Annotated in this window: 65 protein-coding genes and 1 pseudogene (1 of these 66 running past the window's edge); 49 read left to right on the top strand and 17 right to left on the bottom strand. The window is 60.4% G+C overall.

All coding sequences use genetic code 11. The features are described 5' to 3' along the window. The 31 genes and pseudogenes from IDM28_RS20330 to bfr all read left to right on the top strand — a co-directional run. Positions 1-106: pseudogene (locus IDM28_RS20330) on the top strand (elongation factor Tu); the annotation flags it as partial. Between the two features lie 142 nt (positions 107-248). After that, positions 249-560, top strand: a complete 312-nt coding sequence (rpsJ, locus tag IDM28_RS20325) for a 30S ribosomal protein S10 (protein WP_003186070.1) — start codon at positions 249-251, stop codon at positions 558-560. An 81-nt stretch (positions 561-641) separates the two neighbouring features. Next, positions 642-1,277, top strand: a complete 636-nt coding sequence (gene rplC / locus IDM28_RS20320; RefSeq protein WP_101322345.1) for a 50S ribosomal protein L3 — start codon at positions 642-644, stop codon at positions 1,275-1,277. A 12-nt stretch (positions 1,278-1,289) separates the two neighbouring features. Continuing rightward, positions 1,290-1,892: a 50S ribosomal protein L4 gene (gene rplD / locus IDM28_RS20315; protein WP_101322344.1), complete on the top strand. Its 603-nt coding sequence runs from the start codon at positions 1,290-1,292 to the stop codon at positions 1,890-1,892. Beyond that, positions 1,889-2,188, top strand: a complete 300-nt coding sequence (rplW, locus tag IDM28_RS20310) for a 50S ribosomal protein L23 (RefSeq protein ID WP_010220306.1) — start codon at positions 1,889-1,891, stop codon at positions 2,186-2,188. Before rplD ends, rplW begins: the two co-directional genes overlap by 4 nt. A 14-nt stretch (positions 2,189-2,202) precedes the next feature. Next, on the top strand, positions 2,203-3,027 hold the full coding sequence (gene rplB / locus IDM28_RS20305) for a 50S ribosomal protein L2 (RefSeq protein ID WP_101322343.1): 825 nt from the start codon (positions 2,203-2,205) through the stop codon (positions 3,025-3,027). Between the two features lie 16 nt (positions 3,028-3,043). After that, positions 3,044-3,319, top strand: coding sequence for a 30S ribosomal protein S19 (rpsS, locus tag IDM28_RS20300; RefSeq protein ID WP_002555486.1), 276 nt, complete (start codon positions 3,044-3,046; stop codon positions 3,317-3,319). Between the two features lie 11 nt (positions 3,320-3,330). Further along, a complete protein-coding gene (gene rplV / locus IDM28_RS20295; RefSeq protein ID WP_003103908.1) occupies positions 3,331-3,663 on the top strand; it encodes a 50S ribosomal protein L22 in 333 nt (110 codons plus the stop codon). 13 nt (positions 3,664-3,676) lie between these two features. Further along, a complete protein-coding gene (gene rpsC, locus IDM28_RS20290; protein WP_003255481.1) occupies positions 3,677-4,363 on the top strand; it encodes a 30S ribosomal protein S3 in 687 nt (228 codons plus the stop codon). Between the two features lie 12 nt (positions 4,364-4,375). Next, a complete protein-coding gene (gene rplP, locus IDM28_RS20285; protein ID WP_009397508.1) occupies positions 4,376-4,789 on the top strand; it encodes a 50S ribosomal protein L16 in 414 nt (137 codons plus the stop codon). Beyond that, complete coding sequence (gene rpmC / locus IDM28_RS20280) at positions 4,789-4,980, top strand: 50S ribosomal protein L29 (protein WP_002555481.1); 192 nt, start codon at positions 4,789-4,791, stop codon at positions 4,978-4,980. The genes rplP and rpmC overlap by 1 nt, the downstream gene beginning before the upstream one ends. Positions 4,981-4,982: 2 nt before the next feature. Continuing rightward, positions 4,983-5,249 (top strand): 30S ribosomal protein S17, encoded by a 267-nt coding sequence (rpsQ, locus tag IDM28_RS20275; RefSeq protein ID WP_101322342.1) that lies wholly within the window; start codon positions 4,983-4,985, stop codon positions 5,247-5,249. A gap of 23 nt (positions 5,250-5,272) precedes the next feature. After that, positions 5,273-5,641 carry a 50S ribosomal protein L14 gene (gene rplN / locus IDM28_RS20270; RefSeq protein WP_011063774.1) on the top strand — a complete coding sequence of 123 codons (369 nt, stop codon included), beginning with the start codon at positions 5,273-5,275 and terminating at the stop codon, positions 5,639-5,641. 11 nt (positions 5,642-5,652) lie between these two features. Continuing rightward, a complete protein-coding gene (gene rplX / locus IDM28_RS20265; protein ID WP_003255476.1) occupies positions 5,653-5,967 on the top strand; it encodes a 50S ribosomal protein L24 in 315 nt (104 codons plus the stop codon). 20 nt (positions 5,968-5,987) lie between these two features. After that, positions 5,988-6,527 carry a 50S ribosomal protein L5 gene (gene rplE / locus IDM28_RS20260; protein WP_101322341.1) on the top strand — a complete coding sequence of 180 codons (540 nt, stop codon included), beginning with the start codon at positions 5,988-5,990 and terminating at the stop codon, positions 6,525-6,527. Positions 6,528-6,540: 13 nt separating this feature from the next. After that, complete coding sequence (rpsN, locus tag IDM28_RS20255; RefSeq protein ID WP_101322340.1) at positions 6,541-6,846, top strand: 30S ribosomal protein S14; 306 nt, start codon at positions 6,541-6,543, stop codon at positions 6,844-6,846. Positions 6,847-7,049: 203 nt separating this feature from the next. Then, positions 7,050-7,442 carry a 30S ribosomal protein S8 gene (rpsH, locus tag IDM28_RS20250; protein ID WP_101322339.1) on the top strand — a complete coding sequence of 131 codons (393 nt, stop codon included), beginning with the start codon at positions 7,050-7,052 and terminating at the stop codon, positions 7,440-7,442. 12 nt (positions 7,443-7,454) lie between these two features. Further along, entirely contained in the window at positions 7,455-7,988 is a 534-nt protein-coding gene (gene rplF / locus IDM28_RS20245) for a 50S ribosomal protein L6 (protein WP_003255469.1), read from the top strand. Positions 7,989-7,998: 10 nt separating this feature from the next. Next, entirely contained in the window at positions 7,999-8,349 is a 351-nt protein-coding gene (gene rplR / locus IDM28_RS20240) for a 50S ribosomal protein L18 (protein WP_029614571.1), read from the top strand. A 3-nt stretch (positions 8,350-8,352) separates the two neighbouring features. Continuing rightward, complete coding sequence (gene rpsE / locus IDM28_RS20235; protein ID WP_003255465.1) at positions 8,353-8,853, top strand: 30S ribosomal protein S5; 501 nt, start codon at positions 8,353-8,355, stop codon at positions 8,851-8,853. Further along, positions 8,853-9,032, top strand: a complete 180-nt coding sequence (gene rpmD, locus IDM28_RS20230) for a 50S ribosomal protein L30 (RefSeq protein WP_101322338.1) — start codon at positions 8,853-8,855, stop codon at positions 9,030-9,032. The genes rpsE and rpmD overlap by 1 nt, the downstream gene beginning before the upstream one ends. 3 nt (positions 9,033-9,035) lie before the next feature. Continuing rightward, positions 9,036-9,470, top strand: a complete 435-nt coding sequence (gene rplO / locus IDM28_RS20225; protein WP_010220318.1) for a 50S ribosomal protein L15 — start codon at positions 9,036-9,038, stop codon at positions 9,468-9,470. Continuing rightward, entirely contained in the window at positions 9,471-10,802 is a 1,332-nt protein-coding gene (gene secY / locus IDM28_RS20220; protein WP_101322337.1) for a preprotein translocase subunit SecY, read from the top strand. It abuts the gene before it with no gap. 28 nt (positions 10,803-10,830) lie between these two features. Beyond that, positions 10,831-10,947, top strand: a complete 117-nt coding sequence (gene rpmJ, locus IDM28_RS20215; protein ID WP_011531897.1) for a 50S ribosomal protein L36 — start codon at positions 10,831-10,833, stop codon at positions 10,945-10,947. 131 nt (positions 10,948-11,078) lie between these two features. Continuing rightward, entirely contained in the window at positions 11,079-11,435 is a 357-nt protein-coding gene (gene rpsM, locus IDM28_RS20210; protein ID WP_101322336.1) for a 30S ribosomal protein S13, read from the top strand. 30 nt (positions 11,436-11,465) lie between these two features. After that, positions 11,466-11,855, top strand: coding sequence for a 30S ribosomal protein S11 (gene rpsK, locus IDM28_RS20205; RefSeq protein ID WP_012270237.1), 390 nt, complete (start codon positions 11,466-11,468; stop codon positions 11,853-11,855). A 15-nt stretch (positions 11,856-11,870) separates the two neighbouring features. Next, a complete protein-coding gene (gene rpsD, locus IDM28_RS20200; RefSeq protein ID WP_101322335.1) occupies positions 11,871-12,491 on the top strand; it encodes a 30S ribosomal protein S4 in 621 nt (206 codons plus the stop codon). Between the two features lie 22 nt (positions 12,492-12,513). After that, the gene (locus IDM28_RS20195; protein ID WP_003255452.1) at positions 12,514-13,515 is read left to right on the top strand and encodes a DNA-directed RNA polymerase subunit alpha; all 1,002 of its coding nucleotides are present in this window, start codon (positions 12,514-12,516) and stop codon (positions 13,513-13,515) included. A 42-nt stretch (positions 13,516-13,557) separates the two neighbouring features. Then, a complete protein-coding gene (gene rplQ / locus IDM28_RS20190; protein WP_003255451.1) occupies positions 13,558-13,944 on the top strand; it encodes a 50S ribosomal protein L17 in 387 nt (128 codons plus the stop codon). 170 nt (positions 13,945-14,114) lie between these two features. After that, positions 14,115-15,554 carry a catalase gene (locus IDM28_RS20185; protein WP_188036763.1) on the top strand — a complete coding sequence of 480 codons (1,440 nt, stop codon included), beginning with the start codon at positions 14,115-14,117 and terminating at the stop codon, positions 15,552-15,554. Between the two features lie 161 nt (positions 15,555-15,715). Then, complete coding sequence (bfr, locus tag IDM28_RS20180) at positions 15,716-16,180, top strand: bacterioferritin (RefSeq protein WP_101322333.1); 465 nt, start codon at positions 15,716-15,718, stop codon at positions 16,178-16,180. Between the two features lie 75 nt (positions 16,181-16,255). On the opposite strand, the gene uvrA is transcribed toward bfr, so the two are convergent. Continuing rightward, entirely contained in the window at positions 16,256-19,090 is a 2,835-nt protein-coding gene (gene uvrA, locus IDM28_RS20175; RefSeq protein WP_178080799.1) for an excinuclease ABC subunit UvrA, read from the bottom strand. 129 nt (positions 19,091-19,219) lie between these two features. Here uvrA and IDM28_RS20170 point away from each other — a divergent pair, with 129 nt between their 5' ends. The 3 genes from IDM28_RS20170 to IDM28_RS20160 all read left to right on the top strand — a co-directional run bounded on the left by IDM28_RS20170 (position 19,220) and on the right by IDM28_RS20160 (position 21,849). After that, positions 19,220-20,614, top strand: coding sequence for an MFS transporter (locus IDM28_RS20170; protein WP_188036762.1), 1,395 nt, complete (start codon positions 19,220-19,222; stop codon positions 20,612-20,614). A 9-nt stretch (positions 20,615-20,623) separates the two neighbouring features. Then, positions 20,624-21,190: a single-stranded DNA-binding protein gene (locus IDM28_RS20165; RefSeq protein ID WP_101322330.1), complete on the top strand. Its 567-nt coding sequence runs from the start codon at positions 20,624-20,626 to the stop codon at positions 21,188-21,190. A 209-nt stretch (positions 21,191-21,399) separates the two neighbouring features. Then, on the top strand, positions 21,400-21,849 hold the full coding sequence (locus IDM28_RS20160) for a hypothetical protein (protein WP_188036761.1): 450 nt from the start codon (positions 21,400-21,402) through the stop codon (positions 21,847-21,849). Between the two features lie 124 nt (positions 21,850-21,973). Here the strand turns inward: IDM28_RS20160 and IDM28_RS20155 are convergent, their stop codons facing one another. Genes IDM28_RS20155 through IDM28_RS20140 form a run of 4 tightly spaced genes read right to left on the bottom strand, consistent with a single transcriptional unit; the run spans position 21,974 to position 25,314 of the window. Then, complete coding sequence (locus tag IDM28_RS20155; RefSeq protein ID WP_188036760.1) at positions 21,974-22,258, bottom strand: YciI family protein; 285 nt, start codon at positions 22,256-22,258, stop codon at positions 21,974-21,976. A 30-nt stretch (positions 22,259-22,288) separates the two neighbouring features. Next, positions 22,289-23,599: an MFS transporter gene (locus tag IDM28_RS20150; RefSeq protein ID WP_262500174.1), complete on the bottom strand. Its 1,311-nt coding sequence runs from the start codon at positions 23,597-23,599 to the stop codon at positions 22,289-22,291. A gap of 45 nt (positions 23,600-23,644) precedes the next feature. Next, positions 23,645-24,424, bottom strand: a complete 780-nt coding sequence (locus IDM28_RS20145) for an SDR family NAD(P)-dependent oxidoreductase (RefSeq protein WP_150571012.1) — start codon at positions 24,422-24,424, stop codon at positions 23,645-23,647. Then, positions 24,421-25,314: a sugar phosphate isomerase/epimerase family protein gene (locus IDM28_RS20140; protein ID WP_188036759.1), complete on the bottom strand. Its 894-nt coding sequence runs from the start codon at positions 25,312-25,314 to the stop codon at positions 24,421-24,423. Before IDM28_RS20140 ends, IDM28_RS20145 begins: the two co-directional genes overlap by 4 nt. Before the next feature lie 120 nt (positions 25,315-25,434). On the opposite strand from IDM28_RS20140, the gene IDM28_RS20135 reads away from it, so the two are divergent. After that, entirely contained in the window at positions 25,435-26,355 is a 921-nt protein-coding gene (locus tag IDM28_RS20135) for a LysR substrate-binding domain-containing protein (protein ID WP_188036758.1), read from the top strand. Positions 26,356-26,412: 57 nt separating this feature from the next. Here IDM28_RS20135 and IDM28_RS20130 read toward each other — a convergent pair whose 3' ends face one another. Then, complete coding sequence (locus IDM28_RS20130) at positions 26,413-27,402, bottom strand: asparaginase (protein ID WP_150571011.1); 990 nt, start codon at positions 27,400-27,402, stop codon at positions 26,413-26,415. 71 nt (positions 27,403-27,473) lie between these two features. Then, positions 27,474-28,916 carry an alanine/glycine:cation symporter family protein gene (locus IDM28_RS20125; protein WP_101322323.1) on the bottom strand — a complete coding sequence of 481 codons (1,443 nt, stop codon included), beginning with the start codon at positions 28,914-28,916 and terminating at the stop codon, positions 27,474-27,476. A gap of 177 nt (positions 28,917-29,093) precedes the next feature. Here IDM28_RS20125 and IDM28_RS20120 point away from each other — a divergent pair, with 177 nt between their 5' ends. Next, positions 29,094-29,906 carry a helix-turn-helix domain-containing protein gene (locus tag IDM28_RS20120; protein WP_101322322.1) on the top strand — a complete coding sequence of 271 codons (813 nt, stop codon included), beginning with the start codon at positions 29,094-29,096 and terminating at the stop codon, positions 29,904-29,906. 6 nt (positions 29,907-29,912) lie between these two features. Here the strand turns inward: IDM28_RS20120 and IDM28_RS20115 are convergent, their stop codons facing one another. Beyond that, complete coding sequence (locus tag IDM28_RS20115; protein ID WP_101322321.1) at positions 29,913-30,752, bottom strand: alpha/beta hydrolase; 840 nt, start codon at positions 30,750-30,752, stop codon at positions 29,913-29,915. Between the two features lie 174 nt (positions 30,753-30,926). On the opposite strand from IDM28_RS20115, the gene IDM28_RS20110 reads away from it, so the two are divergent. From IDM28_RS20110 to IDM28_RS20095, 4 genes are all read left to right on the top strand, one after another. Further along, the gene (locus tag IDM28_RS20110) at positions 30,927-31,811 is read left to right on the top strand and encodes a sugar nucleotide-binding protein (RefSeq protein WP_150571009.1); all 885 of its coding nucleotides are present in this window, start codon (positions 30,927-30,929) and stop codon (positions 31,809-31,811) included. Further along, positions 31,804-32,736, top strand: coding sequence for an NAD-dependent epimerase/dehydratase family protein (locus IDM28_RS20105; protein ID WP_188036757.1), 933 nt, complete (start codon positions 31,804-31,806; stop codon positions 32,734-32,736). Before IDM28_RS20110 ends, IDM28_RS20105 begins: the two co-directional genes overlap by 8 nt. A gap of 364 nt (positions 32,737-33,100) precedes the next feature. Continuing rightward, entirely contained in the window at positions 33,101-33,340 is a 240-nt protein-coding gene (locus IDM28_RS20100; RefSeq protein ID WP_150571007.1) for a hypothetical protein, read from the top strand. Continuing rightward, positions 33,337-33,597: a DUF3077 domain-containing protein gene (locus IDM28_RS20095; protein ID WP_150571006.1), complete on the top strand. Its 261-nt coding sequence runs from the start codon at positions 33,337-33,339 to the stop codon at positions 33,595-33,597. Before IDM28_RS20100 ends, IDM28_RS20095 begins: the two co-directional genes overlap by 4 nt. 134 nt (positions 33,598-33,731) lie before the next feature. Here the strand turns inward: IDM28_RS20095 and IDM28_RS20090 are convergent, their stop codons facing one another. Continuing rightward, complete coding sequence (locus IDM28_RS20090) at positions 33,732-34,193, bottom strand: winged helix-turn-helix transcriptional regulator (protein WP_188036756.1); 462 nt, start codon at positions 34,191-34,193, stop codon at positions 33,732-33,734. Between the two features lie 100 nt (positions 34,194-34,293). Between IDM28_RS20090 and IDM28_RS20085 the strand changes: the two genes are divergently transcribed. Then, positions 34,294-35,487: an MFS transporter gene (locus IDM28_RS20085; protein WP_188036755.1), complete on the top strand. Its 1,194-nt coding sequence runs from the start codon at positions 34,294-34,296 to the stop codon at positions 35,485-35,487. Positions 35,488-35,536: 49 nt separating this feature from the next. Here IDM28_RS20085 and IDM28_RS20080 read toward each other — a convergent pair whose 3' ends face one another. From IDM28_RS20080 to IDM28_RS20060, 5 genes are all read right to left on the bottom strand, one after another. Then, positions 35,537-36,220 (bottom strand): OmpW family outer membrane protein, encoded by a 684-nt coding sequence (locus IDM28_RS20080; RefSeq protein WP_101322316.1) that lies wholly within the window; start codon positions 36,218-36,220, stop codon positions 35,537-35,539. A gap of 106 nt (positions 36,221-36,326) precedes the next feature. Continuing rightward, on the bottom strand, positions 36,327-36,869 hold the full coding sequence (locus IDM28_RS20075; RefSeq protein WP_188036754.1) for a DUF3299 domain-containing protein: 543 nt from the start codon (positions 36,867-36,869) through the stop codon (positions 36,327-36,329). A 9-nt stretch (positions 36,870-36,878) separates the two neighbouring features. Next, a complete protein-coding gene (locus IDM28_RS20070) occupies positions 36,879-38,144 on the bottom strand; it encodes an ABC transporter permease (RefSeq protein ID WP_188036753.1) in 1,266 nt (421 codons plus the stop codon). Next, positions 38,144-38,854, bottom strand: a complete 711-nt coding sequence (locus tag IDM28_RS20065; protein WP_101322314.1) for an ATP-binding cassette domain-containing protein — start codon at positions 38,852-38,854, stop codon at positions 38,144-38,146. The genes IDM28_RS20070 and IDM28_RS20065 overlap by 1 nt, the downstream gene beginning before the upstream one ends. Continuing rightward, a complete protein-coding gene (locus IDM28_RS20060) occupies positions 38,855-39,418 on the bottom strand; it encodes a DUF2796 domain-containing protein (RefSeq protein ID WP_188036752.1) in 564 nt (187 codons plus the stop codon). 132 nt (positions 39,419-39,550) lie between these two features. On the opposite strand from IDM28_RS20060, the gene IDM28_RS20055 reads away from it, so the two are divergent. Continuing rightward, a complete protein-coding gene (locus IDM28_RS20055) occupies positions 39,551-39,889 on the top strand; it encodes a hypothetical protein (protein ID WP_188036751.1) in 339 nt (112 codons plus the stop codon). Positions 39,890-40,060: 171 nt separating this feature from the next. On the opposite strand, the gene trxA is transcribed toward IDM28_RS20055, so the two are convergent. The 3 genes from trxA to IDM28_RS20040 are packed head-to-tail and all read right to left on the bottom strand — an operon-like array spanning position 40,061 to position 42,092. Further along, on the bottom strand, positions 40,061-40,948 hold the full coding sequence (trxA, locus tag IDM28_RS20050; RefSeq protein ID WP_101322312.1) for a thioredoxin: 888 nt from the start codon (positions 40,946-40,948) through the stop codon (positions 40,061-40,063). Positions 40,949-40,979: 31 nt separating this feature from the next. Beyond that, positions 40,980-41,639 (bottom strand): class I SAM-dependent methyltransferase, encoded by a 660-nt coding sequence (locus IDM28_RS20045; protein ID WP_188036750.1) that lies wholly within the window; start codon positions 41,637-41,639, stop codon positions 40,980-40,982. Beyond that, on the bottom strand, positions 41,640-42,092 hold the full coding sequence (locus tag IDM28_RS20040; protein ID WP_103435141.1) for a YbaY family lipoprotein: 453 nt from the start codon (positions 42,090-42,092) through the stop codon (positions 41,640-41,642). Between the two features lie 105 nt (positions 42,093-42,197). On the opposite strand from IDM28_RS20040, the gene nrdR reads away from it, so the two are divergent. The 7 genes from nrdR to thiL all read left to right on the top strand — a co-directional run. After that, entirely contained in the window at positions 42,198-42,662 is a 465-nt protein-coding gene (gene nrdR, locus IDM28_RS20035; RefSeq protein ID WP_101323120.1) for a transcriptional regulator NrdR, read from the top strand. 2 nt (positions 42,663-42,664) lie between these two features. Continuing rightward, positions 42,665-43,795: a bifunctional diaminohydroxyphosphoribosylaminopyrimidine deaminase/5-amino-6-(5-phosphoribosylamino)uracil reductase RibD gene (gene ribD / locus IDM28_RS20030; RefSeq protein ID WP_188036749.1), complete on the top strand. Its 1,131-nt coding sequence runs from the start codon at positions 42,665-42,667 to the stop codon at positions 43,793-43,795. A gap of 43 nt (positions 43,796-43,838) precedes the next feature. Further along, positions 43,839-44,504, top strand: coding sequence for a riboflavin synthase (locus IDM28_RS20025; protein ID WP_101322308.1), 666 nt, complete (start codon positions 43,839-43,841; stop codon positions 44,502-44,504). An 18-nt stretch (positions 44,505-44,522) separates the two neighbouring features. Beyond that, a complete protein-coding gene (gene ribBA / locus IDM28_RS20020; protein WP_101322307.1) occupies positions 44,523-45,614 on the top strand; it encodes a bifunctional 3,4-dihydroxy-2-butanone-4-phosphate synthase/GTP cyclohydrolase II in 1,092 nt (363 codons plus the stop codon). A 90-nt stretch (positions 45,615-45,704) separates the two neighbouring features. Further along, complete coding sequence (ribE, locus tag IDM28_RS20015; RefSeq protein WP_003255395.1) at positions 45,705-46,181, top strand: 6,7-dimethyl-8-ribityllumazine synthase; 477 nt, start codon at positions 45,705-45,707, stop codon at positions 46,179-46,181. Beyond that, entirely contained in the window at positions 46,178-46,678 is a 501-nt protein-coding gene (gene nusB, locus IDM28_RS20010) for a transcription antitermination factor NusB (protein WP_101322306.1), read from the top strand. The genes ribE and nusB overlap by 4 nt, the downstream gene beginning before the upstream one ends. 18 nt (positions 46,679-46,696) lie before the next feature. Beyond that, positions 46,697-47,604, top strand: partial view of a thiamine-phosphate kinase gene (gene thiL, locus IDM28_RS20005; RefSeq protein ID WP_188036748.1) — the 5' portion only. Its footprint extends 58 nt past the window's final position; only the first 908 of its 966 coding nucleotides appear in the window; it begins with the start codon at positions 46,697-46,699; the stop codon falls past the right edge of the window.

The following is a 47,604-nucleotide window of genomic DNA, read 5'->3' as shown; positions in this document are numbered from 1 at the left end:
AGTCACTCTGATCAAGACCATCGCAATGGAAGACGGTCTGCGCTTCGCTATCCGTGAAGGCGGTCGTACCGTCGGCGCCGGCGTCGTAGCCAAAATCATCGAGTAATCACTCGATCGGTTAAAAAAGGCCTCCGCTCAGCGGGGGCCTTTTTTATTGGGTTGACACAAAATCGGACCGTCTATAGAATCACGCCTCCTTTTAGCGGGCGTAGTGCGTCCGTTGGGAACAGCCTGGAGTCTGAAATCCAATGCAAAATCAGCAAATCCGTATCAGGTTGAAGGCTTTCGACCATCGCCTGATCGACCAATCCACCCAGGAAATCGTGGAAACCGCGAAACGTACTGGTGCACAAGTGCGTGGTCCAATTCCACTGCCTACTCGCAAAGAGCGTTTCACCGTTCTGGTCTCCCCGCACGTCAACAAAGACGCGCGTGACCAGTACGAGATCCGCACTCATAAGCGCGTTCTGGACATTGTCCAGCCAACGGATAAAACCGTTGATGCGCTGATGAAGCTGGACCTTGCGGCAGGTGTGGAAGTACAGATCAGCCTCGGCTAAGACTTCGGTCTTAACCGTGTAACGCTCTGAAATGGGCGGCCATAGCGGGTGAAAGCCCCGTACACTCATGAGGTTTACAACATGACTATTGGTGTAGTCGGTCGTAAATGCGGTATGACCCGTATTTTCACCGAAGAAGGTGTCTCCATTCCGGTCACGGTCGTTGAGATCGAGCCGAATCGCGTCACCCAGTTCAAAACCGAAGAAACTGATGGCTACCGTGCAGTGCAAATCACTGTAGGCGAGCGTCGTGCTTCGCGTGTGACTGCTGCTCAAGCAGGTCACTTCGCTAAGGCGAACGTTGCCGCTGGTCGCGGTGTTTGGGAGTTCCGTCTTGAAGAAGGCGATTTCCAGGCTGGCGATCTGATCAAAGCTGAACTCTTTACTGCAGGCCAGCTGGTAGACGTCACCGGTCAGTCGAAAGGTAAAGGCTTCGCCGGTACCATCAAGCGCTGGAATTTCCGTGGCCAAGATAACACCCACGGTAACTCCGTATCGCACCGTGTTCCGGGTTCCATCGGCCAGTGCCAGACTCCTGGTCGTGTGTTCAAGGGCAAGAAAATGTCCGGTCACATGGGCGCCGAGCGCGTTACTGTGCAGTCCCTGGAAGTAGTTCGCGTAGACGCTGAACGCAACCTGCTGCTGATCAAGGGTGCCGTTCCTGGCGCTACTGGCGGCGACGTGGTTGTACGTCCAGCTGTCAAGGCTCGCGGTTAAGGGGAAACTGACATGCAACTTAACGTAAATGACGCTCAGGCGATCGAAGTTTCCGAACTGACCTTCGGTGGCGAATTCAACGAGACGCTGGTTCACCAAGCAGTCGTGGCCTACATGGCCGGCGGCCGTCAGGGCACCAAGCAGCAGAAGACCCGTTCCGACGTATCCGGTGGCGGTAAGCGCCCATGGCGTCAGAAGGGCACTGGCCGTGCTCGTGCTGGTACCATCCGTAGCCCGATCTGGCGCGGCGGTGGCACCACCTTCGCAGCTCGTCCTCAGGACCACTCGCAGAAGCTCAACAAGAAGATGTATCGCGCAGCAATGCGTTCCATCCTCGCTGAGCTGGTGCGCACCGACCGTCTGGTCGTTGTCCAGGACTTCGCTGTTGAAGCGCCAAAGACCAAAGATCTGCTGAACAAGCTGAATGGCATGGGCCTGACTGACGTCCTGATCGTATCGGACGCTGTTGATCAGAACCTGTACCTGGCTGCTCGTAACCTGCCGCACGTCGACGTTCGTGACGTACAAGGTTCCGATCCGGTCAGTCTGATCGCCTATGACAAAGTGTTGATCACTGTGTCGGCCGTGAAGAAATTCGAGGAGCTGCTGGGATGAACCAGGAACGCGTATTTAAAGTCCTCCTTGGCCCGCACGTTTCCGAGAAGGCTACCGTTCTGGCTGAGAAGAAAGGCCAGTTCGTATTCAAGGTTGCTACCGATGCAACCAAGCTGGAAATCAAGAAAGCTGTCGAAGGCCTGTTCGGCGTAAAAGTCGAAAACGTGTCGACTGTTAACGTATTGGGTAAAACCAAGCGTACCGCACGTGGTCTGGGCAAGCGTAATGACTGGAAGAAGGCGATCGTTTCCCTTCAGCCAGGCCAAGATCTCGATTTCAGCAGCAGTGCTGAGTAAGGAAGGGGTGCATCATGGCAATCGTTAAATGCAAACCGACTTCCCCTGGCCGCCGTTTCGTGGTCAAGGTGGTCAACAAGGAGCTGCACAAAGGCGCTCCTCACGCACCGCTGCTCGAGAAGAAATCGAAGTCTGGTGGTCGTAACAACAATGGCCGTATCACTACACGTCACGTGGGTGGTGGTCATAAGCAGCATTACCGTCTGGTCGACTTCCGTCGCAACGACAAAGATGGCATTCCAGCCACTGTCGAGCGTATCGAATACGATCCAAACCGTACTGCTCACATCGCCCTGCTGTGCTACGCAGACGGTGAGCGTCGCTACATCATCGCCCCTAAAGGCGTGAGCGCTGGCGATCAGCTGATCGCAGGTTCGCTGGCCCCAATCAAGGCCGGTAACTCCCTGCAGCTGCGCAACATCCCAGTAGGTAGCACCATTCACGGCATCGAACTGAAGCCGGGTAAAGGTGCACAGATCGCTCGTTCCGCTGGTGCTTCGGCTCAGCTGATCGCCCGCGAAGGTGTCTACGTGACCCTGCGTCTGCGCTCTGGTGAAATGCGTAAAGTCCTGGCTGAGTGCCGTGCGACCCTGGGCGAAGTCTCGAACTCCGAGCACAGCCTGCGTTCGCTGGGTAAAGCTGGTGCCAAACGCTGGCGTGGCGTTCGCCCAACCGTTCGTGGTGTTGCCATGAACCCGGTTGACCACCCACATGGTGGTGGTGAAGGTCGTACCTCCGGTGGTCGTCATCCGGTATCGCCATGGGGCTTCCCAACCAAGGGTGCGAAGACTCGTGGTAATAAGCGTACCGACAAAATGATCGTCCGTCGTCGCAAGTAAATAGAGGGATACGACAGTGCCACGTTCTCTGAAAAAAGGTCCTTTTATCGATCTTCACCTACTGAAGAAGATCGAAGTGGCGGCGGAAAAGAATGATCGCAAACCGGTGAAAACCTGGTCGCGTCGTTCGATGATCCTGCCACAAATGGTCGGTCTGACCATCGCGGTACATAACGGTCGTCAACATGTCCCAGTTCTCGTGAACGAAGACATGGTCGGCCACAAACTGGGCGAGTTCGCCGGTACCCGCACTTATCGCGGGCACGTGGCTGACAAGAAAGCCAAGCGTTAAGGGGTTAGGAAATGGAAGTAGCCGCTAAGTTGTCGGGCGCTCGAATCTCCGCCCAGAAAGCCCGCTTGGTCGCCGACCAGATCCGCGGGAAGAAGGTGGGCGAAGCGCTCAACCTGTTGGCCTTCAGCAGCAAAAAAGCCGCTGAAATCATGAAGAAAGTCCTCGAGTCGGCCGTTGCCAACGCCGAACACAACGAAGGCGCAGACGTTGATGACCTGAAGGTCTCCACCGTTTTCGTCAACGAAGGGCGTTCGCTGAAGCGCATCATGCCGCGTGCCAAAGGCCGCGCTGATCGCATCGTCAAGCGGTCTTGCCATATCACTGTCAAGGTTGCGGACAAGTAACGGAGTCGATCAGATGGGTCAGAAAGTACATCCCACTGGCATTCGCCTGGGAATCGTCAAGGAGCACACGTCCGTCTGGTATGCAGATGGCGCGACTTACGCAGATTACCTGTTGAAGGATCTGAAAACTCGTGAGTACCTCCAAGACAAACTAAAAAGCGCGTCCGTAAGCCGTATCGATATCCATCGTCCGGCCCAAACTGCACGCATCACCATCCACACCGCTCGTCCAGGTATCGTTATCGGGAAGAAAGGTGAAGATGTTGAGAAGCTGCGTCAGGACCTGACCAAGCAGATGGGTGTGCCTGTGCACATCAACATCGAAGAGATCCGCAAGCCGGAACTCGACGCCATGCTGGTTGCGCAAAGCGTAGCTCAGCAGCTGGAGCGCCGCGTAATGTTCCGTCGTGCTATGAAGCGCGCCGTGCAGAACGCCATGCGTATTGGTGCCAAGGGCATCAAGATCCAGGTGAGCGGTCGTCTCGGCGGTGCCGAGATTGCTCGTACCGAGTGGTATCGCGAAGGTCGTGTGCCGTTGCACACCCTGCGTGCTGATATCGACTACAACACCTACGAAGCTCACACCACTTATGGTGTGATCGGTGTGAAGGTTTGGATCTTCAAAGGCGAAGTAATTGGTGGTCGCCAAGAAGAGCTGAAACCACAAGCACCAGCGCCTCGTAAAAAAGCTGCTAAGTAAGGGGTACGCCAAATGTTGCAACCTAAGCGTACAAAATTCCGCAAGCAGATGACCGGCCACAACCGTGGTCTGGCACTGCGCGGTAGCAAAGTCAGCTTCGGCGAGTTCGCCTTGAAAGCTGTCGCCCGCGGTCGCCTCACCGCTCGCCAGATCGAGTCTGCACGTCGTGCTCTGACTCGTCACGTTAAGCGTGGCGGCAAGATCTGGATCCGTGTGTTCCCGGACAAGCCGGTTACCAAGAAGCCTCTTGAAGTGCGGATGGGTAAAGGTAAGGGTTCCGTGGAATACTGGGTTGCCCAGATCCAGCCAGGCAAAGTCCTGTATGAGATCGAGGGTGTTTCTGAAGAGCTGGCGCGCGAAGCATTCGCCTTGGCTGCTGCAAAGCTGCCACTCGCCACCTCCTTTGTTAAGCGGACGGTGATGTGATGAAAGCGAATGAACTTCGTGAAAAATCGGCACAGCAGCTGAACGAGCAACTGCTCGGCCTGCTGCGCGACCAGTTCAATCTGCGTATGCAGAAAGCAACTGGCCAGTTGGGGCAGTCGCACCTGCTCTCGCAAGTTAAGCGTGACATCGCTCGCGTGAAAACTGTGCTCAACCAGCAGGCAGGTAAGTGATCATGGCTGAAGCTGAAAAAACCGTCCGTACGCTGACTGGCCGTGTCGTCAGCGACAAAATGGACAAGACCATCACCGTTCTGATCGAGCGTCGCGTAAAGCACCCGATCTACGGTAAATACGTTAAGCGTTCGACTAAGCTGCACGCGCACGACGAAACCAATCAGTGCAAAATCGGCGACAAAGTTTCCATTAGCGAAACTCGTCCGCTGGCCAAGACCAAGTCTTGGGCACTGGTTGAAGTCCTCGAACGCGCTGTTGAAGTCTAAGGGCTAGGGGTCGGAGAAATTTTATGATTCAGACTCAATCCATGCTCGATGTGGCCGATAACAGCGGCGCTCGTCGCGTCATGTGCATCAAGGTGCTCGGCGGTTCCCACCGTCGTTACGCCGGCATCGGTGACATCATCAAAGTAACCGTCAAGGAAGCAATTCCGCGCGGTAAGGTCAAAAAAGGCCAGGTGATGACCGCCGTAGTCGTACGTACCCGTCATGGTGTACGTCGCGCTGACGGTTCCATCATTCGTTTCGACGGTAACGCTGCTGTTCTGCTGAACAACAAGCAAGAGCCGATCGGCACTCGCATCTTCGGGCCAGTGACCCGTGAACTTCGCAACGAGAAGTTCATGAAGATCGTCTCGCTCGCCCCTGAAGTGCTCTAAGGAGATCCGACATGCAAAAGATTCGTCGTGACGACGAGATCATCGTGATCGCCGGCAAAGACAAAGGTAAGCGCGGTAAGGTGCTGAAGGTTCTCGCTGACGACCGTCTGGTCATCGGTGGTGTAAACCTGGTCAAGCGCCATACCAAGCCTAACCCGATGGCGGGCGTACAGGGCGGTATCGTCGAAAAAGAAGCGCCTCTGCACGCTTCCAACGTTGCCATTTTCAATGGTGAAACCAACAAGGCTGACCGCGTTGGCTTCAAGGTTGAAGACGGCAAGAAAATTCGTGTCTTCAAGTCGACCCAGAAAGCGGTTGATGCTTGAACACTGCTAGGTAGAAGACAATGGCACGACTCAAAGAGATTTACCGGAACGAAATCGCTCCCAAGCTTAAGGAAGAACTTAAGCTCGCGAACGTGATGGAAGTTCCACGCGTAACCAAGATCACCCTGAACATGGGTCTGGGCGAAGCTGTCGGTGACAAAAAAGTCATCGAAAACGCTGTAGCCGACCTGGAAAAGATCACTGGTCAAAAGCCGGTCGTGACTTTCGCTCGCAAGTCCATTGCGGGTTTCAAGGTTCGTGAAGGTTGGCCGATCGGCGTTAAAGTTACTCTGCGCCGTGACCGTATGTACGAGTTCCTGGACCGCCTGCTGGCGATCTCCCTGCCTCGGGTTCGCGACTTCCGCGGCCTGAATGCCAAGTCCTTCGATGGTCGTGGCAACTACAGCATGGGCGTGAAAGAGCAGATCATCTTCCCGGAAATCGACTACGACAAGATCGATGCTCTGCGCGGTCTGGACATTACCCTGACCACCACTGCTCGTTCGGATGACGAAGGCCGCGCTCTGCTGCGTGCATTCAAATTCCCGTTCCGCAACTGATTGGAGTAGGAAAATGGCCAAGAAGAGCATGAAAAACCGCGAGCTGAAGCGTCAGCTCACGGTAGCCAAGTACGCCAAAAAGCGTGCCGAGCTGAAAGCGACCATCGTCAACCTGAACGCATCGCCAGAAGAGCGTTATGCCGCCGTCGTCGCACTGCAAAAGCAGCCGCGTGACGCCAGCGCCGCTCGTCTGCGCAACCGTTGCCGCCTGACCGGCCGTCCTCACGGTGTATACCGTAAGTTCGGTCTGGGCCGTAACATGCTGCGTCAAGCTGCAATGCGTGGTGACGTACCAGGTCTGGTTAAAGCCAGCTGGTAAGCGCCAGGGTTCTGGCGGGAGGGGAGCAATCTTCCGACCGCCGGTGACCTCGCTTCTAAACAAGCCCCTATATGGGGCTTGTTTCGTTTCTAGGTTGTGTCTAGAATGATCGGCTCACCCGAGCCCGGGTCTTTTGTCCTGGGTGCTTGGGTGGTTGTGATAGCCGAGAGGCTAATAATTCTTGTATCAGGAGCATCTAGCCCATGAGTATGCAGGACCCGTTAGCGGACATGCTAACTCGCATCCGTAATGCCCAGATGGCTGAAAAGTCCGTCGTAAGCATGCCTTCTTCGACTCTGAAGGTTGCGGTTGCCCAAGTTCTGAAGGACGAAGGTTACATCGCTGGTTACCAGGTAAGCAGCGAAGTCAAACCCTCCCTGTCGATCGAGCTGAAGTACTTCGAAGGCCGTCCGGTCATCGAAGAGCTGAAGCGCGCCAGCCGACCAGGCCTGCGTCAGTACAAGGCCGTTACAGATCTGCCGAAAGTTCGTGGCGGTCTGGGCGTGTCTATCGTCTCCACCAACAAAGGTGTGATGACGGATCGTGCTGCACGTGCCGCCGGTGTTGGTGGCGAAGTTCTGTGCACAGTGTTCTAAGGGGGGATAAGCATGTCTCGCGTCGCTAAGAACCCCGTAAAGCTGCCGTCCGGTGTCGAAGTCAAATTCGCCGGCCAACAGCTTTCGGTGAAGGGTGCCAAGGGCACTCTCGAACTGAACGTTCATTCGTCTGTTGAAGTTACCGAAGAGTCTGGTGAGCTGCGTTTTGTCGCTCGCAATGGTGACCAGCAAGCTCGCGCCATGGCCGGTACTACCCGCGCTCTGGTGAACAACATGGTCCAAGGCGTAAGCCAAGGCTTCGAGCGCAAGCTCCAGCTGGTCGGTGTTGGTTACAAGGCTCAGGCCAAGGGCACCGTCCTGAACCTGGCTCTGGGCTTCTCTCACCCAGTAGACTACGAGCTTCCAGCCGGCATCACCGCTGAAACGCCTAGCCAGACCGATATCCTGATCAAGGGCATCGACAAGCAGCTGGTAGGTCAGGTGGCCGCTGAAATCCGCGACTTCCGTCCACCAGAGCCGTACAAAGGCAAAGGTGTGCGTTACGCGGACGAAGTCGTCCGTCGTAAAGAAGCCAAGAAGAAGTAGGGCCTAGCAAATGACCGACAAAAAAGTTACTCGACTGCGTCGCGCTCGCAAAGCACGCCTGAAAATGCACGAGCTCGAAGCCGTGCGTTTGTGCGTGTTCCGCTCCTCGCAGCACATTTATGCCCAAGTCATCTCGGCCGACGGCAGCAAGGTTCTGGCAAGCGCCTCTACCTTGGACAAAGACCTGCGTGATGGCGCCACCGGCAACATCGACGCGGCCACTAAGGTTGGCAAGCTGGTAGCTGAGCGCGCGAAAGCCGCCGGTGTATCTCAAGTTGCCTTTGACCGTTCCGGCTTCAAGTACCATGGCCGCGTCAAAGCGCTGGCTGATGCTGCTCGTGAAGGCGGGCTGGAGTTCTAAGTTATGGCAAATAACGATCAAAAGCGCGACGAAGGCTACATCGAGAAGCTGGTTCAAGTTAATCGCGTAGCCAAGACCGTCAAAGGCGGCCGTATCTTCACCTTCACCGCGTTGACCGTGGTTGGTGATGGTAAGGGCCGTGTAGGCTTCGGCCGTGGCAAATCGCGCGAAGTACCAGCCGCGATCCAGAAAGCCATGGAAGCTGCCCGTCGCAACATGATTCAGGTTGACCTGAAAGGCACCACTCTGCAGTACGCCACCAAGGCCGCCCACGGCGCCTCGAAGGTTTACATGCAGCCTGCCTCCGAAGGTACCGGTATCATCGCTGGCGGCGCTATGCGTGCTGTCCTGGAAGTTGCTGGTGTCCAGAACGTTCTGGCCAAGTGCTACGGTTCGACCAACCCAGTGAACGTGGTTTACGCCACCTTCAAGGGTCTGAAGGCCATGCAATCTCCTGAATCCATTGCTGCCAAGCGCGGCAAGAGCGTTGAGGAGATCTTCTAATGGCTGCCACCGTTAAAGTCACGCTGATCAAAAGCACCGCCGGCCGTCTGCCTAACCACAAACTGTGTGTTAAAGGCCTGGGTCTGCGTCGCATTGGTCACACCGTAGAAGTACTTGATACTCCCGAGAATCGCGGGATGATCAACAAGGCTTACTACATGCTGCGCGTCGAGGGTTAATCGATGAAACTCAATGATCTGAGTCCAGCGCCGGGTTCCCGTCGCGAGAAGCATCGTCCGGGTCGTGGTATCGGTAGCGGTTTGGGTAAGACTGGTGGCCGCGGCCACAAAGGTCAGACCTCCCGTTCCGGTGGCACCATCGCTCCGGGCTTCGAAGGCGGTCAACAGCCGCTGCACCGTCGTCTGCCGAAATTCGGCTTCGTTTCGCTGAAAGCCATGGACCGCGCAGAAGTGCGTCTGTCCGAGCTGGCCAAAGTGGAAGGCGATGTTGTCACCGTGCAATCCTTGAAGGATGCCAACGTGATCAACCAGAACGTACAGCGTGTGAAAATCATGCTGTCTGGCGAAGTCACTCGCGCAGTTACCATCAAGGGCATCGCAGCCACCAAAGGTGCGCGTGCGGCTATCGAAGCAGCTGGCGGCAAATTCGAGGAATAAATGGCTAAGCAAGGTGCTCTCTCTTCGCTCGGTAAGGGCGGGATGTCGGAACTCTGGGCTCGTCTGCGCTTTCTGTTCATGGCGATCATCGTCTATCGGATAGGTGCGCATATCCCGGTGCCTGGCATCAACCCGGACCGTCTGGCGGATCTGTTTCGACAGAATGAGGGGACCATTCTTAGCTTGTTCAACATGTTTTCCGGTGGTGCGCTGGAGCGCATGAGCATCTTTGCACTGGGGATCATGCCGTACATCTCGGCATCGATCATCATGCAGCTCATGACCGCTGTCAGCCCACAGCTGGAGCAGTTGAAGAAGGAAGGTGAAGCTGGCCGTCGCAAGATCAGCCAGTACACCCGCTACCTCACTGTAATCCTGGCATTGGTTCAAGCGATTGGCATGTCCATTGGCTTGGCCAACCAGGGCGTGGCGTTCTCTGCAAGCCTTGGCTTCCATGTGGTTGCCGTCTCCACCTTCGTGGCAGGCGCAATGTTCATGATGTGGCTGGGTGAGCAGATTACCGAGCGCGGTGTGGGCAACGGTATCTCGATGTTGATTTTCGCGGGTATCGTTGCCGGTCTTCCGAGAGCAATCGGGCAGTCTTTCGAGTCTGCGCGCACAGGCGATATCAACATTTTCGCCCTGGTCGCTATCGGTTTGCTGGCAGTAGCGATTATCGGTTTTGTGGTGTTCATTGAGCGTGGTCAGCGTCGAATCGCCGTTCACTACGCCAAGCGTCAGCAGGGCCGCAAGGTCTTTGCTGCGCAGACCAGCCACTTGCCGCTCAAGGTGAACATGGCAGGGGTAATCCCGGCTATTTTCGCCAGCAGCATTCTGCTGTTCCCGGCTTCGCTGGGTGCCTGGTTCGGTCAGTCCGAAGGTATGGGCTGGCTGCAAGACATCTCGCAGTCGATCGCTCCTGGTCAGCCGTTGAACATTTTGCTGTTTAGTGCAGGGATCATTTTCTTCTGCTTCTTCTACACAGCGTTGATGTTCAACCCGAAAGACGTAGCGGAAAACCTGAAGAAGTCCGGTGCCTTTATTCCGGGTATCCGTCCTGGTGAGCAGTCGGCGCGCTACATTGATGGCGTTCTGACTCGTCTGACCATGTTCGGTGCTCTTTACATGATGGCCGTATGCCTTCTGCCCCAGTTCCTTGTGGTGGCTGCAAACGTGCCGTTCTATCTCGGCGGGACGTCGTTGTTGATCGTGGTAGTGGTTGTGATGGACTTCATGTCCCAAGTACAATCCCACCTCGTTTCGCACCAGTACGAATCCCTGATGAAGAAAGCCAACCTGAAAGGCTATGGCGGCAGCAGCTTGCTGCGCTGACAGGCCCCTAAGGTTCGAGGAGTTGGTCATGAAAGTTCGTGCATCGGTGAAAAAGCTGTGCCGTAACTGCAAGATTATTCGCCGCGAAGGTATCGTGCGAGTAATTTGCAGCGCGGAACCGCGTCACAAGCAGCGCCAAGGCTGAGTGTGATCCGCGCTACAAGCCCAGCAGCTAGTGCGCTGCTGGGTTGATTAATTGTTTCTACAGCGATATTATCTCGCGCCCTATTTCTTGGCTTCCGGGGCGTAGGTAGCTGTCAATTGGAGTCCCACTGAATGGCCCGTATTGCAGGCGTCAACATTCCAGATAACAAGCACACTGTTATCTCGCTGACCTACATCTATGGTGTCGGTCGCACAACTGCACAGAAGATTTGTGCAGACACTGGGGTTAACCCAGCCGCAAAGATCAAGGATCTGAGCGACGAGCAGATTGAAACGCTGCGTAGCGAAGTCGCCAAGTTCACCACTGAAGGTGATCTGCGCCGTGACATCAACATGAAGATCAAACGCTTGATGGACCTGGGCTGCTACCGCGGTCTGCGCCATCGTAAAGGTCTGCCGGTTCGCGGTCAGCGCACCAAGACCAATGCACGCACCCGTAAGGGCCCGCGTAAGCCGATCCGCAAGTAATCGCACCAGCGAATCGACAGGAAAATAGACATGGCAAAACCTGCTGCTCGTCCTCGTAAAAAAATCAAAAAGACAGTGGTTGATGGCATCGCCCACATCCACGCGTCTTTCAACAACACCATCGTGACCATCACCGACCGTCAGGGCAATGCTTTGTCCTGGGCAACGTCCGGTGGTTCGGGTTTCCGTGGTTCGCGCAAATCCACCCCGTTTGCAGCTCAGATTGCTGCTGAACGAGCTGGTCAAGCTGCGCTGGAATACGGTCTGAAAAACCTCGACGTAAACGTCAAGGGTCCAGGTCCAGGTCGTGAGTCCGCCGTTCGTGCTTTGAACAGCTGCGGCTACAAGATCGCCAGCATCACCGACGTGACGCCAATCCCGCATAACGGGTGCCGTCCGCCGAAGAAGCGTCGCGTGTAATCAGGAGACAGATAAATGGCACGTTACATTGGTCCAAAATGCAAACTGTCTCGCCGTGAAGGCACTGACCTTTTCCTGAAGAGCGGCGTTCGCGCTCTGGAATCGAAGTGCAACATCGAAGCAGCCCCAGGTATCCACGGCCAGCGCCGTGGCCGTCAGTCCGACTACGGTACCCAGCTGCGCGAGAAACAAAAAGTCCGTCGTATCTACGGTGTTCTGGAGCGTCAGTTCCGCGGTTACTACCAAGCTGCAGCCTCGAAAAAAGGCGCAACTGGTGAGAACCTGCTGCAACTGCTCGAGTGCCGTCTGGATAACGTCGTTTACCGTATGGGCTTCGGCTCGACTCGTTCCGAGTCGCGTCAGCTGGTTTCGCACAAAGCGATCAGCGTCAACGGTAAGACTGTAAACATTCCATCTTACCAAGTTCGTCCGGGTGACGTGGTCTCGGTTCGTGAGAAATCGCTGAACCAGCTGCGCATTGTTCAAGCCCTTGAACTGTGCTCTCAGCGCGGCCGCGTTGAGTGGGTAGACGTGGATGCTGCTAAAAAGTCGGGCGTTTTCAAGAACGTTCCTGCTCGCAGCGACCTGTCTGCCGACATCAACGAAAACCTGATTGTCGAGCTCTACTCCAAGTAAGGGCTAGAAAATAGGTGCATCCATGCAGATTTCGGTAAATGAGTTCCTGACTCCCCGCCACATTGATGTGCAGGTAGTCAGTCCGACCCGCGCCAAGATTACGCTCGAGCCTCTCGAGCGTGGTTTCGGCCATACCCTGGGCAACGCGCTGCGCCGCATCCTGTTGTCCTCCATGCCTGGCTGTGCAGTAGTCGAGGCCGAGATCGATGGCGTACTCCATGAGTACTCCGCGATCGAAGGTGTACAGGAAGACGTAATTGAAATCCTGTTGAACCTGAAAGGCCTGGCTATCAAACTGCACGGTCGTGACGAAGTTACGCTGACCTTGTCGAAAAAGGGTTCGGGGGTGGTTACCGCTGCCGATATTCAGCTGGATCACGATGTCGAGATCGTCAACCCCGATCACGTAATCGCGAACCTGGCGTCCAACGGCGCCCTGAACATGAAGCTCACTGTAGCTCGTGGTCGCGGTTACGAGCCGGCCGACTCTCGTCAGACTGACGAAGATGAAAGCCGCAGCATTGGCCGTCTTCAGCTGGACGCTTCGTTCAGCCCGGTGCGTCGTATCGCCTATGTGGTCGAAAACGCCCGTGTTGAGCAGCGTACCAACCTGGACAAGCTGGTCATTGATCTGGAAACCAACGGTACTCTGGACCCAGAAGAGGCAATCCGTCGTGCCGCGACCATCCTGCAACAGCAGCTGGCCGCGTTCGTGGATCTCAAAGGTGACAGTGAGCCGGTAGTGGTCGAGCAGGAAGACGAGATCGATCCGATCCTGCTGCGTCCGGTTGACGACCTGGAACTGACCGTACGGTCTGCCAACTGCCTCAAGGCGGAGAACATCTACTACATCGGCGACCTGATTCAGCGCACCGAAGTAGAGCTGTTGAAAACTCCTAACCTGGGCAAGAAGTCCCTGACTGAAATCAAGGACGTTTTGGCTTCCCGTGGTCTGTCCCTCGGCATGCGCCTCGACAACTGGCCGCCTGCAAGTCTTAAGAAGGACGACAAGGCGACTGCCTGATCGTCGTAATCACCGAACGTAGTGTTTGGTAAGGAATGAATCATGCGTCATCGTAAAAGTGGACGTCACCTGAGCCGTACCAGCTCTCACCGCAAGGCTATGTTCCAGAACATGGCAGTGTCGTTGATCGAGCACGAGCTGATCAAAACTACTCTGCCAAAAGCCAAGGAACTGCGCCGCGTTGCCGAGCCGCTGATCACCCTGGCCAAGGAAGATAGCGTAGCCAACCGTCGTCTGGCTTTCGACCGTACCCGTTCGAAATCCGCTGTTGGCAAGCTCTTCAACGATCTGGGCAAGCGCTACGCCACCCGTCAGGGCGGCTACCTGCGTATCCTGAAGTGCGGTTTCCGCGCTGGCGACAACGCGCCTATGGCGTACGTCGAGCTGGTTGATCGTCCAGTCGGTGGTGCTGTAGAAGCTGCCGAGTAAGACGTTCTGTCTGCTACAAAAAACCGGGCCTAGTGCCCGGTTTTTTGTGTCTGTAATTATTGTTAATTCCTATCGCCTCAAATCGATCAATGAATTAGCTCTTGTAATGCCGCTCCCCGATACTGTCCGCAAGCCGACAAACGGCAGATCAAGACCGTCAAGGAGAGCCCATGAGCAAGATTCTTACCACCGCCAGCGGTGCACCTGTAGCTGACAACCAGAATTCCCGTTCGGCCGGCCCTCGCGGCCCGCTGCTGCTTGACGACTTCCACCTGCTGGAAAAACTCGCCCACTTCAACCGCGAGAACATCCCTGAGCGCCGTGTACACGCCAAGGGCTCGGGCGCCTACGGTACCTTCACCGTAACACGCGATATCACCCGCTACACCTGTGCCAAACTGTTCGACAAGGTTGGCAAGCAAACCGAGACCTTTTTGCGCTTCTCCACCGTAGGTGGCGAGCGCGGCTCGGCTGACACCGAACGTGACCCGCGTGGCTTCGCGCTCAAGTTCTACACCGAGGAAGGCAATTGGGACATCGTGGGCAACAACACCCCGGTGTTCTTCATCCGCGACCCCCTGAAGTTTCCTGACTTCATCCACACGCAGAAGCGCCATCCGCAGAGCAACCTGAAGAACGCCCAGATGATGTGGGACTTCTGGTCGCATTCGCCTGAGGCGCTGCACCAGGTCACGATCCTGTTCTCTGATCGGGGTATCCCGGACGGCTACCGTCACATGCACGGCTTCGGCAGCCATACCTACAGCCTGATCAGCGCGAGCGGTGAGCGCACCTGGGTCAAATGGCACTACAAGACTCAGCAGGGCATCAAGAACCTGGCACCGGCCGAAGCAGCTCGCCTGGCGGGTACTGACCCTGATTACGCCCAGCGTGACCTGTTCGAGGCGATTGAACGCGGTGACTATCCGCGCTGGACTGTGTGCATTCAGGTCATGAGCGAGGAGCAGGCAGCCAATCGAGCGGAGAATCCTTTCGATGTGACCAAGACCTGGTCGCAGAAGGAATTCCCTTTGATCGAGGTTGGCGTGCTTGAACTCAACCGCAACCCGCTCAACTACTTTGCCGAAGTCGAGCAAGCCACCTTCGGCCCAAGCAACATGGTTCCAGGTGTCGGCCTGTCGCCAGACCGGATGCTGCAAGGGCGTGTGTTTGCCTATGCCGATGCGCACCGCTACCGCGTAGGCACCAATCACCAGCATCTGCCGGTCAACGCCGCTCGCAGCCCGGTGCACAGCTACCAGCGCGATGGCGCGATGGCTTCCGGTAGCTATGGCAGTGCGCCTAACTACGAGCCGAACAGCTACAGCGATGCGCCCAAGCAGTCGCCGCAGCATGCCGAGCCGGCGCTTGCCCTGACCGGCGCAGCCGATCGTCACGACCACCGTGAGGACGGCGATTACTACAGCCACGCCGGGGCCTTGTTCCGCTTGATGAGCCCTGAGCAACAAACACTGCTGATCAACAACATTGCCGGCACCATGGCAGGTGTCAGCGCAGTTGTGGTGATGCGCCAGTTGCAGCACTTCTCCAAGGCAGATCCAGCCTACGGCGAAGGAATTGCCAAGGCGTTGGGGCTGAATCTCGCCTGAGTCGGAATGATAAGTAGAACCGCCCTCATTTGGGCGGTTTTTCAATGAATATCACTACTGTTTAGGCGTTTTTTTGCATGTTATTGCGCGTTTTTCAGTGACCTTGCAGCAGTCCTGGTTCACACTATGCACATAGCGCTTTCACATGGAGAACCAGGGCGATGCAAGGTCACCCGGACGTAATCGATTACCTCAACACGTTGCTCACCGGCGAGCTGGCAGCACGTGATCAGTATTTCATTCATTCGCGCATGTACGAAGACTGGGGCTTGTCCAAGCTCTACGAGCGCATCAACCATGAAATGGAAGAAGAGGCGCAACACGCCGACGCCCTGATGCGCCGCATTCTCATGCTGGAAGGCACCCCGCGCATGCGTCCGGATGATCTGGACGTGGGCACCACTGTGCCGGAAATGCTCGCAGCCGACTTGCGCCTCGAGTACAAGGTGCGCGCAGCGTTGTGCAAAGGCATTGAATTGTGCGAAACGCACAAGGATTACATCAGCCGCGACATCCTGCGTCAGCAGTTGGCAGATACCGAAGAAGATCACACTTATTGGCTGGAAAAGCAGCAGGGTCTGATCAAGGTCATCGGCCTGCAGAACTACCTGCAATCGCAGATGTAATCAGCTTGCCGTAACGGGCTGCATGGTTGTAAAAAAGCCCCCGGTAGCTCGCTACCGGGGGCTTTTTTTGTAGGCTTACGCCCGGTCACGCTCCAGCAACGGCTTGAGGTAGTGGCCGGTATACGACTGCTTCATCTTGGTCACCTCTTCAGGCGTACCCACCGCGATGATCTGGCCGCCCTTGGAGCCGCCCTCCGGGCCGAGGTCGACCAGCCAGTCGGCGGTCTTGATCACGTCCAGATTGTGTTCGATCACCACTACGGTGTTGCCGTGATCGCGCAAGCGGTGCAGTACATCGAGCAACTGCTGGATATCGGCGAAGTGCAGGCCGGTAGTCGGTTCATCGAGGATGTACAGCGTCTTGCCGGTATCGCGCTTGGACAGCTCACGGGATAGCTTGACCCGCTGCGCCTCGCCCCCGGAGAGGGTCGTGGCCGACTGACCAAGCTTGATGTACGACAGGCCGACATCCACCAGCGTCTGCAGCTTGCGCGCCAGCGCCGGCACTGCATCGAAGAATGCGCGGGCATCCTCGATGGTCATTTCCAGCACCTCGTGGATGTTCTTTCCTTTGTACTTGATCTCCAGCGTCTCGCGGTTGTAGCGCTTGCTCTTGCACACGTCGCAGGGCACGTAGATGTCCGGCAGGAAGTGCATCTCGACCTTGATCAGGCCATCGCCCTGACACGCTTCGCAGCGGCCGCCCTTGACGTTGAACGAGAACCGTCCCGGACCATAACCGCGCGCACGCGACTCGGGCACCCCTGCAAACAGCTCGCGCACCGGCGTGAAGATGCCGGTATAGGTCGCCGGGTTGGAGCGTGGGGTACGGCCAATCGGGCTCTGGTCGATGTCGACCACTTTGTCCAGATGCTGCAGGCCGTCCATGCTGCTGTGTGCGGCGGCCTCATGGCTGGTAGCGCCGTTCAGCGCAGTCGCCGCCAGCGGGAACAGCGTGTTGTTGATCAGCGTCGACTTGCCCGACCCGGAGACACCGGTCACGCAAGTCAGCAAGCCTATCGGGATTTCCAGATCGACGTTCTGCAGGTTGTTGCCACGCGCGCCTTTGAGCTTGAGCGACAGCTTCTTGTCACGGGGGGTGCGCTTGGCCGGCACAGCGATCTTCTTGCGCCCGGACAGGTAGGCACCGGTCAGCGAATCAGGGTGGTCCATGACCTCCTGTGGCGTGCCCTCGGCAACGATCTGGCCACCATGTACACCAGCGCCCGGGCCGATGTCGACAACGTAGTCAGCCAGGCGAATGGCGTCCTCGTCGTGCTCCACCACAATCACCGTGTTGCCCAGGTCGCGCAAGTGATTGAGCGTGCCGAGCAAGCGGTCGTTATCGCGCTGATGCAAGCCAATCGAAGGCTCGTCGAGGATATACATGACGCCCACCAGGCCCGCGCCGATCTGGCTGGCCAGGCGAATACGCTGCGCTTCGCCGCCGGAGAGGGTGTCGGCACTGCGATCCAGGGTCAGGTAATCAAGGCCGACGTTGACCAGAAACTGCAGGCGCTCGCAAATCTCCTTGAGGATCTTCGAAGCGATCTCGCCGCGGCGACCGGTCAGGGTCAGCTCGCTGAAGTAGGTGCTGGCATCGCCAATCGGCAGGTTGGTCACCGCTGGCAGGGTTTTCTCGCCAACCCATACATGTCGCGACTCACGGCGCAGGCGCGTGCCGCGACAGTCCGGGCATGGCTGCGTACCGAGGAACTTGGCCAGCTCTTCACGCACCGTGGCCGACTCGGTCTCGCGGTAACGTCGCTCCAGATTCGGCACGATGCCTTCAAACGGGTGCGAGCGCTTGACGATATCGCCACGGTCATTCAGGTATTTGAAGTCGACGTTCTGCTTGCCGCTGCCCTGCAGAATGATCTTTTGATCCTCTGCTGCCAGTTCAGCGAACGGTTGTTCCAGGCTGAAGCCAAAATGCGCGGCAAGCGAGCCAAGCATCTGGAAGTAGTACACGTTGCGCCGGTCCCAGCCACGGATCGCGCCCTCGGCCAGGGTCAGCTCGGTGTTGACCAGGCGCTTGGTGTCGAAGTACTGCTTCACGCCCAGGCCATCGCAGGTCGGGCACGCGCCAGCCGGGTTGTTGAAGGAGAACAACTTGGGTTCCAGCTCGCTGATGGCATGGCCGCAGACCGGGCAGGCAAAGCGCGCAGAGAAGATGATTTCTTCGCCGGGCTCGTCGTCCATCGGCGCGACCAGGGCAATGCCGTCAGCCAGCTTCAGCGCTGTCTCGAACGACTCGGCCAGGCGCTGCTGCAGGTCGCTGCGGACCTTGAAACGGTCGACCACGACATCGATGCTGTGTTTTTTCTGTTTCTCAAGGGTCGGCAGCTCGTCCATCTCGTACAGCTTGCCGTTGACCCGCACGCGCACAAAGCCCTGCGCGCGCAGCTCGTCGAACACCGCCAGGTGCTCGCCCTTGCGCTCGCGGATGACCGGCGCCAGCAGCATCAACTTGCTGCCCTCAGGTTGCTCGAGCACCAGGTCGACCATCTGGCTGACCGTTTGCGCTTCCAGCGGGATGTCATGGTCCGGGCAGCGCGGGGTACCTACCCGTGCATACAGCAGACGCAGGTAGTCGTAGATTTCGGTAATTGTGCCGACCGTCGAGCGCGGGTTGTGCGAGGTTGATTTCTGCTCGATCGAGATTGCCGGGGAAAGGCCCTCGATGGTGTCGACGTCGGGCTTTTCCATCATCGACAGGAATTGCCGGGCGTAAGCCGACAACGACTCGACATAACGGCGTTGACCCTCGGCGTAGAGGGTGTCGAAAGCCAGCGATGACTTGCCGGAACCGGACAAACCGGTGATCACGATCAACTTGTCCCGGGGCAGGGTCAGGTCGATGTTCTTCAGGTTGTGGGTACGTGCCCCACGAATCAGAATCTTGTCCACTGCGGCCTCGCTTGGCGGGCATAAACATAGAAGTATACGGCGCGCTGCCATTACGCGGCAAAGCGTCGCGTATATGCCGTCAAGGCGTGGGACTGATAGAATCGCCGCCGGTTCACACGAGGTTTATCCATGCACGACACCCACAACGAGCGCATGAGTGGTAGCGAGACTCGCGCCGCCGGTGGCCTGGCCCTGGTCTTTGCCTTTCGTATGCTGGGCATGTTCATGGTGCTGCCGGTACTTGCCACCTACGGCATGGACCTGGCCGGCGCCACGCCTGCGCTGATCGGCCTGGCCATCGGTGCCTACGGCCTGACCCAGGCGGTGCTGCAGATCCCGTTCGGGATGATCTCCGACCGCATCGGCCGGCGCCCGGTGATCTACCTTGGGCTGATCATCTTCGCCCTCGGCAGTGTGCTGGCAGCCCAGGCCGACTCGATCTGGGGCGTGATCGCCGGGCGCATTCTGCAGGGCGCCGGGGCGATCTCGGCAGCGGTCATGGCGCTGCTCTCCGACCTGACCCGAGAACAGCACCGGACCAAGGCCATGGCCATGATCGGCATGAGCATCGGTTTGTCGTTTGCCGTGGCAATGGTTGTGGGGCCATTGTTGACGCGCGCCTTTGGTTTGTCGGGATTGTTCCTCGCGACTGCAGGACTTGCCCTGGTCGGCATCCTGCTGGTGGCCTTCTTCGTGCCGCATGCGCACAGCACCCTGCAGCACCGCGAGTCGGGGGTGGCGCGCAAGGCCATCGGCCCAACCCTGCGCCATCCGGACCTTCTGCGCCTGGACGTGGGTATTTTCGTCCTGCATGCGATCCTCATGGCCAGCTTCGTTGCGCTGCCCTTGGCCTTTGTCGAACGCGGCGGCCTGCCCAAGGAAGAACACTGGTGGGTATACCTGACCGCGTTGTTCGTCTCATTTTTTGCAATGGTGCCGTTCATTATCTACGGCGAAAAAAAGCGCAAGATGAAGCGTGTGTTGCTCGGCGCGGTAAGCGTTCTGCTGCTGGTCGAGGTGTTCTTCTGGCAGTGGGCTGACAACTTGCACGGACTGGTGATCGGCACCGTGATATTCTTTACTGCCTTCAACCTGCTGGAGGCATCCTTGCCTTCGCTGGTCAGCAAGGTGTCGCCCGCCGGCGGCAAGGGAACGGCCATGGGGGTTTATTCCACCAGCCAGTTCCTCGGTGCCGCGCTGGGAGGAATCATCGGTGGCTGGTTATTCCAGCATGGTGGTCTGGGCATGGTGTTCGTCGGTTGTGCGCTGCTGTGTGCTGTGTGGTTGGTCGTCGCCTTGAGCATGAACGAGCCGCCCTATGTGACCAGCCTGCGCATGCCACTGACGCCTGAGGCGGTCCGGGAAGCCGGGTTGACCGAACGCCTGATGGCCGTGCCGGGTGTGACCGACGCCGTGGTGGTGGCAGAAGAAGCCGCCATCTATATCAAACTGGATACGAAAATTTTGGACCGTGCGACCCTCGAGCGTCTGGTAAATCCAGCCTCATCGGCGTGCGAAGCCTAGGAGAACGTTATGGCCCGTGGGGTTAACAAAGTCATTCTGGTCGGTACCTGTGGTCAGGATCCCGAAGTCCGCTACCTGCCCAACGGTAACGCCGTGACCAACCTGAGCCTGGCCACCAGCGAGCAGTGGACCGACAAGCAGTCCGGTCAGAAGGTCGAGCGTACCGAGTGGCACCGTGTGTCGATGTTCGGCAAAGTTGCCGAAATCGCCGGTGAGTACCTGCGCAAGGGTTCCCAGGTCTACATCGAGGGCAAGCTGCAGACCCGCGAGTGGGAAAAAGACGGCATCAAGCGCTACACCACTGAAATCATCGTCGACATGCAAGGCACCATGCAGCTGCTCGGCGGCCGCCCGCAGAACCAACAAGGCGGCGGTGATCAGTACAACCAGGGTGGTGGTAACAACTACAACCAGGGCGGTGGTCAGCCACAGCAGTACAACCAGCAGCCACAGCAGCAGGCACCGCGCCAGCAGGCACCACGCCCGCAGCAGGCTCAGCAGCGCCCGGCGCCGCAACAGCCAGCGCCACAGCCGGCAGCTGACTTCGACAGCTTTGATGACGATATTCCGTTTTAATCAATAGTCTTGTCGTAATAAAAAGCCCGCAGCATCTTATGCTGCGGGCTTTTTTATTGACTCGATGTCAATGTTTCGATGGTTTGTTAGTGGAAGTTGCAGGTGTGCTTCAAAGATAACTTTTAGTGTAGGAAGTTTCTGAGGTTGCTTGCTTGGTAATCAATGCCCGAATTTATTAAGTACAATCCGCTTTTTCAAGGAGCGGGCCCATGCAGGACATCATTTCTTCAAGTCGAATTATAATCAAAGACTCGCAAAGCGAGTATTGCGTTGCCGGCTTTGTCGATGCCTATCAGGCATACGTCAACGCTGAGGAGGGCGGCGCAGTGTATGCCTACTGGCTGTTGGTAGGCGTGGGCTTTCTCGTGACAGCCATCGGTGTCATCACCATGATCTTCGGCCCGGAAACCATAACGTATAACAGCATGGCTGGGCCGACGTTATTCGAGTATATACAGATCTATCCGGGGCCTATCGCAACGATTGGTAGTGTGTGCATGGCTGTGGGCAGCAAGTTGGGTTCTAAGGAAATCATGACCTGCGAGTCCTATTTGCAGGCCAACTATCAGTTAAAGTCTGAAGACGGTCAGGATGTGTCTAATACCGTCAAGATCACTCACCTGGGTGAAGATAAATTTGAGATTACATTGAATCAATGATTCGCTTGCTGAGCGTCTTGGAGTTCCGCGCTTGTCTGGAGTAGCGAAGGCCCCCAGCGCTGCAACGCGCCGAGGGCCTTTTGGGCTCATGTAATTTAGACTTCAAACACGCTGCCGATCAGCTTCAACCAATCGGCAGTCGCTTGATTTCCAGCACTTCGACCTTTTCCCACACCTTCTGCTCAAGGTAGGGTTCACTCTGCAGCCAGATATCGAGTGCGGCGCGGGACTCAAAAGCGATATGCACGTTGGAGCCGATCATCTTGCCCTCGGTGTTGAGCAGTGCTCCGCCGCCAAGGAAATTGCCACTGGCGGCCAGCGCGTGCAAGCGCGCCACATGCTCTTCACGGCACTGCAGGCGGCGTTCAAGGGCATCGTCGTAATCGTAGGCGATAAGCGCAAATTGCATGGTTCAGTTCCTGAAGGTTGGGTTTTCGGCTCAGTGCCGCGCGTGTTGCTGCATCGGCTGATGCGTCTCAGGAGCGGCTTCGCCCGCTGGCCGCGATACCAGCGCAGCAATTGCCGCAATCAGTGCAAGGCCACCAATGAAGCAGGCTACCGGCAACCAGTCGTGGTTATCAGCCATCAGCGCATAGCAAATGCTTGGTGAGAAGCCGGCGATGATGAAGCTCAGTTGGGTCGCCAGGCCAACCCCGGTATAGCGCACACGGATGCTGAACATCTCGGCATAGAAGGATGGCCATAGTGCATTCGGCGCACTGTAGAGCACAGATTTGAGCAGCACGGTGCTAAACATGATCAGGCCGATGTTCCCGGTGGTGATCGACCACAGGAACAAGAACACTCCAGCGCTGCAGGCGAACGCGCCCAGGGTGAAGATACGCTTGCGGCCGATGCGGTCAGCCAGCAGGCCGAACAGCGGTTGGCAGAGGAGGGCGACGGCCTGACTCGCGGCAATGGCCGTGAGCATCGACGCGCGCTCGACCCCCTGATTGTTGGTCGCCCAGGATAAGCCAAAGATCATCACCAGCGACGACACCGAGCAGATCAGTGCGCAGCAGAACACAATGATGAAGGCGCGCCCTTCATGGCGGAACAGATCAGCGACAGGCAAGTGTTCTGGCTTGGCTTTACTGGCTTTGAATTCCGGGCTTTCTTCGACGCCGCGGCGGATTATCCAGGTGATGATGACCATTACTGCACTGAGCAGGAACGGGATCCGCCAGCCCCAGCTGAGCAACTGTTCCTCACTCAGCATCGTTAGTGGGATGAATACTGACGTGGCGAGGATCGAGCCCATCGATGCGCCATTGATCAGCCAGCTGGTGTAGAACGATTTGCTCTTGCCCGGAGCGTGCTCCATGGTCAGCAGGCTGGCGCCGACCTGCTCGCCGCCAGCAGAAAAGCCCTGCAGCAGGCGGCACAGCACCAGCAACGCTGGCGCCCATGCGCCGATGCTGGCGTAGGTGGGCAGCAGGCCGATGGTGAACGTGGCGATGCCCATCAGCATCAGGGTCATCATCAGTACCTGTTTACGCCCGAAGCGGTCGCCAAGGTGGCCGCAGACCAGCGCGCCTACGGGCCGGGCCAGGTAACCGACGCCGAACGTGGCCAGGGCTGCCAACGTCCCCGCCATCGGGTCAGACGAGGGAAAGAACAGCGTGCTGAAGACCAGCGCGGCAGCAGAGCCGTAGATAAAAAAGTCGTAATACTCGACGACACTGCCCAGAAAACTGCCGAATGCAGCTCTGCGGGCCATGCGCCGATTGTCGGTCGCGTGAGTTTGCATGGGTTAGCCTTTCTTGTAATTGTGGTGAACGGGGCTTGCAACAGGTCAGCGGCTGCCGAACGGCGCCAATTGGCTGCCTCCACAGACGTGAATCACCTCGGCAGTGATAAAAGCGGCATCTCTCGAGGCCAGGAATGAAGTGGTGCCCGCAATGTCCTCGGGCGTGGTCAGGCGCTTCAAGGGTGTGCTGTTGATCGAACCCTGGGCCATCTGCTCGAAGCTATCGGCATCACGGCCATCGAGCGTGAAAGCCGAGGGCAATAGTCCAGGCGCGATGGCGTTGACGGTGACGTTGTGTGGCGCCAGCTCGCGAGCCATCGAGCGGGTCAACCCGACCAGGCCCGCCTTACAGGCGACATAGGCCGGTGGGCCGCCGGCCACCCAGCAGCGCGAGACCATATTGATCACTCGGCCGCTGTTCTGCCGCTGCCAGTAGGGTGCAACCTGCTGACACAGCAGGGCCGGACCGCGTAGGTTGACAGCCATCATGTGATCCCACTTGGCGACGTCGAAATCGTAGATCGAGCCGCGGTGATTGACCGCTGCGTTGTTCACCACGACATCGATGCGGCCAAAGGCAGCCCCAACATGCTCCACCAAGGTAGCGATGGAGGCCGGATCGCCGAGATCGGCGTGCACTGCCAACGCTCTCTGGCCCGGGGACAACGGCAGTTGCGCGACCAGGCTCTGCGCTGCCTCAAGGTCGAGGTCCGCCGCGACCAGGTCCAGGCCGTCCTGGCTCAAGCGAGCGCAGATGGCCCGGCCCAGTTCGCCAGCGGCGCCGGTGACCAAGGCAACCCGACGCGGGTCGGTGGAAGTGTTCATTGGCAAGGTACCTCTTGGCTGGCAGCAGGGACGAAAGGTGTCAGGTTCAGGTAGCGGCCGATCAGGTCGCGGTTACGCCGCAGCTTGTGCAGGTCACTGTGGCGGGCATCGAAATCTTCTACCGAAATCCAGTCGGCAAAGCCGTTGGCACGCAGGGTGGCGAGCATTGCCGGCAGCGGCAGTACGCCTTCATCGGGAGGGCACCATTGCCACTGCCAGCCTTGGCCAGGGCCGAGTGGTTGGTACGCGACGTTCTTGACCTGCACATGGGCCAGATGCGCACCCATCAGGTCGAGCGACATCTGCACATCCTCGCGGCCTTCGATGGCCAGGTTGCCGAGGTCATAGATGATGCCTAACCGCTCGGCGGGGTAATGTTCGGCCACGCGCATGGCCAGCGAAGGGCTGGAACAGATGGTGCGTTGATGCACCTCCAGCGCCAGACGCACGCCGGCTTGTTCGGCCAGTGGCAGGATCTGGTCAAGGAAGCGGCGCATGCGCGCATAGGCCGCTGGATAGCGCTCATCCACGTAGCCAGGTGCCCATAAGCGCAAGCGAGCCTGACCTGCCCGAGCGGCGAGGTTGATCATGTGCTGCGCCTGGTCAGTGTCGCCAACCGCCAGGTAAGGGCTCAGGCAGAAGATTTCCAGGCCGGCGGCATGGCAGCGCCGGTAGATGTCCTCGACTGCGTGTACTGTCGGGGCGATGGTGCAGCGATTGTTGCTGCGGGCATCCCAGGCGCGAGCAAAGTCCAGGCCAGAGGTATCGGCAACGCGCCACTCAACGCCTCGATAGCCGTGCTCGGCCAGTTGCTCAACCAAGGCTTCGGGAGCCAGGCTTGGCAGAGATGCGCTGGACGCGCCGAGCCGTGGCGGTGAGGTTGAAATCATATGATTGCCCTGGTTATCGGTTCCGTGTGGATAGGGTCGATGCTAGAGCAAACTTTTTGTTGAATAAATTGATATAAAATCAGCGCTTGGTTAACTTGTAGGTTGAACAAGGAGCCAGTCATGCACCCTAATGCCATCAACCTGCGCCACTTTCGGGTGTTTCTTGCCGTGGTCAGCGCTGGCAGCCTGGTCACTGCCGCCAAGCTGCTGCACATCACTGTTTCAGCCGTATCGAAAAGCCTCAAGGAGCTAGAGCAAGAGCTGGATGTGCAGTTGCTGCTGCGCGGGCGCAAGGGTGTGCAGTTGACCCAGGCCGGTGAGGCCTTCAACAAACACGCAGCGCAGACCATGGCCAGCTTTCGGTTGGCCATGGACGAAGGCCAGACGGCTGCGCCGGCACCGCAGATCCTCAAGGTTGGAGCGTTGCCGACAGCTGCGGGCTACATGCTCGCACCCGTGGTGGCGCAGATGCGCGAGCGCTACCCGCATGTACAGGTTCGCGTGGAATCCGGTATGTATGACTACCTGGTGGGCAAGCTGCGCACCCGCGAACTCGATCTGATCGTCGGACGGCTGATTGGTCGAGACATGCTCGGAGTGATGTTCGAGGCGTTATATGAAGAGGATTTGCTGCTGGTGGTGCGCACGGGACACCCACTGGCCCAGCGCGAGCAACTGCAGTTGGATGATTTGCGCGCGCACGTACTGCTGGCATCCCCGCAAGGTACCTTGGTACGAACCAGCATCGACAACTTCCTGCTCAGCAGTGGTGGCGTTCAACGCTTTCAGATTCAGGAATCGCTGAGCGAGACATTTTCTCGGGTATACGTCCACGATTATGACGCCGTGTGGTTTGTGCAACGCGGGGTGATCGACCTGGATCTGCGCTTGGGGCTGGTGCAGCAATTGCCTTTCAGCAGTTCCCTGCTGCGCGCACCGATTGGCCTTACTTCAGCGACTGATCGGCCGCTGTCTGACGTAGCGCAGATGTTTGCCGGGATGCTTCGGCAGTGGTGTACCGCCCGCTCTGCTCAGCGCTAGAGCGGGCATCGGCGGCGAATCTGAAGCTGCCGATGCTTTCTTTAGGCAATCAGGCCTTCAAGCCCGCTCCCCACACAGATCCAGCGCAAACCAATGCTCCGTCGCCTGCGCATCCAGCCCCGCCCCAAGCAAGCCAAACAACTTGCCCAGCGCCGCTTCGCGGGTCATGCCGCCGCCGCTGATCAGGCCAGTGTCACGCAGCCGGCTACCGGCGGCATAGGTGTCAAATACCACCGAGCCGACCGGGCACTGGCTGATCGCAACGATCACCACGCCGCCTTGGTGGGCGTCATGCAGCACATCCAGCAGGGCCTGGTCGTCGGACGGCCCGGTGCCGCTGCCGTAGCACTCCAGCACCAACCCTTGCACGCCGCTGTCGAGCAGGCCGCGCAGGTGTTCTGCCTGCAGGCCGGGGAACACCGGCAATACCGCCAGCTTTACCGGCTGGCGCAGCTGACGGTAGTCAAGCACAGCCGGGATGGCTGGCGCGCGCTCGCTGTCGCGATGACGGGGCAGGGCGGCGAAGGCGTCGAATGCCTCGCTGCGCAGCTTGGAGGCGCGGCAGCCGTGCAGCAACTGCTCGTGGAAGTACAGCTGCACGCCGTCCTCGATGCCGCTTTCGAGCAGGCGCAGGGCGCCGATCAGGTTGTCCCAGGCGTCGCTGTCTGGCGCGCCGGCGGGCAACATCGAACCGGTCAGCAGTACCGGCACCGGCAAACCGAGCAGCACGAACGACAAGGCTGCACCGGTGTAGGCCAGCGTATCGGTACCGTGCAGCACCAGCACGCCGTCGTGGCCGTCACGTTCCACCGCCTCGACAATCGCGTCACGCATGGCCAGCCAGTTGGCTTGCTGCATGTTGGCGCTGTCCAGCAGTGGGTTCATTTCACGCAGTGTCCACTGTATCTGCGGAGCATCGTCAAGTTGCGCCAGATGCTCGCGCATGCGCACGTCGAAGCCGCCCGCCGGGGCCAGGCCCTGGGGTGTTTCGAGCATGCCGATGGTGCCACCGGTATAGAGGACGAGAAGATTCTTGACTGCACGCATGGCGCATTCCGTAACGATGAGCGGAGAGAGAAGCAGCCGCCCGCGAACGGGGCGGCTGGCAGGGGAGGATATCAGCGCTGGGTCTGAACCTGACCGACGGTGTTGTCAGCGGTTGTTTCAGCGGCTGCCGGAACTGGCCAGGCGTTGCGGTCCAGGTCCAGGTCAGGGAACTTGCTCGAATCGAACACTGGCTGCTTGATGCCAGCCTTGCGCTGCACATCGTAGTCGCGCATTACCCGCAGGCCGATGTTGAACAGCAGGGTCAGGGCGATCAGGTTGACGAAGGCCAGACAGGTCATGGTGATGTCGGCGAAGGCGAACACGGTCGACAGGTCTTGCGCCGAACCCCATACGATCAGCGCCAGGACCAGGCCGCGGTAGCCCATCAGCACCGAACGCTTGCGGGTCAGGAACTGCAGGCTGGTTTCGCCCAGGTAGTAGTTGTAGAGGATGCAGGTGAAGACGAACAGCGACAGCGCGACGCTGACGAACAGACGACCCCAGTCACCGACTACAGCGGCCAGCGAGTTCTGGGTCAGGACGATGCCGTCACCTTCGAAGCCTGGGGTGTAGAAGCCCGACAGCAGGATCAGCAGTGCGGTGCAGGTGCAGATCACGAAGGTGTCGAGGAACACGCTGAACGCCTGCACCACGCCCTGTGCGCCAGGGTGCTTGACCGCGGCCACGGCAGCAACGTTGGGCGCACTGCCCAGGCCCGCTTCGTTGGCGAACACGCCACGTTTCACGCCCATCACGATCGCGCTGCCGAGCAGGCCGCCGAACGCAGGGTCAAGGCCGAAGGCGCTTTTGAAGATGGTTTCCAGCATCGCTGGCACGTGCTCGATCTGGCTGCCGATCACATACAGGGTGACGCCGATGTAGGCCAGAGTCTTGACCGGTACCAGCAGGTCGGACACCGAAGCAATACGCTTGATACCACCAAGGAAGACGATCGCCAGCAGCACTGCCAGGGCAATACCGGTCTGCTGCGGCGGGAAGCCGAAGGCATTTTGCAGCGAGTGGGTCACGGTGTACGACTGCAGGCCGTTGAAGGCGAAGCCGTAGGTCACCAGCAACAGCAGCGAGAACACCACCGCCATGCGCTTGAATTTCAAGCCATGCAAGATGTAGTACGCCGGGCCGCCACGGTACAGGCCATCGCCATCGGCGCGCTTGTACACCTGGGCCAGGGTACATTCGAAGAAGCTGCTGGACATGCCAACCAGCGCGGTCACCCACATCCAGAACACAGCGCCTGGGCCGCCGAGGGTCACAGCGATGCCGACACCGGCGATGTTACCGGCGCCAACGCGGCCGGCCAGGCTCAGCATCAGTGCCTGGAACGAGCTCAGCTGGCCAGCCTGGCCACGCAGGGATTCTTTGAACACACCGAACATGTGGCCGAAGTGACGGAACTGGACGAACCGCGAGCGGAGGGTGAAGTAGCTACCAAGTCCGACGATAAGGACGATGAGCAGCTTCCCCGAAAGGAAATCGTTGAGTACTTCGAGCATGGCAAATGACCTCGATTCTTATTCTTCGCGTGGAATGACCAGCGGCGGCAACGACGCGCCGCTTTTCGTTGGGCGCATGGTTGGCCATGACAAGAGTCGTTACAATTTCGCGGGTTGCTCTCAGTTGGCGCGACTTGATGCTATGCTTGCATCACTCGCATCAGCTGGACCTCGTACATGAGCGATCATTTCGCTAGCAACCTGAAATTGGCCTGTAGCCACTACCGCTCTATCTCCGAGGTTTGCCGGCAGCTGTCGATCAACCGTGCCCAGTTCAACAAGTATTTGAGCGGGCAGAGCCGTCCGACGGCCTACAACCTCAAGCGCATCGGCGATTTCTTCGGGGTCGAGGATTACGAGCTGAATTTGCCGCCCGAGCAGTTTGCCCGGCTGATAGGTGCGCGCATTCCTTCGGAGCAGAACGGGCCGTTGAACGACCCCATCAGTGAGCTGTTCAAGCCTTTGCATGCGCATGCCGGCAATCTCTCGCGCTATTGCGGCTACTACTTCGAATACTCCAACTGCATGTCGGTGCCGGGTACCATTCTGGTGTCGCTGGTGCATTTGCGGGAGGAGCGCGGCAGCTTTCTATTCGAGCGCCAGGAACGCCAGGAGCGCAGCAGCGCCACCGACCTGCATGCCGAAGTGCGCTGCCGCTACCTTGGTGCGGCGTTCCAGCTGCAGGACCGCATGTTCCTGATCGACTACGAATCACTCACCCTCAACGAGATGAGTCAGACCATCCTCATCCCCAGCTTCAAGAGCCGCATTACCCGCTTGAACGGGCTCAAGACCGGAGTCTCCAGCGGCGACCGGCGCAACCCGGCCTGTACCCGCGTGGTCTGGGAGTTTCTCGGCGAGGAGATCAACCGCATCAATGCCTACCGGCAGGTCAAGCTGTACCGCCCGGATGATCCGCGCATCGACGATGACGTGCGCGAGCGCCTCAGCGTCGGCCCGCTGAGCAACGGCTTGTTCGAGATCGAATAGGCCGCCTCAACCGCGAATGAACGCTGCGGTCACCTCTGCCACCTGGTCGGCGACTTGCGGATTGTCTCGCAGGTGAGCGGCGATGCCGTGGTCGCAGTCGGTCAGCAGCAGGCACTCGACATGTGGCGCCGGCACTGAGCGCAGCAGGGTATGGGTGACTTCTTCCGGGATCGGGCTGTAGCGCTGCACGCCAGACACCCAGCGCGTCCCCGCCGAGGTCCCCGCGCCTTGGCCATAAGCACGCGAATTAAGCCCGTCGTACTCACCGATCACCAGCAATACCTGGCCGGTAAAGGTGCGCAAGAATTCATAGCTGTCACATTGCAGAAAGGCGAACGGCTGGCGAATCGCTGCGGTGAACGCCGGGCCGAATGGCGCCTGGTGCGCCGCGTCCGGGTAAACCGCCGGGCAGATCAGCACCAGTTTGGAGATGCTTGGTAACTGCGCGGCCATCTTCAGCGCAATGGCTGCACCAAGGCTATGGCCGATCAGGGTATGGCACTGCTCGGCGATATGCTGATGAAAGCTCAGTGCCTCGTGCAGATTGGTGTGCAGCGACGGCGCGGCGGCGCCCGGTTGGCTGGCCAGGCTGTGGCCGGACAGGTTACCGCTGAGCGAGCCGATGCCCTGCGCCTGCAGGCGATACAGCAACGGGTTGAGGCGGGTGAAGTCCGAGCGTGCGCCACCGACGATAAAGGCGGGCGGGGCGTGTGCAACATCGGGCACCAGCAGTCGTGCCTGCTGCCGATAGCCGTCGAATGACTGTTCGATGAACCGCTCTGCGCCGGGCGCTGCCTCGTCATACTGCCAGGTCGAACGGTGTGCAGCGATGGATTCGGTGGGCATTTGGACCTTCGCGCTGAGCAGGGGATGGCGCGCTCAGTATAGGTCGATAACAGCCCCGCACAGTGCGCTACCGCAGTGCCGAGCAACGCCGCAATCCAGCAGGCGTTGGACTTCCCCTGTCGGAAACCGCAAAATGCTTTTTCTTCCAACGATCTGAGCGGACTTTTTTACCCTATGCGTATGCGCCTGATGCTGTTGGGTGGTGGCAATGCCCTCGGGCAAGCGCTGATTCGTCTCGGGGCCGAGGAAGACATCGGATTCCTGGCGCCGCGTCCGCCGGACAACGGCTGGGATCCGGCCAGCCTGACCCTGCTGCTGGACGAACACCGCCCCAACGTGGTGATCAACCTCGCCTATTACTTCGACTGGTTCCAGGCCGAGGCGGTCAGCGAACAGCGCCTCGCCCAGCAAGAGCGCGCAGTCGAGCGCCTGGCCGAGCTGTGCCAGCACCACGAAATGATCCTCGTGCAACCTTCCAGCTATCGCGTGTTCGATGGCTCGCGGGCCACTGCCTACAGCGAAAAGGACGAGCCGGTGCCCCTGGGCAGCCGCGGCCAGGCGCTGTGGCGGGTCGAGCAGAGCGTGCGCGCAACTTGCCCGCAGCACGTGCTGCTGCGGTTTGGCTGGGTGCTGGACGAGAGCATCGATGGCACCCTCGGGCGCTTTCTGACCCGCGCCGAGCAGCCGCAGGAATTGCTCCTGGCGGACGATCGCCGCGGCAATCCGACGCCAGTGGACGATGCGGCCCGGGTCATCCTCTCGGTACTCAAGCAACTCGACTGCGCCGCGCCGCTGTGGGGCACCTATCACTACGCCGGCAACGAGGCGACCACGCCGCTGGCGCTGGGCCAGGCGATCCTTGCCGAAGCACAGCAATGGCGCCAGCTCGCAGTGCAGGCACCCACCGCCCAGGCCCATGCGGCACGGCCGGATGCCAGCGACGAGCCGCAGAATGCGGTGTTGGCCTGCAAGAAGATCCTTCATACCTTCGGCATCAAGCCGCGCGCCTGGCGCTCGGGCCTGGCGCCTTTACTGGACCGATTCTACCGACATGGCTGACGCCCCTATTCTGATCACCGGCGGCGCGGGCTTCATCGGCTCGCACCTGTCCGACGCCTTGCTGGGCAAAGGCTATGCGGTGCGTATCCTTGACGACCTGTCCACCGGCAAGCGCGCCAACCTGCAGTTGCAGCATCCCGGCCTGGAGCTGATCGAAGGCGATGTCGCCGACGCCGCTCTGGTCGCCCGTGCGGCCGCTGGCTGCCGCGCCGTTGTGCATCTGGCTGCCGTGGCCTCGGTGCAGGCCTCGGTGGATGACCCGGTGAAAACCCACCAGAGCAATTTCATCGGCACGCTGAATGTCTGCGAAGCCATGCGCCTGAATGGCGTGCGTCGGGTGCTGTTTGCGTCCAGCGCCGCGGTGTATGGCAACAATGGCGAAGGCCAATCGATTGCCGAAGATACCCCCAAGGCGCCGCTGACGCCTTACGCAGTGGACAAACTTGCCAGCGAGCAGTACCTGGATTTCTACCGCCGCCAGCATGGCCTGGAGCCGGTGATCTTCCGCTTCTTCAACATCTTCGGCCCGCGCCAGGATCCGTCCTCGCCGTATTCCGGGGTGATCAGCATCTTCAGCGAGCGCGCTACCCAAGGCTTGCCGATCAAGGTATTTGGCGACGGCGAGCAGACTCGCGACTTCCTCTATGTTGGTGATCTGGTCCAGGTCATGGTCCAGGCCCTCGAGCAACCGCAGGTGGAAGAGGGCGCAGTGAACATCGGCCTGAACCAGGCCACCTCGCTGAATCAGCTACTGGCCGCGCTGCGCGACGTCATTGGCAGCCTGCCGGAAATCAGCTACGGCCAAGCCCGCTCGGGCGACATCCGCCACTCCCGCGCCGACAACGCACGCTTGCTGGCACGCTTCGACTTCCCTCAACCAACGCCGATGGTCGAAGGTTTGGCCAAGCTGTTGGGCAGGGGCTAAGCACCGTTCTGCAGGTCGCTCAGGCCTGCGGGAAACCCATCTGCGCGTCAGACCTTTCTGAAATCAAATCCAAATGCTTCTGCAAAAGCCCGTCTAGGAATTATCCTACGCGTCTTTCGGAAGCAGCTCAGTTGTCGGGGAATCACCTCAGTCTTAATTTCACAGGGTCGCCAGAAGTGGTGACCGGGTGTGAGAACCCGACAACACAAATTACGGCCAGTTTATGGCAGCCGTGCGCGGGCAGACTTCGGTCTGGCCGGGTTTCTCTTGTGTCTCGGTTTCTCACCCTGTGCACGGCTGCCACCCTCAATCCGTGAGAAGAGCGACGGTGGTGGTTTTCTGTGAACACACAAGAGACCTGACCATGAAAAAGCTCGTCCCGGATCCGCCAGTACCCTATTTTCTGATTAACGCCGAACTCAGCGTGGAAGATGCGCTCGCCCAGGTCGACAAGCTGCTCGACTGCTTGAACGGAACAATCAAAGCCAATCTTTTCGGTGAGCCTATTGGCATCCACAAGTACTTGCTGGAGGTCATAGAGGTGCTCAACCAGTTGATACTTGCGTTGGTTGCGCATGCCAGGGACAAGGAGGCGGTGTCATGAAAACCGATATCAAGCACCGCAAAACTCAAGGCCAGACACCTTGCCAGAACCTTTTCTGCGTACAGCGTGATGTGCCACTTGATCAGGCGTTCTCGGAGCTATCCGTACTCCTGGGCTGTATCCGCCATCTCGCTACAGAGGCGGAGATGGAGAATGATCGGCAAGCAGGGAGCGCTGTACGAATATTGAGTGAGCTCGCCAAGGCCCTGATCGATGATATGGAGCTGGGTGTCAGCAGAGCACTGGTTTCGCACTGAAACCCATCCGCTTCAAGGTCTCTGTGTTTATCTCTGGCTTGAGATCGCTGGCGCCCGCAGCGGCCCCAGCGCACTCGACACCGCGCTAACGACCCGACTGCTCGCGGATAATTCCCGGCTCCCTGGCTACGTAATTAGCCGCGACCTGGCTTCACCCCATGCCGCACCACCCGCCGCAGGCAATCGTCCGGCCCCACCACGCGGCCATCCCTGGCTTGCACCTGCAGTGTCTGCAAAGGTTGGCCGTGGGCACTGTCGAGCAGTTGCGAGCGGGTTTCGCCGGCTTCGAATAGAAATTGCTCGCCCCACTGGCGCAGGCCAATCACGATGGGAAACACCGCGCGGCCCTTGTCGGTCAGCACGTACTCCTTGTACGCGCTGCCATCCGAGGCGGGTTGCAGGGTCAGCAGGCCGGTTTCTACCAGCAGCTTGAGGCGCGAGGAGAGGATGTTCTTCGCCAGGCCGAGGCTCTTCTGCAGCTCACTGAAGCGGCGCAGGCCATCGAACGCATCACGCAGAATCATCAGCGCCCAGCGATCACCGAGCACCAGCAGCGCGCGTGCCACGGGGCATTGGTTGTTGATCGGGTCCAGCATGGCGACAACCTCGCTTGTTTATCTGGTTGCAGATTAAAACCACATTTGCTAGAAAGCCAGTAAGTGGTTTCAATATGAAACCAGTTGTCGAGTGCCTGCCATGACCGCGTTCAGCCCTGCGCCACTTACCCGCTCACTCACTCTGTTGCTTGCCGTGACCTGTGCACTGGCTGTGGCCTCGGTGTATTTCGCTCAACCGTTGCTCGAGTCGATGGCGACCAGCCTGGGGGTGGCAACGGGCAAGGTCGGGCTGGTCGTCGGCGCGACTCAGGCCGGCTATGCGGTTGGCCTGTTGCTGGTCGTGCCATTGGGCGATCTGTTCGAGCGCAAGCGCTTGATCGTCTGTCAACTGCTGCTCTCGGCCGCGGCGCTGCTGGCGGTCGGGCTGGCGCAGGACTGGGCCGTATTGCTGCTGGCGATGAGCCTGGTCGGGCTGCTGGCGGTTGTGGTGCAGGTGGTGGTGGCGCATGCCGCGACCTTGGCGACAGCGCAGGAGCAGGGGCGCGTGGTCGGCCAGGTCACCAGCGGCGTGGTGCTGGGCATCTTGCTGGCGCGACTGGTGGCTGGTGGGTTCGCCGACGTTGCCGGCTGGCGCAGCGTCTATTTTGTTGCTGCCGGGTTGGCGCTGTTGATGGCTTTGCTGCTCTGGCGCAAGTTGCCGAGCGCGCAGCCAGGCGCCCGCAGCGCCAGCTATTGGCAATTGCTGGCGTCGGTTGTCGGTCTGTATCGACACGATCGGCTGTTGCGCCAGCGTGGGCTGTTGGCCTTGCTGACCTTCGCCGCTTTCAGCGTGCTGTGGAGTGCAATGGTACTGCCGCTGAGCGCACCAGCGCTGGCGCTGAGCCATACCCAGATCGGCCTGTTTGGCCTAGCCGGAATCGCCGGTGCGATGGCAGCGTCACGTGCCGGGCGTCTGGCTGACCAGGGCCACGCGCAGCGAACCACAGGCGTGGCCTTGCTGCTGTTGCTGCTGTCGTGGGTAGCCACGGCCTTTCTTGAATACTCATTGCTGGCGCTGGTGCTGGGCGTAGTAATGCTCGATTTTGCCGTTCAGGCGGTGCACGTCACCAACCAGACATTGCTGCTGAAAGGGCGCAGTGAGATGGCCAGCCGCCTGATCGGGGCCTACATGTGCTGTTATTCGCTGGGCAGCGGGGTGGGGGCGGTAGCGGCGAGCTGGGTCTATGCGCGCTGGGGCTGGATGGCCGTGTGCGCAGTGGGCGCGGGGTTCAGCGCACTGGCCTTGATTTATTGGCTGTATCTGCGCTGGCAAACAGGCAATGGCCAGCGCTGACAGCAAAAAGCCGCTGCCTGATGGCAACGGCTTTGTCATGCAGCAACGATCAGAACTTGTAGCCAATACCGACCATGTACACCCATGGATCGACTTCAACGTCGACCTTGGTCTTGCTGTAGCCCAGTGCGGCAGGGCCGTCGACGGTGGCTTTGGTGTCGATGTCGACGTACCAGACCGAGGCGTTGACCAGCACGTTGTCGGTGATCATGTAGTCCATGCCGACCTGGCCGGCGATGCCGATCGAGTCCTGCATTTTCAAGTTGCTGAAGCCTTGCTGCTTGCGCGCGCTGCTCAGGTCTTCATCGAAGAACAGGGTGTAGTTGATGCCCACGCCTACGTACGGCTGGAACTTGGAGGCTGGGTCCATCGGGAAGTACTGCAGCGACAGGGTCGGTGGCAGTTGCTTGATGTCGGCCAGCTTGCCATCCAGGCCGCCGCCCAGGCCCTTGACGCCAACGGTGTGCTGGAACGGCGTGGCCGCCAGCAGCTCGACGCCGATGTGATCGCTGAGCATGTAAGCGAAGGTCAGGCCCAGCTGCGTGTCGCTGGTCAGGGTTGCCTTGGTGCCGGCTACCTTGTTGCCGTCGAAGCGCAAGTCGCCGCTGCTTTCGTTGGGCGCGGTGGTGATGGCGCCGGCGCGGACAATGAAATCACCCGGCTGGTGAGCGTGGGCAGCAGGCGCAACGAGGGCCAGGGCGACGAGCGAGGCGCCGAGCAAGGACTTGTTCATGGAAGCTCCGAAAGGACATTGGTAATCAATGGCCTAATGGTACGAAGGCGCTTAAACCAAATGTTTGACCCAGCTCAACGAAGCGCGGCATAGCCGTCCCGCGGGCTTATTTCAGCTCGTAGGCGTAGATTTTTTCGGCTTCCATCTGGTAACCGGTGTCGGCCAGCTCGCTGCTGCTGGCTTTGACCTGCATACGCCCTTCGATCCAGTACGGTTGGTACAGGTCTTCGACGCGTACGCCCATCTCGCTGAAAATATGCACGATCTGATTCGACGGCGGTGGCGGCACGTGAATGCAGGCGCCGTAATACGGCACCAGCAAAAACTCGGTGGTACGGCCTTCTTCACTGACTTCCAGCGGCACGATATAGCCCGGCAGCTTGACCTGCTGATTGTCCAGCGCCTGCACCACCGGAGCATTGGCCGATTGCTGTGGTACTGGCGGCGCGGACTCGGCCGCCAGCGCGTTGCCGATCTGCGACAGGTCGTGCAGCGGCGCCAGCTGCGGGGCTTGCACTGGCGCGCCTTCGGGGATCAATGCCGGCCAATCCAGCTCGCGCGGCTCAGCCGCCCACACCGGCGAGCTGAAGAGCAGCACCAGTAGCATGAGGCAGCGCGGGAACTGAGCGCTAAGGCGGGGCAGACGCATGGTAATCACTCACAAATGAATCGACAGACCATCAGCCAATGACTGCCGATAGGCACGCCAGGCCGGCACGCTGCCCATCAGCAACGCTGCGCCGAGGATGATAGCCAGCAGCGTCCATTCATGGCTACTCGGCCAGGCCAGTGGCAGGTACAAACCATAGTTGGCCTGCACGTAGCCCTGAGCCAGAGCGATGCCGGCATACAGCAGGCCAAGCCCGGCGACGATACCGGCTACCGCCAACGCCAGCGCCTCGAGGACCAGCAGGCCGGCAATATGCCAGGGCCGAGCACCCACCGAGCGCAGAATGGCCATCTCCCGGCGGCGCTCGTTGAGGCTGGTCAAAATCGCCGTGAGCATGCCGATCAAGCCGGTCAGCACGACAAACAACGACACCACGAACAGGGCTTGCTCGGCGGTCCCCATCAGGCTCCACAGCTCCTGCAGGGCCACGCCCGGGAGAATCGCCAGCAGCGGCTCGTTGGCGTACTGATTGATCTCCCGCTGCATGCTGAAGGTGGCGATCTTGTTGTTCAGGCCAAGCATGAAGGCGGTGATCGCAGTCGGTTGCAGGTCCATGCCGCGCGCTTGCTCGGCACTGATGCGGCCGGCGCCGCGAGCCGGTACGCCGTTGTGCCAGTCGACGTGAATGGCCTCCATGCCGGCCAGGCTGATGTGCAGGGTGCGGTCAACCGGGGTGCCGGTGCGTTTGAGCACGCCGACCACAGTGAACGGTTTGTCATCGTGTTTGACCAGGCTGATCGCCGCTACGCCATGGGCCAGCACCAGCTTGTCGCCGAGTTTGTAGTGCAGTGCCTCGGCGACTTCGGCGCCCAGCACCACGTCGAACGGGTTATCGGCAAACGGCCGGCCCTGGCTGAGTTCCAGGTGCTGGCGCCGGCCGTACTGGTAGTGGCTGAAGTAATCGGTACTGGTGCCCATCACCCGATAGCCGCGATGCGAGTCGCCCAGCGAAATCGGGATCGCCCACTTCACCCGCGGGTCGCTGGCGTAGTGTTGATAGCTGTCCCAGCGGATGTTGTTGGTGGCGTTGCCGATGCGAAACACCGAGTACAGCAGCAGGTTGACCGAGCCCGAGCGGGCGCCGACGATCAGGTCGGTGCCACTGATGGTGCTGGCAAAGCTGGCGCGGGCTTCGGTGCGGACCCGTTCCACGGCCAACAGCAGGCAGACCGACAGGGCAATCGCGAAGGCGGTAAGAAAGGCCGTGAAGCGCCGGTTGGCGAGGCTGGCCAGAGCAAGGCGGAGCAGGTACATCAGGCCTCCCGGGGCGCGGCGGCGCGATTGAGTTCGGCCAGTGACAGGTGTCGATCGAACAGCGGCGCCAGGCTCTGGTCGTGGCTGACGAACAACAGGCTGGAGCCGGCAGCGCGGCATTCGTCGAACAGCAGCCGGATAAAGGCTTCGCGGGTGTCGGCATCGAGCGCCGAGGTTGGCTCGTCGGCGATCACCAACTCCGGCTGGCCGATCAGCGCCCGGGCCGCGGCTACTCGTTGCTGCTGGCCGATCGACAGGCTATCGGCGCGCCGCGCGAGCATTGCCGGGTCAGTCAGGCCCAGGTGCGCGAGCAGTTGCGTGGCGGCCTGATCGACGCTGCCATGGCGCTGGCGGGCACGCTCGGCGCGGCTGGCAGAAAAACGACAAGGCAGTTCGACGTTTTCTCGCACCGACAGAAACGGCAGCAGGTTGAACTGCTGAAAAATGTAGCCGGTGTGATCGACGCGGAAGCGATCGCGCGCGCCCTGGCCCAGCTCGGCCAAGGTCTGACCGAGCAGGCGCACGCTGCCCTGCGCCGGCAGGTTCACACCGCCAAGCAGGCCGAGCAGGGTGGTCTTGCCGCTGCCGCTGGGGCCCTTGAGAAACAGCGCTTCGCCCGCTTCCAGGCGAAACTGCGGGATATCCAGCAGCGGCGCCTGGCCGGGCCAGGCGAACAGCAGATCACGCAGTTCGATCAACGCCTGGCTCATTCAGAACGCGACCGTCGCGGTGGTCGGCGTTGCTTCAAGGCCTTTTTGGCCATTAGGGCCAATCAACTGCACGTTGATCTTCTGCATCGCCGGGTAAGCCTTGAACAGCGGCGCGAGGTCGATGCTGGCGAGTTTGCTCGGGTTGCTGCAGGTGAACTGATAGTGCGCTTCGATATCGCTGTGGACGTGTTTCTCGGTTTTGCCGGCAGCCGCTGCTGGTGCGTCGAACAGCGGGCTTTGCAGCTCCTGCGCATCGATGCTGCAGCCAGCGTCCTTGGCCAGACCCAACAGCTGCAGCGGCTGCTCCAGTTGCTGGCGTACGCTGGCTACCTTGGCCTTGTCGACATCGCTGCTGGCGGCGTGTTCAAAACCCACCAGGTTCATCGCCGGGCTGTCCAGGCCAAGCTCGAGGGTGTTGCCTTCCAGTACTACGTCGAGTTTGGCCACGCCGTGTTCATGGGCGCCTAGCGCGGTGTGGTCGTGATCGTGATCATGCTCATCGTGGGCATGCGCCACGGCCAGGGGCAGCAGGGCGAAGGGCAGTGCAAGCAACAGACGGCGCATGGACAACTCCAGAGAGCAGGGCGAATGATTTGGTAATGTTATAACAGTTTTTCTGGCGAGTGCCAGCCGCTTGGCGAAGGTTTCATGTCGTGGGAGCATGGGCGCCAGGCAATTGTGAGCGAGGAAGCCAAGGTGAGAATACGAGGAACGATCGGCGAGTGGCCGGTGGACCTGACCATCGAGCTGGAGCCGGCGGAATGGGCGCAGCTTGGGCGTCAGGTGGAGTTGGCTGCGCCGGTGGACAAGGCAACGCCGGCACCGGCGGTGCGGCAGAACGATGACCAGTGGCAAGCTGCGCGCGAAGCCTTGCGCGTGGCCGGACAGATGACTGGGCCAGAATTACTTGAGCACCTGGAGCAGTTGACCGGCAGCACGGCGGCGGGCAAGCGGCTGCTGGTGCGCTTGCGTCACAGTGCTGAGGTGAGGGTGGAAAGCGCGGGGGATGCGCCTGTTTATCACTGGATAGGTTGAAACATAGTGGGCCAGCTACGCTGGCCTTTCGCGACACAAGGCCGCTCCTACAGGCGACCGAGTTGCTCATGGCTCACCGCCGGCCTGTAGGAGCGGCCTTGTGTCGCGAAAGGGCCGCGCAGCGGCCCCAGGATCTGTGCGGCCCCGCAGACCGTCGGGCCGATATGCGCCTCAATACATCAAGGCAAACAACTTGCGCCGATACGCGGTAACCAGCGGGTGCTCATTGCCGAGCAGCTCGAACACCTGCAACAGCGCCTTGTGCGGCAATCCGCTTTCATAACCCCGATTACGCTGGAAAAGCTTGAGCAACCCATCCAGCGCCGCTTCGTACTGCTGGCGCGCCAACTGCTGAATGCACAGCTGATAAGCGGCTTCGTCGTCCTCAGGGTTCTGCGCCAGACGGCTCTTCAACTCGGCGGCTTCCGGCAGGCTGGCGGCCTGGCGCAGGAAGGTCAGCTGCGCCTTGGCGCCGGCCAGCGCTGCCTTGTGCTCGTCGCTCTTGACCGCACCCAGCACGGCCTCAGCTTCACTCAGGTCGCCACGCTCGGCCAGGCAACGGCCGTACAGGATCAACGCCTCGGCATTGCTGTTGTCTTCGCCCAGCAACAGCTTGAGGGTCGCTTCGGCCTCGGCAAAGCGGCTTTCGGCAAACAGCGCCTTGGCTTCTTCCAGTGGCGAGGCAGTCGGCGCGGCAGGCATCTGCACGTGCGGCTCGAGCAGGGCGCGAATCGCCGATTCGGGCTGCGCACCGGCAAAGCCGTCGACCGGCTGACCGTCCTTGAACAGCACCACGGTTGGCAGGCTGCGGATACCGAACTGGGCAACCACCTGCTGCTCGACATCGCAGTTGATCTTGGCCAGCAACAGCTCGCCCTGATAACCCTCGGCTATCTTGGCCAGCAACGGCATCAGCGCCTTGCATGGCGCACACCACTCGGCCCAGAAATCCACCAGCACCGGTTTGTGGAAGGAGTTCTCGATGACCAACTGCTGAAAGTTGGCGTCGGTAGCATCGAAAATGTACGGCAGGGCGTTGGTATCGGGGGCTTGGCTCATCGCAACTCTCGCAAATCTCTGAATGACACCACTATAAAGGCTCGCGGCTGGCGTGGTACAGGCTGACCCGGCGGAATTCGTGCGGTTCGGCCAGGTCGGGCAGGGTCAAGCCTTCGAGCACGTCCAACTGACGGTACAGCGGGTGGCTGAAATTGCGCACCCGCGAGTCGGCCACCAGCACCTGGCGGCCACGGCTGAGAAAACCATCGAGCAACGGCAGGTTGGCCGGGTCGTACAACACATCAGCCACCAGAATCAGATCGAAGCGGTCGGCCTCGGCAAAAAAATCACTGCTGTAACCGAGCTCGACCTGGTTCAGCGCAGCATTGGCTTGGCACGCAGCCAAGGCCAGCGGATCAAGGTCGCAGGCAACCACCTCGACAGCACCCGCCCGCGCTGCGGCGATCCCGGCAATGCCCGAACCGGCGCCAAAGTCGAGCACGCGCATGCCCTCGACCCACTGTGGATTGGCCGCCAGGTAGCGGGCCATGGCCAGGCCGCTGGCCCAGCAGAAGCTCCAGTACGGCGGCTCTTCGAGGATGCGCTGGGTCTCTTCGCGGGTGAATGCGCGGTGCATGTTGTCGGCGCCGAGCAGCCACAGTTTCAGCGCGCACTCCGGCAGCGCAGTGGCAACCAGCTGCGCTTCGCCGATCAGACCGCTGAGCGCATGCTGCAACTGCACTGGCGCCATTTACGGGGCTTTCTCGAAGCGCAGCGGGCCGGTGGCCTGGCTCGTAGCCTGGACGATGCGCTGTGGCGGCAGGTGCATGATCAACTGACCCGAGCGGCTGGCGCGACCGCGCAACTCGACGCGGGCACCGGCCGGGAACGCTTCCGGGTTGAAGCGCAGTTGGTAGGGTAGGTCCTGACCGGTACCGGTCAGGGTGCTGCTGGCCAGCAGCCGCTGCGGGCGATCACGTTCGTCGATCACCAGCAATGCCAGCTCGACCTCGGCACCCGCTGGCACGTCTTGCAGGCTGCCGCTGATTTCCCGTTGATAAGCCGGCAGTGGGCCGAGCGCCGGGGCCTTTTTCACCGTTTTCGGCGCCGGCGTTGCGGGCACCGGTTCGTTTTTAGGTTTATCGCTGCTGCAGGCCGTCATCAGGCCAGCGAGGCAGAGCACGACGAGCGCTCGAAAGTGCATGGAGAAGTCCTTCAGGGGCAGATTTGAGTGGATGGTAACCCCTTTGGCTTGTCTTGCCAGTCGGATGCGCTACCATGGCCCTCCCTTTTTTTGTTGCCTGCCACCATGCACTGTCCCTTTTGCGGTGCCAACGACACCAAGGTCATCGACTCGCGCCTGGTCGCCGAGGGCGAACAAGTGCGTCGCCGGCGCGAATGCGTCGCCTGCGGCGAGCGCTTCACCACCTTCGAAACCGCCGAACTGGTACTGCCGCGGCTGATCAAGCAAGACGGCACCCGCCAGCCATTCGACGAAGACAAGCTGCGAGCCGGCATGCAGCGCGCGCTGGAAAAGCGCCCGGTCAGCGTCGAGCGCCTGGAAGCAGCGCTGGCGCAGATCAAGCACAAGCTGCGCGCCACCGGCGAGCGCGAGGTCAAGTCGCTGGTGGTCGGTGAGCTGGTCATGGAGGCGCTGCGTCAACTCGACGAAGTCGCCTACATTCGGTTTGCCTCGGTCTACCGGCGTTTCCAGGACCTTGACGAATTCCGCGAAGAAATCGACCGCCTGGCGCGCCAGCCGGGCAAAGAGTAAACATGCCCAGCCCGACCGCAATTCTCGACGCCCACTACATGGCCCTGGCCGTGCAACTGGCCCGCAAAGGCCAGTACAGCACCCATCCCAATCCGCGCGTTGGCTGCGTCATCGTGCGTGATGGCGAGGTGGTCGGCGAGGGCTGGCATGTGCGCGCCGGCGAGCCGCACGCCGAAGTGCATGCCCTGCGCCAGGCCGGCGAGCGCGCCCAGGGCGCCTGCGCCTATGTCACCCTTGAACCGTGCAGCCACCACGGGCGCACCCCGCCGTGTGCCGAAGCGCTGGTCAAGGCCGGGGTGGCCCGGGTGGTCGCCGCCATGCAGGACCCTAACCCGCAAGTCGCCGGGCGAGGTCTGCGGCGCCTGGCCGAGGCCGGTATCGAGGTTGTCAGTGGCGTGCTCGAGCAAGAAGCGCGTGCGCTCAATCCCGGCTTCCTGAAACGCATGGAGCACGGCCTGCCGTTCGTCCGCGCCAAGCTGGCGATGAGCCTGGACGGACGCACCGCCATGGCCAGTGGTGAAAGCCAGTGGATTACCGGCCCTGCCGCCCGCGCAGCGGTGCAACGCCTGCGTGCGCGCTCCAGCGTGGTGCTGACCAGCGCCAGCAGTGTGCTGGCCGACAATGCGCGGATGACCGTGCGCGGCGGCGAGCTGGGCCTGGACCCTGATAGCACCGCCCTGGCCTTGTCACGGCCACCGCTGCGGGTGCTGATCGACAGCCGCCTGCGCCTGCCGCTGACTGCGCCTTTGTTCCAGGCCGGGCCGGTACTGGTGGTCACCGGCGCCGCCGCTGACCCACGCTATGCCGAGGCCGGCCATGAGCTGCTGCAGTTGCCCGGCGCCGATGGCCGGGTGGATCTGCCAGCCCTGCTCAGCGCCCTGGCGGCGCGTGGGGTCAACGAGATTCTGCTGGAGGCGGGCGCCGGTTTGGTCGGCGCGTTTGCCCAGCTCGGTTTGATCGACGAATACCAATTGTTTGTTGCCGGCACCTTCCTTGGCTCCCAGGCCCGGCCATTGCTGGACTGGCCGCTGGCGAAGATGAGCGAAGCGCCGCGACTGAAAATCACCGAAATGCGCGCGGTGGGCGATGACTGGCGAGTCACAGCCATCCCCCAGCCGGCCGCCGGCGTATAATGCCCGGCTGGCCCAACGCCGCCCAGTTTCCGAGGAGAACCCAATGTTCACCGGCATCATCGAATCGATCGGCACCATCCGCAGCCTGACCCCCAAGGGCGGCGACGTGCGCGTCTACGTCCAGACCGGCAAGCTCGACCTGGGTGACGTCAAACTGGGCGACAGCATTGCCGTCAATGGCGTCTGCCTGACTGCGGTGGAACTGCCTGGCGACGGCTTCTGGGCTGACGTCAGCCGCGAAACCCTCGACTGCACCGCATTCAACGACCTGAAAAGCGGCAGCCCGGTCAACCTGGAAAAAGCCCTGACCCCGACCACCCGCCTGGGCGGCCACCTGGTCAGCGGCCACGTCGACGGCGTCGGCGAAATCATCTCGCGCAGCGATAACGCCCGCGCGATCCAGTTCCGCGTGCGCGCACCCAAGGAGCTGGCCAAGTACATTGCCCACAAGGGCTCGATCACCGTCGACGGCACCAGCCTGACGGTCAATGAGGTCGATGGCGCCGAATTCGAGCTGACCATCGTGCCGCATACCCTGTCCGAAACCATCATGGCCGACTACCGCAGCGGGCGTCGGGTGAACCTTGAGGTCGACCTGCTGGCCCGTTACCTGGAGCGTCTGCTGCTGGGTGACAAGGCTGCCGCACCGAGCAAGGGCAGTAGCATCACCGAAAGCTTCCTGGCCGCCAACGGCTACCTGAAATCCTGATCGAGAAGGGGGTGCCGCGTGGCGCTCAACAGTATTGAAGAGCTGGTCGAAGACATCCGCCAAGGCAAGATGGTCATCCTCATGGATGACGAAGACCGCGAGAACGAAGGCGACATCATCATGGCCGCCGAGTGCTGCCAGCCCGAGCACATCAACTTCATGGCCAAGCACGCCCGTGGCCTGATCTGCATGCCGATGAGCCGCGAGCGCTGCGAGACCCTCAAGCTGCCGCTGATGGCGCCACGCAATGGCTCGGGCTTCGGCACCAAGTTCACCGTCTCGATCGAAGCCGCCGAAGGCGTCACCACCGGGATCTCCGCAGCCGACCGTGCGCGCACCGTGCAGGCCGCGGCAGCCAAGGATGCCAAGGCAGACGATATCGTCAGCCCTGGCCACATCTTCCCGCTGATGGCCCAGCCTGGCGGCACCCTGGCCCGCGCTGGCCACACCGAAGCGGCCTGTGACCTGGCGCGCATGGCCGGGTTCGAGCCGAGCGGGGTGATCTGCGAAGTGATGAACGACGACGGCACCATGTCGCGTCGCGCCGAGCTGGAAGTGTTCGCCGCCGAGCACGGCCTGAAGATCGGCACCATCGCCGACCTGATCCACTACCGCATGATCCACGAACGTACCGTTCAGCGGGTCACCGAGCAGCCACTGGACAGCGAACTGGGCCAGTTCAACCTCGTCACCTACCGTGATTCGGTCGAAGGCGATGTGCACATGGCACTGACCCTGGGCAAGATCTGCGCCGAAGAACCGACCCTGGTGCGGGTGCACAACATGGACCCGCTGCGCGACCTCTTGATGGTCAAGCAGCCCGGCCGCTGGAGCCTGCGCGCCGCCATGAGCGCCGTGGCAGAGGCCGGCAGCGGCGTAGTGCTGCTGCTCGGTCACCCGCTCGATGGCGACGTGGTGCTGGCGCATATCCGCGAAAGCGCCGGCGAAACCCAGGTCAAGACGCCGAGCACCTACAGCACGGTTGGCGCCGGTTCGCAGATCCTGCGTGACCTCGGTGTGCGCAAGATGCGCCTGATGAGCTCGCCGATGAAGTTCAATGCGATATCCGGATTCGATCTGGAAGTTGTAGAATACGTGCCCTCTGAGTGACACAGGCGCGCCAATCGCCCTGGCGCTCGTGTCCAAACCCTCCTGCAGGCCGCCTAGGGCGGCCTCGCTCTTTAAAATGAGAACACCGCAATGACCCTGAAGACCATCGAAGGTACCTTCATCGCCCCCAAAGGTCGCTATGCTTTGGTGGTTGGCCGCTTCAACAGCTTCGTCGTCGAAAGCCTGGTGAGCGGTGCCGTTGATGCGCTGGTACGCCATGGCGTCAGCGAAAGCGACATCACCATCATCCGTGCTCCTGGCGCCTTCGAAATCCCGCTGGTTGCACAGAAAGTCGCCCAGCAGGGCGCTTACGACGCGATCATCGCCCTGGGCGCCGTGATCCGTGGTGGTACTCCGCACTTCGAATACGTTGCGGGCGAATGCACCAAGGGCCTGGCCCAGGTGTCGATGGAGTTCGGTGTGCCAGTCGCGTTCGGCGTACTGACCGTCGACTCGATCGAGCAGGCCATCGAACGTTCCGGCACCAAAGCCGGCAACAAAGGCGCTGAAGCTGCCCTGTCCGCACTGGAAATGGTCAGCCTGCTGGCGCAGTTGGAGGCCAAGTGATTAGCGACGAAAGCGATCGTTTCAACCCGCGCGATCCAAAACCTGCGGATGCTGGCAAACCATCGAAAAGCGCCAAGCGTCGCGAAGCACGCAAGCTCGCGACCCAGGCGCTGTATCAGTGGCACATGGCCAAGCAATCGCTGAATGAAATCGAGGCGCAGTTCCGCGTCGACAACGATTTCTCCGACATCGACGGCGCTTATTTCCGCGAGATCCTGCACGGGGTTCCGGCGAAGAAAGACGATATCGATGCCGCGCTCAAGCCTTGCCTGGACACCCCGCTGGAAGAGCTCGACCCGGTTGAACTGGCGGTTCTGCGCCTGTCCACCTGGGAGTTCCTGATGCGCGTTGACGTACCTTACCGGGTCGTGATCAACGAAGGCGTCGAACTGGCCAAGATTTTCGGCGCCACCGACGGCCACAAGTTCGTCAACGGTGTACTCGACAAGCTGGCGCCGCAGGTCCGTGAAGCGGAAGTCAAGGCGTTCAAGCGCTGATTGCGGCGCTGACCAGCCATGGGTGAGTTCGAGCTGATCCGTCATTACTTCGCCGCCGCGCCCTGTGCGCAGGGCGGCGAAGGTGTTGCGTTGGGGATCGGCGACGACTGTGCCCTGCTTGACCTGCCGGCTGCCGCGCAGTTGGCAGTGTCTACCGATACCTTGGTTGCCGGCGTGCATTTTCCGCACGCCTGCGACCCCTCGCTACTGGGCCAGCGCTCGCTGGCCGTAGCGGCCAGTGACCTGGCAGCCATGGGTGCCACGCCCGTCGGCTTTACCCTGGCGCTGACCTTGCCCGAGGTCAGCGAACAGTGGCTCAAGGCGTATGCCGAAGGCCTCGATCGCATGGCGCGACATTGCCGCCTGAGCCTGATTGGCGGCGACACCACCCGCGGCCCACTGAGTATCACCATGACTGTGTTTGGCCGGGTTCCGGCCGGGCAGGCCCTGCTGCGCTCGGGCGCGCAGGTGGGTGACTTGCTCTGTGTGGGCGGCGAGCTGGGCAATGCCGCCGGCGCCTTGCCGTTGGTGCTGGGCGAGCGCGAAGCGGCGGTCGAGATCAGTGCGCCGCTGCTGGCACAGTACTGGTCACCTTCGCCGCAGTTTGCCTTGGGCCAGGCCCTGCGCGGCAAGGCCACCGCGGCGCTGGATATCTCCGATGGCTTGTTGGCCGACTGCGGCCATATCGCCAAGGCATCCCGGCTGGCGCTCGAGGTGAACCTGGCCCAGGTGCCAGTGTCACCTGCTCTAGTGGCTTTTTCAGGGCCAGCGGCAGCCCGCCAGGCGGCGCTGACCGGTGGCGACGATTATGTCCTGGTGTTCACCTTGCCCGCGCAGCAACTGCCCGCGCTGCGCGACGCTGGCCTGGCGGTGCATGTCATCGGCCGGGCAGTGGCTGGCGGAGGCGTGATTTTGCGCGACGAACA

Origin of the sequence: Pseudomonas sp. EZ-C24, from assembly GCF_014525325.1 — a bacterium.
Classification (GTDB): domain Bacteria; phylum Pseudomonadota; class Gammaproteobacteria; order Pseudomonadales; family Pseudomonadaceae; genus Aquipseudomonas; species Aquipseudomonas shirazensis.
The sequence above is the reverse complement of the archived record's forward strand: the minus strand, read 5'-3'. Positions and strand labels throughout refer to the sequence as shown.

Excerpts from the sequence above, each read along its gene's own strand:
- rpsJ (WP_003186070.1), top strand. The coding sequence starts at position 249 with ATGCAAAATCAGCAAATCCGTATCAGGTTGAAGGCTTTCGACCATCGC.
- rplC (WP_101322345.1), top strand. The coding sequence starts at position 642 with ATGACTATTGGTGTAGTCGGTCGTAAATGCGGTATGACCCGTATTTTC.
- rplD (WP_101322344.1), top strand. The coding sequence starts at position 1,290 with ATGCAACTTAACGTAAATGACGCTCAGGCGATCGAAGTTTCCGAACTG.
- rplW (WP_010220306.1), top strand. The coding sequence starts at position 1,889 with ATGAACCAGGAACGCGTATTTAAAGTCCTCCTTGGCCCGCACGTTTCC.
- rplB (WP_101322343.1), top strand. The coding sequence starts at position 2,203 with ATGGCAATCGTTAAATGCAAACCGACTTCCCCTGGCCGCCGTTTCGTG.
- rplV (WP_003103908.1), top strand. The coding sequence starts at position 3,331 with ATGGAAGTAGCCGCTAAGTTGTCGGGCGCTCGAATCTCCGCCCAGAAA.
- rpsC (WP_003255481.1), top strand. The coding sequence starts at position 3,677 with ATGGGTCAGAAAGTACATCCCACTGGCATTCGCCTGGGAATCGTCAAG.
- rplP (WP_009397508.1), top strand. The coding sequence starts at position 4,376 with ATGTTGCAACCTAAGCGTACAAAATTCCGCAAGCAGATGACCGGCCAC.
- rpmC (WP_002555481.1), top strand. The coding sequence starts at position 4,789 with ATGAAAGCGAATGAACTTCGTGAAAAATCGGCACAGCAGCTGAACGAG.
- rpsQ (WP_101322342.1), top strand. The coding sequence starts at position 4,983 with ATGGCTGAAGCTGAAAAAACCGTCCGTACGCTGACTGGCCGTGTCGTC.
- rplN (WP_011063774.1), top strand. The coding sequence starts at position 5,273 with ATGATTCAGACTCAATCCATGCTCGATGTGGCCGATAACAGCGGCGCT.
- rplX (WP_003255476.1), top strand. The coding sequence starts at position 5,653 with ATGCAAAAGATTCGTCGTGACGACGAGATCATCGTGATCGCCGGCAAA.
- rplE (WP_101322341.1), top strand. The coding sequence starts at position 5,988 with ATGGCACGACTCAAAGAGATTTACCGGAACGAAATCGCTCCCAAGCTT.
- rpsN (WP_101322340.1), top strand. The coding sequence starts at position 6,541 with ATGGCCAAGAAGAGCATGAAAAACCGCGAGCTGAAGCGTCAGCTCACG.
- rpsH (WP_101322339.1), top strand. The coding sequence starts at position 7,050 with ATGAGTATGCAGGACCCGTTAGCGGACATGCTAACTCGCATCCGTAAT.
- rplF (WP_003255469.1), top strand. The coding sequence starts at position 7,455 with ATGTCTCGCGTCGCTAAGAACCCCGTAAAGCTGCCGTCCGGTGTCGAA.
- rplR (WP_029614571.1), top strand. The coding sequence starts at position 7,999 with ATGACCGACAAAAAAGTTACTCGACTGCGTCGCGCTCGCAAAGCACGC.
- rpsE (WP_003255465.1), top strand. The coding sequence starts at position 8,353 with ATGGCAAATAACGATCAAAAGCGCGACGAAGGCTACATCGAGAAGCTG.
- rpmD (WP_101322338.1), top strand. The coding sequence starts at position 8,853 with ATGGCTGCCACCGTTAAAGTCACGCTGATCAAAAGCACCGCCGGCCGT.
- rplO (WP_010220318.1), top strand. The coding sequence starts at position 9,036 with ATGAAACTCAATGATCTGAGTCCAGCGCCGGGTTCCCGTCGCGAGAAG.
- secY (WP_101322337.1), top strand. The coding sequence starts at position 9,471 with ATGGCTAAGCAAGGTGCTCTCTCTTCGCTCGGTAAGGGCGGGATGTCG.
- rpmJ (WP_011531897.1), top strand. The coding sequence starts at position 10,831 with ATGAAAGTTCGTGCATCGGTGAAAAAGCTGTGCCGTAACTGCAAGATT.
- rpsM (WP_101322336.1), top strand. The coding sequence starts at position 11,079 with ATGGCCCGTATTGCAGGCGTCAACATTCCAGATAACAAGCACACTGTT.
- rpsK (WP_012270237.1), top strand. The coding sequence starts at position 11,466 with ATGGCAAAACCTGCTGCTCGTCCTCGTAAAAAAATCAAAAAGACAGTG.
- rpsD (WP_101322335.1), top strand. The coding sequence starts at position 11,871 with ATGGCACGTTACATTGGTCCAAAATGCAAACTGTCTCGCCGTGAAGGC.
- IDM28_RS20195 (WP_003255452.1), top strand. The coding sequence starts at position 12,514 with ATGCAGATTTCGGTAAATGAGTTCCTGACTCCCCGCCACATTGATGTG.
- rplQ (WP_003255451.1), top strand. The coding sequence starts at position 13,558 with ATGCGTCATCGTAAAAGTGGACGTCACCTGAGCCGTACCAGCTCTCAC.
- IDM28_RS20185 (WP_188036763.1), top strand. The coding sequence starts at position 14,115 with ATGAGCAAGATTCTTACCACCGCCAGCGGTGCACCTGTAGCTGACAAC.
- bfr (WP_101322333.1), top strand. The coding sequence starts at position 15,716 with ATGCAAGGTCACCCGGACGTAATCGATTACCTCAACACGTTGCTCACC.
- IDM28_RS20170 (WP_188036762.1), top strand. The coding sequence starts at position 19,220 with ATGCACGACACCCACAACGAGCGCATGAGTGGTAGCGAGACTCGCGCC.
- IDM28_RS20165 (WP_101322330.1), top strand. The coding sequence starts at position 20,624 with ATGGCCCGTGGGGTTAACAAAGTCATTCTGGTCGGTACCTGTGGTCAG.
- IDM28_RS20160 (WP_188036761.1), top strand. The coding sequence starts at position 21,400 with ATGCAGGACATCATTTCTTCAAGTCGAATTATAATCAAAGACTCGCAA.
- IDM28_RS20155 (WP_188036760.1), bottom strand. The coding sequence starts at position 22,258 with ATGCAATTTGCGCTTATCGCCTACGATTACGACGATGCCCTTGAACGC.
- IDM28_RS20150 (WP_262500174.1), bottom strand. The coding sequence starts at position 23,599 with ATGCAAACTCACGCGACCGACAATCGGCGCATGGCCCGCAGAGCTGCA.
- IDM28_RS20145 (WP_150571012.1), bottom strand. The coding sequence starts at position 24,424 with ATGAACACTTCCACCGACCCGCGTCGGGTTGCCTTGGTCACCGGCGCC.
- IDM28_RS20140 (WP_188036759.1), bottom strand. The coding sequence starts at position 25,314 with ATGATTTCAACCTCACCGCCACGGCTCGGCGCGTCCAGCGCATCTCTG.
- IDM28_RS20135 (WP_188036758.1), top strand. The coding sequence starts at position 25,435 with ATGCACCCTAATGCCATCAACCTGCGCCACTTTCGGGTGTTTCTTGCC.
- IDM28_RS20130 (WP_150571011.1), bottom strand. The coding sequence starts at position 27,402 with ATGCGTGCAGTCAAGAATCTTCTCGTCCTCTATACCGGTGGCACCATC.
- IDM28_RS20125 (WP_101322323.1), bottom strand. The coding sequence starts at position 28,916 with ATGCTCGAAGTACTCAACGATTTCCTTTCGGGGAAGCTGCTCATCGTC.
- IDM28_RS20120 (WP_101322322.1), top strand. The coding sequence starts at position 29,094 with ATGAGCGATCATTTCGCTAGCAACCTGAAATTGGCCTGTAGCCACTAC.
- IDM28_RS20115 (WP_101322321.1), bottom strand. The coding sequence starts at position 30,752 with ATGCCCACCGAATCCATCGCTGCACACCGTTCGACCTGGCAGTATGAC.
- IDM28_RS20110 (WP_150571009.1), top strand. The coding sequence starts at position 30,927 with ATGCGTATGCGCCTGATGCTGTTGGGTGGTGGCAATGCCCTCGGGCAA.
- IDM28_RS20105 (WP_188036757.1), top strand. The coding sequence starts at position 31,804 with ATGGCTGACGCCCCTATTCTGATCACCGGCGGCGCGGGCTTCATCGGC.
- IDM28_RS20100 (WP_150571007.1), top strand. The coding sequence starts at position 33,101 with ATGAAAAAGCTCGTCCCGGATCCGCCAGTACCCTATTTTCTGATTAAC.
- IDM28_RS20095 (WP_150571006.1), top strand. The coding sequence starts at position 33,337 with ATGAAAACCGATATCAAGCACCGCAAAACTCAAGGCCAGACACCTTGC.
- IDM28_RS20090 (WP_188036756.1), bottom strand. The coding sequence starts at position 34,193 with ATGCTGGACCCGATCAACAACCAATGCCCCGTGGCACGCGCGCTGCTG.
- IDM28_RS20085 (WP_188036755.1), top strand. The coding sequence starts at position 34,294 with ATGACCGCGTTCAGCCCTGCGCCACTTACCCGCTCACTCACTCTGTTG.
- IDM28_RS20080 (WP_101322316.1), bottom strand. The coding sequence starts at position 36,220 with ATGAACAAGTCCTTGCTCGGCGCCTCGCTCGTCGCCCTGGCCCTCGTT.
- IDM28_RS20075 (WP_188036754.1), bottom strand. The coding sequence starts at position 36,869 with ATGCGTCTGCCCCGCCTTAGCGCTCAGTTCCCGCGCTGCCTCATGCTA.
- IDM28_RS20070 (WP_188036753.1), bottom strand. The coding sequence starts at position 38,144 with ATGTACCTGCTCCGCCTTGCTCTGGCCAGCCTCGCCAACCGGCGCTTC.
- IDM28_RS20065 (WP_101322314.1), bottom strand. The coding sequence starts at position 38,854 with ATGAGCCAGGCGTTGATCGAACTGCGTGATCTGCTGTTCGCCTGGCCC.
- IDM28_RS20060 (WP_188036752.1), bottom strand. The coding sequence starts at position 39,418 with ATGCGCCGTCTGTTGCTTGCACTGCCCTTCGCCCTGCTGCCCCTGGCC.
- trxA (WP_101322312.1), bottom strand. The coding sequence starts at position 40,948 with ATGAGCCAAGCCCCCGATACCAACGCCCTGCCGTACATTTTCGATGCT.
- IDM28_RS20045 (WP_188036750.1), bottom strand. The coding sequence starts at position 41,639 with ATGGCGCCAGTGCAGTTGCAGCATGCGCTCAGCGGTCTGATCGGCGAA.
- IDM28_RS20040 (WP_103435141.1), bottom strand. The coding sequence starts at position 42,092 with ATGCACTTTCGAGCGCTCGTCGTGCTCTGCCTCGCTGGCCTGATGACG.
- nrdR (WP_101323120.1), top strand. The coding sequence starts at position 42,198 with ATGCACTGTCCCTTTTGCGGTGCCAACGACACCAAGGTCATCGACTCG.
- ribD (WP_188036749.1), top strand. The coding sequence starts at position 42,665 with ATGCCCAGCCCGACCGCAATTCTCGACGCCCACTACATGGCCCTGGCC.
- IDM28_RS20025 (WP_101322308.1), top strand. The coding sequence starts at position 43,839 with ATGTTCACCGGCATCATCGAATCGATCGGCACCATCCGCAGCCTGACC.
- ribE (WP_003255395.1), top strand. The coding sequence starts at position 45,705 with ATGACCCTGAAGACCATCGAAGGTACCTTCATCGCCCCCAAAGGTCGC.